The following is a 57,242-nucleotide window of genomic DNA, read 5'->3' as shown; positions in this document are numbered from 1 at the left end:
CTGTGAACCTCTTCGCCTTATGTCTCGCTATCTTACCCAATTGGATGATGCGCTGTGCTGGTTTCCCGACCCCGAGCACGCACTGGATGAACCCAACGGCCTGCTGGCGATCGGCGGGGATCTCTCCCCTGAACGATTGCTGGCAGCTTACCACAAGGGGATCTTCCCGTGGAATGAGCCCCACCAGCCGTTGCTGTGGTGGTCGCCGGATCCCAGAGGGGTCATCATCCCCGAACAGCTGCACATAGGTCGCAGCCTGCGCAAATTTATCCGCCGCACCTCATTCGATATTTCCATCAATCGCGCCTTTAATGAGGTAATAGCGGCCTGCGCCGCCCCCCGTCGCAGCGCCAGTGGAACCTGGATAAGCACGCCCATGATCGACGCCTATCGACAACTTCATCGCCTTGGCCATGCCCACTCCGTCGAGATCTGGCAGCATGGCCAGTTGCAAGCTGGCCTCTATGGCCTCTCCCTCGGCCGCCTCTTCTGTGGTGAGTCCATGTTCAGCCGCATCGACAACGGCGCCAAGCTGGCCATGGTGGCGCTCTGTCACCACTTCGCCAGCCACGGTGGTGCACTGATCGATTGCCAGATGCAGAATGATTTTCTGGCTACCATGGGGATCCAGGAGTGGCCAAGAGAGACGTTTTTGACGGCGCTGACCAAACTGAGCCGGCAGCCGTTGGCAGATTACTGCTGGCTAGCGGGGAGCATCAGCCTATGACAGAAGAAGTGATCCTCAAGGTAGGCCTGACACCCAAGCATCAATGCAGCTATCTGGGCCATGAACAGGAGCAACTGCTGGTATTGATGGACCACAACCTGCTCAATGCCAGCGGCTATGAGCGATTGCTGACGGCGGGATTTCGGCGCAGCGGAAATGACATCTATCGGCCCCACTGCCCGGCCTGCAGTGCCTGCCAGTCGCTGCGCATTCACAGCGAACGCTTCGTGCCGAGCCGCAGCCAGAAGCGGATCCGGCAGTTGAATCAGGACCTTGAACTGGTGCTCAGCTATGACGACAAGCCCGAGTATTACCAGCTCTACGAGCGCTACATTCGCGAGCGCCACCATGACGGCAGCATGTATCCCCCCAGCCGGACCCAATACAAGGGCTTTTTGCATTGCGACTGGATGCCGCCACTTTACCTCGAAATGCGCAAGGACAACCGGCTGATCGGGGTCGCTACCACGGATCTGCTCCCCCACTCCTTGAGCGCCATGTATACCTTTTTCGATCCGGCTCACGCCGATCGCTCCCTCGGTACCTTCGCCATTCTGAGTCAGTTGGAACTGGCCAAGCGCACAGGTAGAACCTGGTTGTATCTTGGCTATCTGGTGGAGGCGTGCCGCAAGATGAATTACAAGCGCCAATACCTGCCTCACGAGCGGCTGATACAGGGGGAATGGAAAAATATCGACACCAAGCCCGAGTAAACTTTACACATAGCCTTAAATCCGGCATGATCCAGCGGATTTTTGTTGTGGCTTATCAAGAGGATTCAATGGCTAAAGAAGACAGTATTGAGATGCAGGGCACCATTCTCGAAACCCTGCCCAATACCATGTTCCGTGTGGAACTGGAAAATGGTCACGTGGTTATCGCTCATATTTCCGGCAAGATGCGCAAAAACTACATCCGTATCCTGACTGGGGACAAAGTAACGGTAGCTCTGACTCCGTACGATCTCTCCAAGGGACGTATTGTTTTCCGCTCTCGCTAAGCCAGGAATTCAGCAAAAAACCCCAACCTCTCGGCTGGGGTTTTTTGTCGCTTTCTAACTATCAGTGCTTAGTGGGAGACAGCTTCAATATTGACCTGAAAGTCAAAGCTGAGGCTGTCATTTACCAACTCAACCTTCACTACCCCTCCATCAACCAGTGATCCAAACAGGATTTCATTGGCCAGTGGTTTCTTGAGGTGTTCCTGGATGACCCGTCCCATGGGTCTGGCTCCCATGGCCCTGTCATATCCCTTCTCGGCCAACCAGTGGCGGACACCCTCGGACACTTCAAGAGACACGCCCTTGGCATCCAGCTGCACCTGCAACTCGACAATGAACTTGTCGACCACCTGGTGGATCACCTGCATATCCAGATGGTTGAACCAGATGGTGTGATCCAGCCGGTTGCGGAACTCAGGACTGAACGTCTTGTTTATCACCGCCATGGCATCGTGGCTCATGTCTTGTTGCTGGAAGCCAATGGACTTGCGCTGGGTCTCCTGCACACCAGCGTTGGTGGTCATAACCAGGATCACGTTACGGAAATCCGCCTTGCGCCCGTTGTTGTCCGTCAGGGTCCCGTTGTCCATTACCTGCAACAGCAGGTTGAACACATCCGGGTGTGCCTTCTCAATCTCGTCCAGCAACACCACAGAGTGGGGATGCTTGAGCACTGAGTCGGTCAGCAAGCCGCCCTGTTCAAAACCGACATAACCGGGAGGGGCACCAATCAAACGTGAGACGGTATGGCGCTCCATGTACTCGGACATATCAAAACGAAGCATTTCCACCCCGAGCGCCTTGCCAAGCTGCTGGGTGACCTCCGTCTTGCCCACCCCTGTCGGGCCGGCAAACAGGAAGCAACCCACAGGGCGGCGTTCATTGCCAAGACCTGAGCGTGACAGCCGGATGGCATCAGTCAACACCTCTATGGCCTTGTCCTGGCCAAACACCACCATCTTGAGATTGCGCTCCAGGTTTTTCAGCACTTCCTTGTCAGAAGAAGAAACAGATTTCTCCGGGATACGGGCAATCTTGGCAACGATAGCTTCGATTTCCGGCACATTGATCACTTTCTTGCGCTTGCTCGCCGGCAGCAGTCGCTGCCCTGCCCCGGCCTCGTCGATCACGTCGATAGCCTTGTCAGGCAGATGACGGTCGTTGATATACTTGGCCGAGAGTTCGACCGCAGCACGGATCGCCTTGACGGTATAACGCACACCGTGGTGCGATTCGTAACGGCTCTTGAGCCCCATCAGGATGCGAGTGGTGTCATCCACACTCGGCTCGACAATATCGATCTTCTGGAAGCGACGGGCCAGGGCACGGTCTTTCTCGAAGATCTGGGAATATTCCTGGTAGGTTGTCGACCCGACACAGCGCAGCAAACCATTGGAGAGCAAAGGCTTGATGAGGTTGGCGGCGTCAAGCTGGCCACCCGAAGCCGCACCGGCCCCAATAATGGTGTGGATCTCGTCGATGAAGAGGATGGCCCCTTCTTGGCGCTCAATCTGCTTGAGCAACACCTTGAGGCGTTTTTCGAAATCACCACGATACTTGGTGCCCGCCAGCAAGGATCCCATATCGAGTGAATAGATGGTGCTACCGGCAATCACCTCGGGCACATCCCCCTTGACGATGCGATAGGCCAAGCCTTCGGCGATGGCTGTCTTGCCAACACCGGCTTCACCCACCAGCAGCGGATTGTTCTTGCGGCGACGGCACAATACCTGGATGGTGCGGCTCAGTTCCTGATCGCGGCCGATGAGCGGGTCGATACGCCCTTCCAGCACCAGCTGATTCAGGTTGGTGGCAAAGCTTTCTATCTGGGCAGCAGAGACATCATCGTCAGACTCGGCATTGTTACTGCTGTTGTCGGGCTTGCTGTCTTTTCGCACTCCGTGGGAGAGGAAATTGACCACATCCAGCCGGCTTATCTCGGCCTTTTTCAGAAAATAGGCCGCCTGAGATTCCTGCTCACTGAAGATGGCCACCAGCACATTGGCGCCGCTGACCTCAGTATTGCCGGAGGATTGCACATGGAAGACAGCACGCTGCAGCACTCGCTGGAAACCAAGCGTGGGCTGGGTTTCTCTGTCTTCATCATCGCGGGGAATAAGCGGGGTTGTTTGACCGATGAATGCGCTGATCTCTTTGCGCATCAGTTCCACATCAGCACCACACGAACTCAACGCCTCATGGGCTGAGCTGTTATCCAGCAGGGCTAACAACAGGTGCTCGACAGTCATGAATTCGTGGCGCTCGTCCCGGGCCAGTTTGAAAGCCTCGTTCAGCGTCTTTTCTAGATCTTTATTCAACATAGGCACCTCCCCTAGTACAGCAACAATGTGGTGTCGTTCTCGCCATCAAGTCATCAGATTCAAGCCTTTTCCATGGTACATAGCAGTGGATGTTCGTTGTTACGTGAATAGGTGTTGACCTGGACCACTTTGGTTTCGGCAATCTCGGCGGTAAACGTACCACAGACTCCCTTACCACTATAATGCACACTCAGCATCACTTGGGTAGCCTTGTCCAAATCCATACCAAAGAACTTTTGCAGCACCTCCACCACAAACTCCATCGGTGTGTAATCGTCGTTGTTCAGGACGACCTTGTACATGGGTGGCGGTTGCAGCTTCGTTTTCTCTGCTTGTGCAATCTCTTCATTAGCAAAGAGTTCTTTCTGCTTGCTCATAGTCGCGCTTCGGTACCTCTAGATTACTACCGTCTAACACAAGATTGTCAATAGACTTGTTAACCAGATCACATCAGTTGTTAACAACTCCTTGACTCGCTCAAAAGTTAGACTAGATTGGTTACTTGCTAATCGGCGCCCGTCTGCTATAGACGTATGCTACTAGTTATAAAGGGCTGGCGCAGGTTACTCAACGACTTCAGGGTAATCAATAAAAGGATGTAGATGTATGGCAACCGGAACAGTCAAGTGGTTTAACAACGCAAAAGGATTTGGGTTTATCTGTCCGGAAGGGGGTGGTGAAGATATCTTCGCCCACTACTCCACGATACAAATGGAAGGTTACAAGACCTTGAAAGCAGGTCAGGCAGTCAACTTCGAACTGCAGCAGGGGCCGAAAGGAAATCACGCCTCTGTCATCGTGCCAAACGAAGCACAGAACATGTAAGAGTCAAACTGGATAAATAAAAAACCCGGCGAACCGCAAGGTTGCCGGGTTTTTTATTGTGACCTTTGAGTGCGAGCGTGAAGCCGATCAGATGCAGGCTTCACCCACCATCACAGTGCCTGGTCGTGATAGTCCTGACAGGCACTCAGGGTGTTTTCCATCAGGCTCGCTACCGTCATGGGGCCGACACCACCCGGAACCGGTGTGATGAAAGAGGCATGATTACGCGCCGTCTCGAACTCCACATCCCCCACCAGAGAGCCGTCAGCCAGACGATTGATGCCCACGTCGATCACCAGGGCACCCGGCTTGACCCACTCTCCTGGAATGAAGTTCGGCTTGCCCACGGCCACGACCAGCAAGTCGGCACGACGCACCTGCTGTTCCAGATCCTGAGTGAAGCGGTGGCAGGTGGTCGTGGTACAACCGGCCAGCAGCAGCTCCAGCGTCATCGGGCGCCCCACTATGTTGGATGCACCGACCACCACAGCATGCAAACCATGAGTCTTGACGCCAGTGGTCTCTATCAGGGTCATGATGCCCTTGGGCGTACAGGGACGCAGCGCCGGAATACGTTGCGCCAGACGGCCCACGTTGTAAGGGTGGAAGCCATCAACGTCCTTGTCGGGACGAATACGCTCCAGCACCTGGGTCGTATCACAATGGGCCGGCAGCGGCAGTTGCACCAGAATGCCGTCTACGTCCGCATCATCATTGAGCCGATCGATCAGGGCCAGCAGCTCTTCCTGACTCGCCGTCGCGCTAAGATCGTAAGAGCGGGAGATAAACCCCACCTCTTCACAGGCGCGGCGCTTGCTGCCGACATAGACCTGAGACGCCGGATCTACCCCGACCAGGATCACCGCCAGACCTGGCGCCCGTTTCCCTTGTGCCAACCGATGTTGGACTTGCGCTGCGACCTGATTGCGAATCGTTTGCGCAACCTGTTTTCCATCAATGATTTTGGCAGACATCGTTCTTCACTCACCATGTGTTCAACTGCCGCGCATTGTCGCATTTTTTTGGCGCAGGTGTTAGCAGCGCTCGCTGGGCGGGCAATAAGTAGGCACTTGAATTTACTGGCGGAAAAATACGTTGACGCTGCCTTTCCCGCTTGGGTATGATGCCCGCCCGTTGCCCAGTACCGCCGCTATCGGTATGCTGGACAAGAAATTTTCGGTGATTAGCGCAGCCCGGTAGCGCATCTGGTTTGGGACCAGAGGGTCAAAGGTTCGAATCCTTTATCACCGACCAAGTTCATCGATGAGCCACCTTGGCTAATCGATACAGAGCGCCCTTAGCTCAGTCGGATAGAGCAACGGCCTTCTAAGCCGTGGGTCGCAGGTTCGAATCCTGCAGGGCGCACCATTAATAAATCCTCCCTCCCCGGGATGGATGGTATTAATGGAAATTTTCAGTGGTGGCTGTAGCTCAGTTGGTAGAGTCCCGGATTGTGATTCCGGTTGTCGTGGGTTCGAGCCCCATCAGCCACCCCATTTACTGCTTTAAAAACCTCCCGCCCCTATCTAAGTCCAGTAGAAATAAATCGCATCCTTGTGTCCTGACGGTTGCCTGTAAAAATACTCGCTGCGGGCAGTGCCGGCGCTCACTTCAGCTTCAGGGCAGACGGTGTCAGTGGCGTGTCGCAACGTCACGGCTTGCCCTCCAAACTCGACCGCTTGTTCTACCTCGATAAACCCCATCGAGAACAGATGATTGAACTCAATGACGAGCAGATGCGCCTGTCCGATCACTTCAGCCCCGAGTTTCGCGAACGCTAAACAGAAGTCCTCTACACCGAGGAACTGATGACGGTCGACACCATTTTCATCAGCAAGCTCTAGGAGTTGGCAAGGTGTACTGCAAACCGTGCTGGACTGCTCGCCTAGGGACGGCTCTACACCAGCAAGCTGCCAGTCACCTCAGTCCATGTGCTCAATGAAACGACACTGTCGTTCTTCGAAACTCATCAGGCACAGGTTTATACCGTCCTGTCGAACAGCGGACGTGAGTTCTACTGGCGCCCTGACCATCATCCCTACGAGCTGTTACTGCACCTGGAGGAGATTGAGCACCGGACAACCAAGGTGCGCAGACCGCAGAGCAACGGCTTTATCAAGCGGCTGCACCGGACACTGTTGGATGAACAACTTCCGCATCAAGGGGAGGACGACCTGGTATGAGTCGGTGGAGCAGATGCAGACAGACCTAGATAGCTATCTGGAGCAGTACAACACCAAGCGGCCTCATCAGGGCAGAATAATGGAAGGGCAGACGCCCTACAGCATGTTCAAGAAGGGACTGAAATTGATACCGAAAGAAGTACGCGATAACGTAGCGTAAACAAGACACCGGTTTGAGGCCGGTGTCAGGTGATAACTAGATCTGTACACCTTTTTATAAAGACACCGGCCTTAAACCGGTGTCACGAAAAATAATTTAACATGGAACTTCATGTGCATGAAATAACAGCCAGTTCTTTTCCATTCTGTGTGACTGAAATCTCTCCCTTTTCAGGAGATACATTGTAGCTAGTATTTTTATTTTTGAAAATAAACCTATCCCGAACTAAGGAGTAATCGTGAAGAGATATTTCTTTTTTCTGCTTACCATAAGCATAAGTTATATCTCCTGAAAATGGAGAGTAACATAAATTCAAATAACGCCCTGACGTGGTCTTACAATAATAAAAAACGCGATCTCCACTGTCACAAATTTTGCTTCCAGTGCTTTCTGATAGTCCATCTATCTCAATATATCGCATTTTACTGTATAAGTAAGGCACTTCACTGTTTACATGAACATATGGGACATCTATTATTTTGCTTATGATGGCAGAATCTTCATTTGCCACTCCTTCCAAATTTACCTTAGTAATATCATTACCTTTATTTATCTCACCAATACCACTTACTCGCTCCTCACCAGCGCTTGTAAATATAGATGCACTACCTATATAATTAATTTTCCCAGCAATATCAAAATAATATATCGCACTCACTTTAGGCCTATCCGCAACAACTGAAATTTTTATAATTCCATTACCGCTTACTTTTTTACATGAACTATTTTCCGATGTAAAGGGTACCGTGAATGATTCTACCTCCCCATTATATTTTATAGAAAGTATGCTAATCGGTTCACCGTTTTCAATTTTAGTTTCAACTTGGTGAACTATCTCATCTGAACAGCCTTCAATAGCGTATACCCATGAAGGTACAAGACCACAAATAGTCAACAAAAAAAAGAGAGAAGGATTATTCATTAACAGACTCCAGATCTTGATTCGCTTTCCTAACCATTGAACCATCTTTATACGCGCTATACCATTTAGAGTCTTTAAGAGCACTTTCAGAAAACTCAAATTTTGAAAATTTCAATTTTGAAAAATCTACATTACTACAATCTATGCTCTTGCTTAATCTCAGCAGTGACTCATTTCGCTCTTTTACATGATTAAAACCACCATTTACAGCAATAGTTACTTTCAAGAAATCGTTATTTTTAGTGAAACCTCTTATATCGCCCCATGCCGAGCCAGAAACCCAATACCACACAGCAGAGTACACAGCATGATGGATTTTACTGGCAAGCATTTCGACCTTATCACTATTGATAGGCAACAAATCAATTGACGCTAAATATTTCTCGTAATTTTTTTTATGTGTTACCTGTATTAGACCTCGACCATGATAGAAACTTCCACCACCATATTCGTCCCATTTAGATGGAGTGGTGCCGTCTTTATTCTTATATTCTTCCGTTGTTCTAAAAAAATCAGTTTCAACAAGGCATTGAGCCAAAAAATGCATTTTATCAAGGCATGTTGAAACACCATAAAAATTCATGGCTGAATTAAGCTCTTTGAGGAAGACATCTGCAGAAATACTCGTAACACCAGCATATGAAGACCGTGAAAACAAACTTTCCACTGAAGCCTTCCCTTCGATTGCACTTTCTAAATGTTTCAGTTCAATATCTCGACCACACAAACACTGATTGCCATTTAGCCGTGAGAATGTTAATGGCTGAATATGCCAAACCTCCTTATCAAGCTTTAGCTTCGCTGCACTCTGCATCCACTCAAGCTTATCGATACGTTGCTTTTCATGGTCAACCAATAAATCAAAATCTGGCAGGCCAATCTTGGTCATAAGTTTATCTAGCCACAGATAACTGCTGGCTGATGATTTTTCATACCACTCACTGGGATGCTTGACGATTAGCTTCTGAAGTTTTTCTGCATTGCTGCTGTTTTGCAGGGCCGCCTGTATCTCTTCGCTGCTAAGTTCACCATTGCCATCGGAATCGAAGCTCTTGACCAGATCGGTGAAAAAGGCCGGAGGGGCATCGGGATCTAGATAACCGTCGGAACCAGAACCATCGACCTTTTTAAAACCAATCTTCAGCCAGTCATGTTGGCTCAACAATTCGACTTGCTCTTTCTTGACATATTTTCCTGACGAGACACAGACCCACTCCTGCTTGGTGGCGTCTTTTTCAAGCCCGGGTGATTCAACCAGCGCCTCAAGGCTTTCGTCAGCGGTCGCAACCCAGAGATCTTTACCGTCCTGCTTTTTCTTCTCGCATAAGACGAGTTCCGCAGGGACCTTGGCATAGGTAGCGCCACCTTTTGTTCCCGCCTTGTTGGCCAGTACGTCGTCAAGCCGAGGATCCTGGGTGAACACCTCAAGATGGACTTGATGCTTGCTCTTTTTGCCTCCAATCAGAGAGCCCGGCGTTTCCACCAGACCGAGGTAACCTATGGTCTCCCCCGCCGCGATGGCCACAGGGGATGGCAACACATATAGCTCGCCGAGATGGGAGGGGGGAAGCATATTTGCCTTGATAAATTCATCTTCGACGCACACCCAGGCGATACCGCAACTACCCTGGACACCATCCCCACTCGGCATCACATAGTTGCATCTGGCCATCTTGCGTGCCTTGTCACCAATCCAATGGAATTCGAGTTGGTGGGCATCATACTGCAACTTGGTGCCGACTGGCAGTGAGACGCTGCTACTGCCTGCCATCAAGCGACCGCTTTTATCATCCGAGACAGGATCTGCACGCCCGGCCATATTCTTCGATAATTCGGCCTCTATCTGATCGAATAGCCAGGTCGGCAGGTTGGGTTTAATCACCTCGACAGCATCCGGGCTATTGGCGATCCAGACAGAACTCCCTTCACTGACCAATACGCCGGCCTTCTCGGCCTCTTTTATCTGGGCATTGGAAAGCTTGCTCTTGATAATCACTTTGATGAAATCATACTCCTTGCCCCCAACATTCCCCTTCTGGGATGGCGCACTGCTGTCCATCTCCAGTTCGGTATCTTTGGGCAACGTGAAACGGGGCAAAGCGGCATCAACACGCTGCTGCTCGGCATCGGGATTGGCATAGGGAACGGAATTGCGCGCATTCCAACCCTTCTTCAGTACCAGCTTCTCGGTACTTTGGTACTTATCCCAAGGCAGCAGATGCATATACAGCGAATAGAAGGTGAACTCGTTTTTCGCTTTAGTTTCTGCATTTATTTCACAATATTCGTGCTGTACCAGGCAGAAGCAGTTGGAATAGCGTAGGGACTCACCCTGATATTCAGAGGTCAAGTAATCCTTCATCATCCGGAATGCCACCACCTTACCATCGGCAATGGCTCTGACGGGATACTTATCCTTGCACCAAGGGGCACTCTTGTCGCTGATATGAATGCCGCCATGCCACTTGTTGTGGTTGCCAAGAAGATAGTGACCCGATTGCTCGCCATTTATCAGCTCCGTTAGCGCCTTGACGTCCTTGAACTCTTCCCCTTTGGCGGTGAGGATGGGAAATGCAAACTTCATGCTGTTTCCTTATTCAGAAAAGAGGTAGAACGCGCCAGGCTTCTCTTCTTTCAAGAGTGCCTCCATCGCCTTCTCGGTGGCGATCGCTTTGACCAGCTCAACCAGCTCGGGAGCCTTGATCACTTCTACCCCCTTGGGCACCACGGGGGCCTTGCCACCCCAGCCAGAACCAGAACCTGCGCTGCCGCCGGCGTTGAGCTTGATGGCGGGGCCGACCAGCTTGATGCCGCTCGGGTCAACCTTCACAAAGCTGCCGCCCCCCTTGAGGGTGATCTCGGAGCCCGCCTCCAACACCAGCTTGTCGCCTACCTTGATATGCACCTCCTGGCCCGCCTCCACTAGGAGGGACTGGCCCAGTTTCTGGTGCATGCAGGCATCGACGGTCAGCGACAGGTCCGCCTTGATATGGTCCCGCTTCTCCCCCTCCACGCTCAAATGGTCGTTGGCCTTGATGCGGGTCACACGCTCGTTGTCGATATCGGTGTGCTGGTCATGCTTGATGTGCCAGGCCGCATCATTTTCGATGAGCACGTTCAGGTCTTTCTGACCGTGGATGTAAATCTCTTCCTGACCGGCCTGGTCTTCAAAACGCAGCTCGTTGAACCCTTCGCCCTGGTGGGTTTCGGTGCGCAGCACTGTGCGGGTCTTGTTGGCAGGCAAGTCGTAGGGGGGCCGGTTGGTGGCGTGGAAGGTGCGGCCGGTCACGATGGGCTGGTCGGGGTCCCCTTCCAGGAAACTCACGATAACTTCATGGCCGATGCGCGGAATCGCCATCATGCCGTACTGGCCACCCGCCCGACGACAGATTAGATACTGGGCCAACCAGTTTTGGTACTGCTTCATTGATACCTCTTAAAACCGCTATCCAAATTAATTGACTGGATTGGTATCCGTCTTAGGCTGTGCTGCGCGGTAAGCGTCCATGATAGGGACCCAGTCCATGCCCATTGGAATTGGGTACTGTTGGTAGGCTGCACCATATTTTTGATAAAACTCGTCAAACCCGTATTGCTTGCTCAAGGGAACTCGCTTGTCATAATAATCATCGGTTACTTCATAGGCTAAACCCCTAACAAGCAGAATGTCTGGTTTGACGTTGTATTGTGTCAGGAACACCTCGACATAACCGCCCGGAGCCATCCCTACGGCAATGACATTACGCTGCGTTTCTTCGCGTTTTTTGCCATTTGAGATGAAGTAACGCTGGGCCATCTGAGTGCCAATGTCTACAGGTAGTTTCAGGGTAATACCATAGCGTTTTTTATCATGGTACGAGACCCACTCTATTTGTACTTCATTGGGTATCGGTTGATTTTCAGCACTCCTTCCCTTGCCGATGGTCCAACTGTAGTCTTTGTCCCTCAATGACTCCTTGCTAACCGATGATACCGCCCCATTTGATGAGCCATGAATAGGTTTTCCATCTCGATAAAAATTGGCTTTGCTGCTCCAAATTTCATCCGCATTGGTACCCACCATATAACGCCAGTCCATAGTGTTTTGGCTATTGGCTATACCTTTGCTACTGCACCCAAGTAGAGCCATAACCAGTAGTGACAAGCCGATCCAACGGAATTTCATTATCCCCCCTCCTGGTTAGTGTAAATATGACGCGCTTCTTTGCCTCGGTGGTGATGTGGCCTATTCACCAATCCTGTATCAGCGCTGTGATGAAGATATTCAAAACGCAGTTGGCGGTAGGCCTCAGCATCGAGTTGCTTAGTTAAATCCTTGGACACCCCCCGCTCTTTGGCGGCATTGACCCAGAGCATATCAAGTTTGGCCAGATCGGTACGAGGGAGTTTAGGTGCACCACTTTCCAACATGAGCGCCCGTTCATCTGGTTTCCATGTGATAAATGGCACTCCAACATCCTGAGCTGCTGTGACCATCATGTGAAGTGGAATGCGTGAGTATTCACCTTCGACTACGCGATTGAGCAGCACTTCAACCTCGACACTCATTTTATCTGTCTTGGGATGTCGGCTGCTCCTCACTCGCAAGCTGACCTTATTCCTCACCGGAGCACTCGCCACATTAGGTAAGTCAACAACCTCGTTACCCCACCCCTTTACCACCTGCTCTTCGGCATACTGCCTAGCTCGTCGATAGGCGCTGCTATCTTTAGGGTCATATGTCATAGCAGATGCTTCACTTCTACAAACCTTGATGGAGATTTGCTCTGTAATCGCGGGATCGCTATTGGGATTGCTCAAACTCCATCGGCTGTAGTAACCACCACCCACATCAGAGTGAGATCCTGGAATGAGCACCTCAGTAAAATTGGGTGCAATCTGGTTACCAGCAACATCATCAGTGATCCGGGTCAAGGCAAAGAAATAGCGCCACTCATCGGCTGCAATGAGATGGACTACCCGTTCGGCACAGTCGGGAGCTAACGTTACGTTTCGCTTATTGAACATTGCAGTACAAACGGTATCGAACAAGCCGACAAATTTAATACGGCAATCCTCACGATTAGCCCAGTCAAAGCCTGCTTTTAGCTTGATGGTACTCTCATTTCCGATAGCATCAGCCAAGAGATGGTTTGCTTGTTGATCGAGCATGTTGACAAATTGCCGAGCAGCCGAGGCACCTCGGCTAAAACCAAATACATCAAAGTTGATCTTGTGAATACCGTCGAGGGTATTGAGCGTTGGGCCTAATTGTAGTTTGAGTTCCTCGACAATCTTGGTTTTACAGGCCTTCTCAACTTTGGCCAGACTTGAGGTGCTCCCAGTATCGGCTCCCTGTCCAGCTCCGGTGTCACCATCCCCATCCTCAGTGCCGATGCCATCAATATAAACCGCAACACTAAGAGCACCTTTATTGCGGCGAATGTATAAATCATGGGCCTTACCAATATTGGTAACATCATTTGCTTGGCTTGCAACCTTTAGAGGGACATCCCCCGCCTCGCACTGTTTGCGCAGTGCTTCTCGTTCTTCAGGAGCAGCACATTGCTCCAAAAATGTCTCTATTCCATCCTTGCCAATCAAATGGTTAAAGGTGTTGTTCGAGGTACCATCGAAGAAGACGCCAATCCGCAAGATATTGAGCTGATAACCTTTCACCTCGATCACGTAGGACTCGTCAGTGAGCAGACGAGCTGGCTGCGCCTGGCCACGCTTGTGACCTTCCGGCAACGGCTGCTCTGGATCGGTTTGGCACAGATCCCCAGTAGTCAGCTTGACGTGTTTACGTTTCACATCCTTATGGCCAATAAATTTATCGGTGTAGGTTGGAACCTTGCTGGTTTCTCCCTCCTTTAGCTTTTCCCGGCTCTGTGCCGCTTTAAGCCAAGGCTGGTTCTCAATGGTCAGGGTAACCTCACCAACGGCAAAGCCTTGCACCAAGGTGGGGCCATCCTTGAGGGTGACGGTTTTCACTTGGCCGGTTTCATCTTTCAGCGTGGCCTTGAGGCCCTTGAACGATTGGTTCTGTTCATCACGAACATCAATCTCAATCCACCGTTCATACTTCTCGCAGAGTAAACAATGTGCACTTACAGACATCAGTGAGTTCCTATCAAATCGGTGTGTTTGCCGAGCCAATGGGCGACTTGCATGAATTCATCGTCGGTGAGCATCAAGGGGACACGTATGCTGTCCAGCGTAAAATCGGCTTGCAGCGCCAGAGCTCCAGCGATGACGCCCTCGCGCACATCCTCAACCAACCCATCTCGATTCGCTTGCTGCAACGTGGTCAGGATCACCGGTTTAGGATTGGGGTGGGCTCTCATCACCTTCTCTATTCGTTGCCAGAAATGGCGGCGCAGTATGTCGGCATGACGGGACTCGTCATACAGGCCCGCCAGCTGGTGCTCCCGAATATGGAACCACGGCGTTTCACTCGCTGGTATCCAGATGAAATCCTGGCTTCGCGTGATACACTGCCCTTCGATCATTAACTGCTCGCAGGGGCCAAGCAGCGCATCGCTCTCTCCTGGCGTCATTGCGGTGAGCATGGGTAGCAAGATGCGATGATCGGCATAGCGAAACCACACGGCCTCGCCGTCATAAATGGCGCTGTTCAGGCTCTGCCAGTGACGCTGCATTACTTCTTTCGAGGCGCGACTACGGCAGTAAAAGCCGCTGAGTGTGGGGTGTGCCTCAACAAAAGCCTGCGAGGGAGTAGGTAGCAGCCAAGGACCGTGTTCGGCTTGCGCTGAAAAGTCTGTCCCGGCAAACAGTGGGTAGGCATCATTTCCGCCCAGCTCATAGAAATGCGCAATCAAGGATGGGTCTGCCGCCGCATCAATGACGGCATACAGCGACCCTTCTTCGCGCCATTGTTGCAATACCATCAGTTACCCCCTTTGTCTGCTAGCGGGCAAGGTTTTGCCATCGGCATCATGGACTCCATGGTTTTCTGAATACCAAGCGCAGTTATCGTGGCCGGTGGCGCCACAGGCACTTCAACACCGCCCGGCAGGCCGGGCATCTGACCCGCCCATCCCGACCCCGAACCGGCACTGCCGCCCGAGTTCATCTTGATGGTGGGGCCAACTAGGGTGACGCCACTGGGGTCAACCTTCACAAAACTGCCACCCACTTTGAGGGTCAGTTCGGAGCCTGCTTCCAACACAATCTTGTTACCAGCCTTGATGTGGACCTCTTGGCCTGCCTCAACCAGCAGTGACTGGGCCAGCTTCTGGTGGAGCGAGGCATCGACCGTCAGCGAATAGTCAGCCTTGATGTGGTCGCACTTCTCGCCCTCGACCGTCAGATGGTCATTGGCCTTGATCCGGGTCACCCGCTCGTTGTCGATGTCTCGGTGTTCGTCGTGTTTGATGTGCCACGCCGCATCGTTCTCAATCGCTACGTTCAGGTCTTTCTGACCGTGGATGTAAATCTCTTCCTGCCCGGCCTGGTCTTCAAAACGCAGCTCGTTGAAGCCCTCACCCTGGTGGGTTTCGGTACGCAGCACGGTGCGGGTTTTGTTGGCAGGCAAGTCGTAAGGTGGCCGGTTGGTGGCGTGGAAGGTGCGCCCGGTGACGATGGGTTGGTCGGGGTCCCCTTCCAGAAATGAGACGATGACTTCATGGCCGATACGGGGGATGGCCATCATGCCGTATTGACCGCCCGCCCAGCCCTGGCTCACCCGCACCCAGCAGGAGCTCTGGTCGTTGGAACTGCCGTAGCGGTCCCATGGGAACTGCAGTTTCACCCGGCCATGTTCGTCGCAGTAAATTTCTTCACCCTCGGGGCCCACCACGATGGCGATTTGCGGGCCGTCCACCATGGGCTTGTGGGGCGCCTCGGGGCTACCGATACGCGCTCGCCAGGTAGTGCTGGATTTCACTACCCCAAATTCGTTGTGGTAAACGGTCGGGCCACTACCACCCTCTTCCTCCAGCGCCTGCGGTTGTTCGCCTGTGTGACTGATATGAACGATTTGCCAATCGGTGTTGAGGCTGCCGTTCGGATGCTCGGTCAGGGAGAAGCTTTGTCCCGGCAGCAGAGCTGCGCTGTTGGACTTGCCACTGCCTGCCACTGCGTCATTGCGCAGGGCATCGAGGCGGTGCTGGGTGAATGCCTTGCCGCTCGGGTCCTGCTTGTAGCGACCCGGATAGTCAAAATGCTGATAGGTGTCGCGCTGGTGCTCGAGCTCGGCCCCCATCTTCTTCTGGGAGAGGCTGTAAGCCGGGGTCTTGAAGCTGTAGTCCTTGAGCTCTACCTCTGCGGGGCGCACTGATTCGCGGTAGTGGAACTGGCGCACGTAGGGGCCTTGCTCCAGCGAACGGTTGCCGAGGTTGAAGAACAGCTCGGGGCCTGCAGTCAGCGCCGCTGCATCGTCGGCAAAGACAATGCGATGTTTGCCTTGCTCGAATTCGTGGAAGTAGAACAGCCCCTCTTCAGCTGCAAGGCGGTTCACAAAGTCGAGGTCGGTCTCGCGATACTGGACGCAATATTCACGCTGAGCGTGCTCGTTTTTCAGAGCAAAGGCGTAATCGGTGATGCCGTGCTCTTGCAGCAGGATACTGAGGATTTCGTCAGGCTTCTGTGCCTGGAAGATGCGGGAGTTTTGGCGCAGGCCCAATCGCCACAGCGCAGGTTTGACCTCGAGGCTATAACGGGTGCGGCGAAAGCCGCTGTCCCCTTGGGCAAACTCGCTTACTACGCCGCACACTCTGCGTTGCAGCTCGCCGTTGTACCACACCAACAGCTCGCAGGGCTGGTCCAGCACGGCACCAAAGTCGATATCCGGTTGCTGGCTGGCAACCTCCAGGTGAAGGTTAAAGGGGCGGTTCAAGCCTTCATCGAACTTGAAGCTCGCTACCGCAAAGGTGTTGTCAGCCAGTGCGCCAACCTTGACGGTAAATTGTAATCCTGTGCTCTGTGCCATGACTCTGTTCCTTATCCTGCCTGCCCGCTGCCTGAACCAATTACCACGCCACCGCAATCTACTGCGGTACCTGTGACGGCGATGGGCTTGCCGTTCACCAACACCGAGCTCACGCCTCCGGCAATGCTGCGTGGGTGAGGTGGGTTGTTGGGTTTGTCGTGCGGCGCGAGCGGGTCACCCTGACGGGCCACTGGCTTGCCATCGAGAAAGACATCAGGGCTGGCGGCTATCACCGGGGTCGGTGGGAAGCCATCGTGGTCGGTGCCAATGTCACCGAGCAATGCAATGGAGGGACACATAACGTAAAACCTCTTGTGTGCTTTGCCATCCCCCCGCACTCGCTACCAAGGTAATCCCCATTACATCAGCAACCAGACAGGGGGATGGCAAAACATAAAAGGCTCCGGCAGCCAAAGACTGACCGGAGAAACACGGGATAAAAAGGCCGGAGCACACCGGCCACAAGATACAAAACGTAATACAAGGAATAGCGAAATCAGAAAGTGAGGCTTACGCCTCGCTAGGAGCGCGCCAGTCGTCAGAACCAGAGGTACCAGCGACGGTGTGCTCCCAGTCAATCTTGCGGTAAGCAAGAGAGACCTGGATAAGCTGGGTGAAGTCAGACTTGGCCGGGTCTTGGCAATGCGGCATCTTGCAGTCGATGTCAACGATGGTGGCATCGGTCAGCACGGTAGAGAAGAAATGCTCCTGCTTGCCTTCCACGGAAGTGCGGAACCACTTCAGGGTCACTTTCGGCAGCATCTCGCCGGAGGCCAGGGCGTTGTACATCAGGGGTACGGCTTTGTTCAGCGCAACGGTGAACTTGAAAGGCTTGTGGACACGCTGACCAGCCGGTTGACCGGATTGCGGGTCAGTCGGTACGGTCACAACGTGTTGGAACTCTTGTACCAGCATCTCGTCTTCGTGGCCTTGCACGAAGATGTTGCCGACGGAATCGGAGGTGAAGGCACTCGCGGTGATGTTGCCCTGGGTTTTACCTTCGATGCTGATATAACATGGAGTTGGCATGGGTATGTTCCTAAATAAGTTGGTTAAATGAGATAGCACTCAACCAAAACTCTTAGCAGTGACCATGCCACTTTATTGAACTGTTAATTATCAATAGCTTACAAACACCCGCCACGACACCGCCCCAACCAGCAGCAAGATGTTGCACCAGGCAGAGTATCAAGCCAGCAAAAATGGCATTGCCAGCGTTAAATTCCACACATTGCGCAATGAATTGCGCCAGTCAGAACTATTGGTCACCCTCATCAATATTTCCCACTAATGCCGTATCGATGTTTAGCCGCACTAGCCCCTGCTTGAGCGCCCAGGATATCGCCTGACTTTTACTGCTCGCCCCCAGCTTCTCGACTACCCGATTGAGGTGAAAGGTCACGGTTCTTGGGGTGATACCCAATATCTGGGCGATGTCACTGACTTGCTTGCCCTCTGCCGACCACTGGCACACCTCCAGCTCCCGTAGACTCAACGCATCCCGAGGGGGCATATCGGACAAGCAGACCCGCACGACCGCCTCAAAGATGTGCACCGACAGCCAGCTCAAGAATGGCGTGGCCGTCAGCCATTGGTGTTCCGGACGGGGTGTTCGGGTAATAAATGACAGCAACCCCACATGACCGTTGGCCCCATGCCAGGGGAAAGTGATGCCATCGCACAAGCCCGCCTCATGGGCCTGCAGCATGACCTCTACACCAGCGGTATCCTGTTGCTCGCAACACTCGTTGATGAGACTAGCCCACAGAAACGGCATGCTCTGAGTCATCCCTTTGCGTACCACCGGGTCTACCGCAAAGAAGTGCTGCGCAGCATAGGCCTGCACCCACTGGGCAGGACAGCCATTGAAGATACGCACCTCGGGGCGCTGGATAGAGCTTGGAAAAATGAATCCCAGCCGAAAGTGGTCAAAGCCCATCTGCTGGCTGAGGGTGCGCAACAGCGTGACGATGGTGTGCTCGTCAGTTGCTGTATCGAACTGGGTGATGAGCGTCAGTGCGTCGGCAGTATTGAGGAAATGAAGCGGGGTAGTGGTCAAGCATTCAGCTTACAAGCGATAAAACGTACTGAATATTATCAAGAATTAATCAAGCATAACAATGACATCAACATCAATAAGGGTGGGGCCATGCCAATAGTCGACATGGCCCACAGGTTTAGATGAGAAAGTCATCCAGCTGACAGCCCTGCTCGAGCTGCTCAGCCAGGAACTTAGGTGTACGGCCCTGGCCGGTCCAGGTGCGCTCTACCCCATTCTCGACATAGCGGTATTTGGGAGGACGAGGGGCACGCTTAACCTTGCTCGCTGTAGTCGCTGCTGGAGTACTACCGAGCAACTCAGCCGGGTCAATCCCGGCATCAGCCAACATCGCTTGGAACTCAGCCAGCTTTTGTTGACGTTCAGCATTGGCAGCTTGTTCTTTATCTGCCAGCTCCAACCGTTCCAGATAAATCGCTTCAATTTTCTCGAGGGCTTCTTTGAGCTGGTCCAGGGATAACTCGCGCATTGCAGCGCGCAGGCTACGGATATTCAACAGCACTTTCAGAAATTCACTCATGATTAAGATTTCTCTCGATAAGGGGATGCCTGCCAAGCACTATAAATAGCCCTAAAACAGGCAATGCATATGTTTAACCAGAACGAACTGATGACCAATGGTGACTCGTTGCGTTCAAAATGATACAAATAGCAGCAGCCACGATAAATATTACATTATTGTTCCAGTTTAAAGCAACTGCTGTCTGTGATTTGTATGGCCGTCCATAAAACAGGATATAGCATAAATTAGAGGGGGAGCTACCTTCGCACAGCTACTCTCGTTATGTTGTCATTAGTAATGCCCATTAAAACGCTTGTAATACTCATATAGCACATCCTGATAATTATCTTCCCCATGTATCAACTTGCCCTTTGACACGCGTATAGTGCCTCTGGTGCACGCTAGCAGCCTTTCACAATGACTAGGAATGGGTTAATCTTCCGCAGTTTAATTTCACCAGCACCCAACATGCCAATTAACGTCTCAATGAATGGACTTGGCTAGTGCCGAAATTGCGGTAGCCATCGCTTATCTTGCCTTCGTGTTTGCTAAGGTATGCAATGCGAAATAGAAATCCTAAATAATCGCTTTTCCTTAAGATTGCATCATCTCTCGTGAACCAGCAGTTGTGATTTTCAGGAAACTCGACTAAGTGTGCATAATTAGGGTAAGGGAGCGCTAATGCGCTACACCAAGCCCTCTGAAGCCTGACACCCATGTTGTCAGCATCATAACGTTGATAATTGCCTAAAAAGGCATACACGTCTTTGTTAAAGAGCAATACGACGTGGTAATGACTGTGGGCAGAGGTATCCCGTTCCCGGCACCAGATATAGGCTGGCAGCTCAGGTTCACCTCGCCGGTTATTGCGTATGTGGTCCGCTCGGAGTTGTTCTTTGAGTGATTCAAAAAAGCGGGTAATCGCTCTTGGATCTGAACGCTGCAGACAGAGCAGCGTATCAAGATCGTCAGGTGGGCTTTCGATAGCAAAACGCAGGTCTATACGTAATGCATAGACACGTGGATATCGAATAAACATATCGTAAATGACATCCAGGCTACGCACTAAGCTGCGACGATCAATGGAACCGTAATTGGCTTCGCTTAGTTTCAATAACTTAGACACTTCGGATAAATTCAATTTAATATTATTCAACACGTTCATTACTCCAATGTGTTATTAACCAGGCTAGATCTCCCTGAGCACTTGGCTCAGGGTAGTAGCTAGATTTATATTACTCACTAAGTCAGGTACTGTTAACACCAGTCCCTAGTAGTCTGGGATATCGTTAGGTTACAACTCTAGAGGGCATATGCGTTTCATGGCTCTCAGGACATACACGCACTATCGATTGATATACTAATGGCATCGCCATACATCACGCATTAATAACTGATATACTCTCAATGGGTGTACGCCACTCATTGCCTGACACTGTTGATGAGTACATGCTTGTATCAACAGGCATGTACTGTACCAGGTATATATAATTTGGTATCTATACAGCATGTGTGCAGTATATTAGTTGGTGTATATACTGCATATGTTAGGAATGTATATACTGCATGTATATATTACCTATACCGGACATTTAAAGCTGATATATAATGCCATGCAATTGACGCAAGCCTCGCTATATAAGGCCTTGTAAAATAAGGCCTAACTGAATAGCCTACAAAACAAGTCTTAAATTATGTTATTTAAGTTGACACTTACAAACCCTACCAATTAGTTATTTCCAAAGTATTGGGTCTTTTGTTTTTCTTTCCTCTGACTCCTGATAAGAGACAAATTTAAACTCTGAGTGCAATCCTCCTGAAAAAGAAGCTACTCTTGAATCTTCAAACTCGTTTCGTTGTTTAGCTTGGGTGTACTCAATCATCATCTTCCCTTCCTTTCTATAGTTTCGCACTCTGCCATCGAATTCCAGTTGCCTGAGCGCTTCATCACGGGACTTCGCATTTCTCAACGGATTAGGGCCCCGCTGCAATATGTCATTTTTCTCGATTGAAACGAGGTTGTTTTGATATACATGCTTATAAAGCCACTCATCTAATAATTTCGCATCACTCTTCACACCGGCTTTATCACACGAACTCATTAACTGTATAAAATGGTCAAAATACCAATTGGCAATTTTATACCCAGCCATGATTGAATCAAGCGAGATGTCAGCATCACATCCGTTTACAAAGACCTCAATCACTGCTGCCAACCTAACCGCCTGTTCGTGAAATTTTGATGCATAGTCGCGATATGCCTCCAGTAGCTCCCCGGCAGCAATATGTTCTTCAAACGTCACACACATTCTATTCCAATATGCTAGCGCCTTTTCTGATAGCTTAATAATATTATTCGGTTGACTGTTATTACGCCGTGCTATCCCTTGCTTCAGTAAAGTAGCGACACGTTCATGGAACCACTTCAAGTCTTCCTCACCCTGCTGAGGCTCACTTGTTTGCAGACGCTTTCCCTGCGTTGACTCACACGTAGCAATTAAGCACCTGGCAAGAAAACCACTATCACGTACCGCTTCCCCATTTTTAGTTAAAAAACGTTCAAATGCCTTTGGCTGAACCATTAACGTGAGCCCAAGACGAGCACCATTGATGTTAATACCAGGGCCTATGCCTTTCTCTTGAACTATACGTCCACCTGACCACAAACTGTTCAGTACCGACGTCTCATTTAGAAAGTCCCTTGTCAGTAGCCGACCAGCTTCATCATTCATGATAGAAAATGACATATTCCCCATGCCTAGCTGCTGCTTGATTGCTGCCGTCGTGACATCATTCAGTATCAAATTACGATAAGACGGGGCTGTCGGTTTGCTATCCTGAAGCATCCTGATAGTCTCTTCTATATGCTCAGTACGGTGACCTTCCTTAACCGCTTTCCTATACGCCTTATCTGCTACCGACTCTTTTAAACGCCACATTTTCATATCGGCATTGAATTTTTCAAGCTTCTCTTCATACTCCTTACTCAACATTTCTTGAATATCATGAACTGGTGATATCAATAGATTGAACACAAAGGATTTGCGCTCCCCCGAACCGGCGATAACAATAAAATACAGTGTTACTTGAAACTTTAACCTCTCATTTACTTGGACTTCAACCAAATCTTGACATGCCAAGTCCATAATACTCAACATCAACGGTATAATGAGACTGTCGGGAGCTTGACTTACATTCATTACGTATTTAAGGGCTCGTTGTAAACATATAGGCCAGATGTCTCTGGGAAATTCGCCGGGTGGCACGATGTTAACTTTTATCATTAATCACCTCCTCATTTATACCATCAGTAACTTTGCATGAGTAATATCAGTATCAGTTAGGATGACGATAGCTCATAGCTTGACTACCATTTATTAATGGCCATTTATATATTTCAGCATGGATTTATATTGAGCATATTACGACAAAGAGTGAAGCCACTCTTCAATATCTGCTAACAGCCATCCTATTGAGGCACCTCCCAAACGCAGTGGCATGGGGAATCGCTTGTCATACCACCGGCTGCGTGGATTTATTTTGTTATAGATAGTAGAGCGACTAAGACCAAGCAGCACCACTAAGTCCTTCATGCGAATAATTTGAATAGGATAAGGCATTTTTGACGCTAGCTTAGTTAACGCTGCATTATACCGAGTGTGATGATACTGAGCCTGTACAGCGTCATCGTTAATAAAACTTAGTTTCTTCGAATGTTCCATGTTCACCTCCACATCTATTTTGCTTGTCAGTGAACCAATCATTTCATGCATCGATCGATTATCAGAAGCGATATAAAAAATATTGCTAACCATGCCTAACGCTGTTTAATACCCTGTTTTGATGTCAAAAATGACATGTAGGTCACGCCCCATCAATCAGGATTGAAATTTAATTATTATTTTTCATGCAGTTAGATAGTTGCACTCAATTCATCCCAAGCATGATAGGGAGCTTGAATATTTATCTTGACAAAATTAAAAAACGAAAACAACTTCACCGCAATTTAAAAAATGAATAACAATCAATAGTTTACTGATAAAGCTCATGCGGAGATATTCATCGTTAGTTTGGATCCTTCTACTAGATCTGTTCCGGATGATTGGTTCGCAGGCCTGAGTCATTTGCTTTACAGTATCGACTTGCACAATTGAAGGAGAGCGCAACCATGGCATCACGACATCCAAATGCCACGACAACCACCGAACAGCGCAAGTTAATACAAAACTCCCCACTGACGGTCTCTGAGCTGGCGAACACGTTGGGTGTATCCGAAAGAACGGTAAGACGCTGGAAGGCCAGGAAAACGACGGAGGATGCCTCTCACACTCCACATCGTCTTCCCACTACGCTTACAGAAGAGCAGCAGTGGTTTCTGATTGCGGTGCACAAAATGCTTCGTCTGACGCTTGATGATCTCTTGTGTGTCGCGAGAACCTTCGTCCTGTCTACAACGTCTCGCTCCGCTCTGTACCGCAGCTTAGCGCGTGATGGGGAAACCAACATCACGGACCCGTTATCTCAATACATCCGAGCAAAGGTCAAACCACGACGTCAGCTCAACAAGCCCGGCATTGTTGAGATAAGGATCAGGCGTCTGCCCGATATGCCGGAGAACACTGCACATCATTACGTGCTAGTCGCACAAGATTGCGCATCGCGCTGGGCTTATATCGAGATACAAGAACACACGAAAGCCGTTAACGTGATAGCGTTCTTGAAGAACGTGAAGGCACATTTTCCGTTTCAGATCCGGGTGCTGCTTATCGAGCAACACCTTCGTATGTTTGATAAATATCCTTTGCCAAAGGAAGCCCATCTCACCCGTGCCCCGACTGAAATCTGCAATGCGTTAGCACTACCACATCTTGAATTGATGCGAATCAGTAATGAGCTGTGTACAGATAGTGATAAGCTCTTTCGAAATAGCTCCTTATTAAACAATAAAGCTACATCAGTAACGCTATTGCACAATTTTAAAATGCAGTTAGATCGCTTTACGTATTGGTATAATCATCGTATACCTCAACGCGCTATAAAGAATCTTACACCTTATTCATGTCTACAAGCTCATTATAAAACTGCCCCTAAGCTATTCATTAGAGAGCCATTGCAACCTTTTGTACAGACGCATTTTTTAAAGATCTTTATATATGATATTTTTTACGCATTGAAACTAATCAATGAGCATTCGAATCCAGAGGGTATAAAGCAGACCAGAAAGGGGCATTTTAAAAACACTAATGACTTTAAGGCACACCAGGATATGTTTGGCACTTACATGCCTTTGCTTATCGATCTAATAAGTGGCACAACCAGCGGTTTTACGCCCTTTCGTTATAGTGTACTGGAACATCTATATTTAGAAGTTTCATCTATCCCAATCATCACATTGAAATCCGAAGAAGAAGTAAAGGATTGCTATGTCAAACATGTATTAATACCAATAATCGCCATTATCACTCACAAAGAAAGCATAATTGAACGTGCTGAGTCGTTTTTTTATCACATTCACAAAATGCTTGAATCGAATTTTGATAATGAAACACTCAGTGCCGATAATTTGCATGTGAGGATAAAGCTTTACTTAAGACAATACATTCAGTATTTGGATTTAAATGAAAATGATATTGCCAAGAAAATTGCAAGAAACATCAAGAATATCGGCCCTGGCAGAATGCAAACTGCTGATACCATTCTTGGCATGTTTGAATTTAGGAAGAGATATGAAAATGACAGAGCTAAAATCATAGCGAATGCGCTGCCTATCAATGAGAAGGAGTGCGCAGAGTTAACGAAATTGCTAAAGCTAAACACGGCATATCTCGCGATGTCACTTTTGTCTAGACTGGAAAGCCAATCAGCTCATTTAGAAACACTTGTTCACCGTTATCATAAGCTGTTATCTAAGGATGAACAAATGCTTTGCCTGCAATATCATCTACAAAATCTTTTCTTCCTGCCAAATTTGACGGGGGACCGTGGTATTAATAAAATAAACAGGCTTGGTGACAATTACTTAAAGCGCCAGTTTGCGCCACTGGTTAATCTTCTTCATACACCGGTCAGACATGAGTTGTCGGTAGACACTATGCAGGAAAATGAACAATTAATAAATCAGCTAAAAGACCTCGTCTCCAGCCCACACCAATCTTCTTTTGATATCTATGACCGAACCATTTTTAAACCAATCACTGATATAGATCAACAGGATTGGGCTCATCGGTCTCTTTTTATTCCCTATGCCTATCTTATCAAGATTATCAACTGCATTCAGGATGAAAAGTTAGATGATGCTTACGCATTAGCTGATGATGCGCCATATGGTGCATGTGAACAATTTAGTTTTCTTGCCTATGCCTTTTCGATGCTTTACGTTGGATTGCATTTTCGCTTAAATAAAGGAAAGCTGAGTAACAGCAAGTTGACTATCTTGTCTCATTACATCATTGCAGGGCAGGGCCTTATTACCACAGACCAAAAAAGCCCGATTGCAATAAACCAGCTCATGAACAGCACGCTCACTAATGAGTCGCGCAATGCCTTAACATCTTCCCCGAACAATATCTCAATCATGCGTGCCATTTATGCCTACAATCAGCTAACATTAAAATTGACCTGTACCTCCAAGAAAGGTTATGGGACCGAACCAATACCACAAGCAATATACGGTATGTTAGACAGGTTATACCATGTTAGCGCTACGTTGACGGCTGAATTAAACAATATATCGCCAGATGCTTCACCAGAACAACGCGCAGAAATATTCATGAACCGTACAACGCTGACAGAAGATGACCTTCATGGTGATCTTATTCCCTTCCTCAAAGATTCATCCTTCATTAACTGTATGTCAGAAAATTTGTTTTTAATTGAACATCTATGTGGACCATCGTTCACGGAAAATGGACTCTTGGCTATGTCCCAATTCGCATCTCAACAACAAAATATGGCACGCTTGTATGACCACCTGCGCTCTAAGGCTTGGGACAGCTTCCTAGGTGTCACCGTAAACTGACCTTATGGTGGCCTACCGTCCCCGTGATACATTGCTATTTTTGCTATTTGTAGCGAAAATAGCAGTGTCTTAAGACCAAAAAAAGCCCTTCCATCTATTGACAAGCTCTTCATTTCATGAATGTGGGGAGGTGTTAAATTGCTGTTCCTTGCTCATAGCTGGCTCTAAATTTTCATGCGCTTTTGACCCTAAATAGTTGGTGTTTCTCCCCCCTCCTATTATAAAAAATTTAAGATATATGTTATCTCCATGAACCTAACCAAGGGACTGCTCTATCAGTCCCATTTTTATTGGAGATATTTCATGACTCATTTCATTGACTCCGTGGCCTATATCGGCCAACCACCCAGGCATAGCCTCGGTAATTATCCCCCTCCTAACGCCGTTTCTCTATATGTGGTTGCAGGCAGCCGGTGGCTTTGAACTGGAGATAGTTGGGTTGCTCAAGGGCGGTCGAAAATTATAGGTACTGGCCCTACCAACCAAGACCCGATATTCCAAGGCGGGGATAAGGTGAAGTCCTATATTCTGTTGTGATAGAACGCTCTACGCCCCATTGCAGCTCAATCAGACAACCGGTTTCTTATTTAAACCACTGGTGTGATTCAATAGATCAAGCCCTAGTGACACTCACGAAATCGGCACTCATTTCATCTATTTTCCTCCATTTTCTGGTCATTAAGGTCTCTTCGAGACTTTTGACCATGGGGGTCAGTGTACCTTGCCCTATTGACCGGGAGGAGACCATGGCACTGGTAGGTTACGCACGTGTTAGTACGGGAGGTCAGAGCCTGGAAGTTCAACTTCGAGCGCTGACCGAATGTAATAAAGTTTTCCAGGAGAAGGTTAGCGGTGCCAGTGATGATAGGCCACAGCTTGCTCTCCTCTTGGATTATGTGAAGGAGGGAGACGTGGTGATGGTTACCAAGCTGGATCGTTTGGCTCGTAATACTCGTCACCTATTGGAGATATCAGAATTTCTACAACACAAGCACGTTGCATTACGGATATTAAATCTGGGGATCGATACCTCAACGCCTACCGGCAAGTTAATGCTCACCATGATCGGTGCTATCGCAACATTCGAGCGAGAGTTGATGTTAGAGCGACAAGCAGAGGGTATTGAGTTAGCCAAACGACGAGGTGTGTATAAGGGCCGTAAGCCTACCGCAATGGCAAAAGGTAATGAAGTTCTTGCACTGGTTGCCAAAGGACTATCCAGAACTGAAATCGCCAAGCGCACGGGAATAAGTGTTTCCAGCGTACAACGTATTCTCAGAAATCAAACTAACCAAACACAATTTTTACCAGAAGCAATGTGATATTAACAGTGAATTTTTCTTACTGGCAAGCCAAACATCGATAGGACGTCCTTTGGCAATAGGGATATATACAATGGAGATAGATATGAACAGTATACTAAAAGCAATGATGATATCGAGTGGTCTTATATTCACCGCGATATCTGCTCACGCGGCTGAAATCACAGGAACGTATGATACTTGGGCGACTATGAAATCTCAGGGTTGGTACTCATCTGATAATTTTGATGACAACAAGATGCATAACGCCCTCAAATGGAGTGGAGAGGTCATAAATCAATATCCATGGACCAAATATGCCTTCCTGAGAAAAATGTCTGGAAGTCCTTTGTTTTTAGCTGATAAGAACAAAAAAACACTTACCTATCTTTCTTATAAGCCACGCAGTGGTGACTACTCGGATATCAGCATCATATATCAAGGTGAAGATGAAGGGAAAGGTTGCTACGTCTCCATTGTCGACACCGGGAAGGTGCTTGAATTTGAGCAGTCGCGTTACTCTATGCTCTCAGATGAACCACAGCAGTCGGTCAGCACCGAAATACTAATGGTGTTACCAGAGCGTTGTATCGATAAACAACAGCTCAGTTCAATCAAAGCCAAACAGCGCCAAGAAGAACGAGAACTTCAGCAGTGGGTCGGCCAACAGAGTCTGAAAGAGCTCTGTCAGAAAACCGGCAACTGTTAATTAAACGTGTTGAAACCAACACCCAACTTAAAAGGTGGCTTAGCTGAACATGAATAAAATTCGAAAGATGCGAAATGGCATGAAAAAAAGCTTTGCGGTATTTCTCGTGAGTGGTTTGTGTTGGAGTACAACCTGTTTTGCCGAGGCCCAACGCTACCTATCTATCCGGCACACCGACACCGTTTACGCAAACCAAGGTGTCTGTGCGTATCACTTCTCTTTAGATAGTGGTGGGGCAGACGAGTTTGGTCATTTGTATATCACGCTGCAGTTTAATGACAAGAAGGGCAAAGCGCTGGCCGAATCAACGCTGGAAGTTGAACCCTTCGGTGGGAGTTCAGCTACTCGTTATGGTGGCGGTTTTACGGAAGTTGATTGCGGACAGATTGAGCAAGCTAAGTCAATCGCCATTATTCAGGCGACCGAAGTCTTTGCACATAACCAAGTTACCCGGCTCCCCATCTCCACTTTCACACCCGAGTTTCATCAACCACTGAAGATCACCGTGAGCGGCAAGTAGTACGCTCAGGAAAAATAAAGCCAAAGGGCGTCACCGTGATGGTGACGCCCTTTTTCATTTCCAACCCTTGATGAGGAACATCACCCCATGACACGACATTTCATTATCGGCGATCACCTGGTTACACCGCAGCCTGAAGGCCACCATCACGGGATTTTCGTTGGCCATGACCAGGTCATTCACTGTCTACCAACTCCTGCCGGTGATCACTCAGGTCAATTGGCGCAGACCTCCTTGGCTGAATTCAGCCAGCACAACGCTATTGAGGTCAGGCCCCACGTCCAACGCCTGTTCTGTCGAGAGGAGAGCCTGACACGGGCCTACGCACGGCTAAGCGAAGGCGAACAAGGCCAGCCATTTGCCACTAGCGAGCAATTTGTTACCTAGTGCATTGAAGGGGTTCAGCATCCCCCGAAGCTGCTGCAGACCGCGGTAGCAACGGTAGTGGCTGCCGAAGTGGCCCGCCATACGCTGGGCAAGGCGGCCACCAGTGCAACCGCAGGGCTTGCTGCCAGTACTCTGGCCACAACTGCTGGCGGTAGTGGGGCCGCTGCGACGGTAGTGTCGATCACCGGCATTGCTTCAGCCCCGCTGTTAGCTCCTCTTGCAGTAGGAGCGGTTGCTGCCTATGGCGTCAGCAAACTCTGGGATTGGTTCAAAGACTGAATCTATACGAGGAGACATCATGACAATTCCTTTTCACCGTGATGGCGTTAACCTGTTTGTGACAGAGCCACTGCTGGTACTACTCAATCAGGAAGTCGTGAAATATGACTTCGACCTTGAACAACTCACCCGGCTTACCTTCAGCTTTCGCAACCCTGACTATCAACCTCAAAGTGGTGGGGTCCATCCGGTCGAAATCCAGCTGATACGTGGTCTTGATGGTTGGCTATTCGACTACGTCACTGATTTTAGCTACCAAGGCTTGGGACAAGATACCGAGCTCTGCAAAGAACTCGACTTCAACTTCCTGGATAACGAGCACTACCTGCAAGGCTGGGGGCCGCTCCCCATGGCAGATGCCCAAGAGTTATTCAACATGTGGCAGAACAGTTTTCTTGCCTACGCCCAGCTGGGCTTTTTTACCGTCACCGTCAGTGGTGACTGAGGAGGACTGATGCCCAAACAACCGATAGCTGTTGAGCTCGAAGCGATTAACCGGGAGGGGGAGACACAGGTGGTACGTGACAGTGGCCTGACCGTACAGGACCACAGTGTCTACCTGCGGGCGGTAGAGGCCAGTGGATTTGCCCTGGCTACCTGGATTGCTGACTATGACACCATCGGCCCTGCCTATGAACTGGCGGAACGGCTGAGCCTCGCACTGGCTATCCCGCTGAACGTGTTGGTCCCCGAACCGCTGGTGCCAGTGAAGAGTGAATCCGCCGCCACGGCCAGCTGAACTACTCTCAAAGTGAACCAACAACCTCTCTGCATTTAGCCCCGGCATGCCTCGCGCTGCCGGGGTTTTCTTTTTCAGGAGACCACCATGCGTTACCACAAACTGAAAGCCGGGGAGTGCCCCGGCACCTATGTCGTCACTGAACCCGTGACCGAGCAAGACCTGCTGCGTATCGCCAACCAGATTGCCAGGAAGCGCCTGGCTAAAGGCACCGCCATCACCTGCACCACCGAGGCTGCTCTGCGGCTGCAAACCCTGCTGCAAGACCGGGAGCACGAAGTGTTTGGTGCACTGTTTCTCGACTCACAGCATCGCGTGTTGGCTTTTGAGGAGCTGTTTCGCGGCACCCTCGATAGCGCCAGCATCTACCCACGGGAAGTGGTCAAAAGGGCCTTGCAACTGAACAGTGGTGCGGTCCTCGCTGTGCACAATCACCCAAGTGGTGATCCGGAGCCCAGTCACTCAGACCGGGTCTTTACCCAAGCCCTCAAAGAGGCCTTGGCGCTGGTCGATGTCCGATTGCTCGACCACCTGGTGGTCGGCGCTGAGGGCGTGGTCTCGATGGCCGAAAGAGGCCAACTATGAACCAGACCCCAGGCAAAACCCACCTCACTGCCCTCGATATCCTCTTCGAGCTGCGCTGCTGGCTTGAAGATAACATTCAGATGCAAGCCGAGCCCGCTATCGTGGCTCACCTCCCCAACGGTTATCTGCTCACCCAAGCCGACTGCATCGAGGCCATTGACACACTGCTCCACCAGCTACGCCATTAGTCACGCCAAGAAGGAACAAACGCCATGCGATTACCCAATCCCTATTCCCTTGAGGAAACGCTCGAGAAGCTGCGCCATGGCCTGACAGCCGTCAGCAACGAAGATGCGCTGACGTTGCTGGAGAAGGCCATCACCAAGGCTAGTGATGACCGGAGTTATGCCAAGCAGTTTGAAGAGACCTTGCTGCAAGGCTCCACCATCGAGATACGCGACTGTCTCAGCTGCTTTGGCGACTACGTCGAACGCTCCCGAGACGCACCGCCCTATTACCCGCACCACGATGCCGTTAACGGCATTGATTGTGCTCTCTACGCCATCCTGTTCGATGCGGCTTACCCAGACGCAGCGCGGGCACAGCAATAACATGTATACCGATCGCCGAATAACATGCATGCCGATCACGTTTCCACCCAATAACCCGGATCATCAAACCAGGATCATCAGGTCCAACACCATGATCCGGATATTCCGATCCCCCCAGCAAGGCCACCTCACTACAGGTGGCCTTTTGCATTTCAAGGAACTATGCCAATGTCTGCCTTCATGATCGACCGCAAGGACTACCTGACCTTTGCCGTGCAGCTACACCGCTTTTGCAATGCCCCCATGCCACCGCACTACACCCTTGAGTTGTTACGCACCCTCTGGTGGAACTCGCCAATGGATGTCACCAGTACCTGGACGTGGAGGGTAGACCGGCTGGTGCGGCTGATGATGCTCGCCAACCGGCGGGCAGTCTGGCATCGCTATCAGCTGGGGCGTCAGCAGGACCGCAAGGAACCACGTCAGCACTGCTCGACCAAGCTGAGTTCGCTTAAACCTGCCCACCACTACCACCAGACACCACTCACCGATGCAGAACTGGTAGCCCTCTACAAATTCACCTGCTGCGCCCTGTACCAATCGAGCGAATGGAGTGGGAGCCCTGAGCAGGCACCTCGGCTGGTGAAGGTACTACAGCAGTTGCAGCAGGCACTGGCGCAAGACGTGCTGACCCGGCTGTCACTGTGGGAGCAAGCCCCCTGGGGAGAGATGTAATGAACCTTTCCATCACCCTGACAGTGACAAGCTCACCACCGAGCTCAACCGCCCAGATAGCCCAGCGTATTGCCGATGACATGGCACACCTGCATCATCGTCTGGGTGATGCGGTCAGCGATGAACTGGGCATCAGTATCAGCTATCTGGTCGAACAATTTGCGCTGTTGGCAGCGGCTTACCGTTCACCTGCAGAAAGGGAGAAACACCCATGATCGAATTCAGCGATAGCTTCACTCAGGTCGCAGTCGCTCAGGCCATGAGCGCACATAGCGATTTGCATAGGCTCATTACCTATCAGCTCACCTTCCCGAAGTGGGCACACGACTATGACGAGACCGGCAAGCGCACTGGCCCCGACAAGATCAAGCCCGTGCCAACGATGCACAAGACCACGCTGTTCGTGAGTCCACTGGACATGGTGGACAACCTACCCCGCGAGATTAACTTTGCGTGGTGGGAGCGTGAGTGCAACGACCTCGGCTATCCCGTTGGGGAGTGGCGACGCACCATTGTGGGTGCCTACTTCAACCACGGCACCAACGACAACCCAAACTGGAGCAGCCACACATGAGCATCTTCGAGCACATGACATGGGGACTGGGCACCCCGAACCTGCCCAAGCTGGGGGCTCGAGCCATTCTGCAACGTGGTTATGTTGATTTCCTGGACGACCGTGCCGGTATGTACGGCGAGCCAGACGAGGCGTGGCGGGCCGAGTGTGACACGGTGCTGCCGCACTTCCTGCGAGAGTTAACCAAGATGGCCAAGGCATACCAGATATGCACCGACATGGACGAGGTGTTTCGCCTTGAACACAAGGGCTGGGTGTGTGAAGCCAGTCCGAGGCGCAGCTACGGCTACCTCTACCTCGACATCTACCACCCCGCTAACTAGCGGGGTGTTTGTTTCAAGGAGAAGTATCATGAACAAGTTCTATCACGTGGGCACACTAGCCCGCCGTGAAGTCACCGCCCTGCTGCACACGCTGACGCACAATGCAGCCGCCAATGCCGAGGGGATCCTCAACTACGTGGGCAGCAAGCTGAACCCCTACGACCCGCGCAAAGAGAAGGCCAAGGCACGGCACACATTGCGCCGGGTCAAGAAGGCTCTGAAGGTAGGGCGTATCCCGCTTGAGCTCACCGTGACGGGTTGCCGCATCGACCGTGGCAGCCATCAGGCTGACCGTTACTACTACGACCGGACGCTGCTGGCCAAGGGCTGGCAGCAATACGATACCGAGGAAGACGCCTGGTATTTCGGCATCTGGATTCACACCGAGAAGCTGGAGACCTTTACCTACGCCGAAGGGGATACCAGCCATGTGATTGCGCCACACGTTGAGGCGTTTCGCGCTGAATTGGCGCGACTCTACCAATACCACCCGCAAGCCCCGGCGTTTATCAGCATCGACCCGGAAGCAGGCGTTGTGACCCGACATTTTGAAGCCAAGCCGGAGGTATGAAATGGCTAAGAACATCACCATCAAGGTGCCCGGCAAACATCCGCAAACTGGCGAGCTCACCACCTTTGAGCTAAAGGGGCAGCGCATGGATATCGATATCGGCGGGCAGACCGTGCCGTTCCTCATTCACGGGAGGGGGATAGGCACCTCGCTCACCCACATCCCGAGTGGCTACCGCATTGCACTGCTCGGCGGCTGGCTCACCGCGCGTTACGCAATCCCTGAGAATAAGCCCAGCAGAACGGCCTGTGCCCAGATGGCCATCGACCGATTGGTAGCCCAGTACGGCTCGCTGCACCTGCTGGACCGGCTCAATTGCAAACCGGTTATCAATCAGATGTAACGCACAGCCCAGACAACAAGGAACGATGCAATGACCAACCCCCTACCCGCAACACCTAACCCACTGGCAGGCCATTCGGTGATGCAGATACTGGATGTCGCTATGAGTTCCATCATCGGCGATTACGATGACGCAGACCTGGAGCCAGAATGGCAATGGGTAAAGCAAATGGCCTCCCATGAACATGTCGGTGTGAAAGATGACTCCGCCTATGAGTTCACTCTGAACCTGGCCATGGAGCTTGATGCCATCCCGCCAGCACTGCAACCCTTGCTCACTGCCGCCCAGAAGGCCGGTGTGAACTACATCCTGTTTTACAACGACTAGCCACCGTGGCCTGGTAGCGGTCAACAGCCACAACAACCCAGCCCCGCTTATCCACAAACAGCATAAAGGGCCAGCCCTCACAGGCCGGCCCTTAGCATCATTGGAGTCACCGAACATGACCCGTCTTATCACTGGGCTCGAGGTGCACAACTATGCCCCCGAGCTTAACAAACTGCATCTGCGAAACCGGCAGACGTTACCAGCGCCCGGCATCACCTCCATCAAAGAGGCCAAAGCTCGCCTGTTTGGCCGCTGGCAGCCTGGGCATCAGGTGACCATCACCGTACACCATCCCGACTACGTCAACCTCTCAAGGCTCTACCGAGGGCGACTGGCAAGCCTGACAGACCTCACTGAGCACCTAGCCAGACTACGCCAGCGCCATAACGTGCCCGGCACAATCATCCACACCCAACTGAGGTATCGCTAATCATGACCACGACAACCACCCACACCAATAGCCAACAACCAGCCGAAACAGACCTGCCCACCCGGATTTTTGCGCAGTGGGGCTTGCCCCATACCGTGACGCCGCGCTTTGGGGCTCGTCTTATTCAAGAACATCATCGCCTGCACTTTCTGTCAGACCGGGCCTCATTGACAGGCGAATGGGAGGAGGTGGCTATCGACTGGCTGGAGGCAGCCTTCCCGGCCATCATCAAGGAACTGGAGGCCAAATTGCTGACTGGCGAGCTTGATGCTCAGCGTCAGCAACGTATCACCATCCATCACGGTGGTTTCACCTGCGAAGCCGATAGCCTTGGAAGTCACGGCTATGTTTATATCGCAATTTACCCCGTGATAAACGCGGACATCACGCACTGCGCCAAGGCGTGACCGCATATCCACTGGTGGACACACTGGCACCATGGTTATTATTCACTACTGACAAACCCTGCGCTTTCCCCTTCACTAAATACCTCTCCAACCCTACCGCGCCCAACGCGGCGGGGTCCGTCCAGGGTCAGCAACAGAGTGTCTAGAAAACCAGGGGCGATTCAGTCTATTGCTTGCTAGTGATAAGATAATACCATCACAGCGATGAACAACGTTTAGGTCGAGAGAACGCATGGAATTTAAAAAAGCACTCTCCTAGCCGCTCAGCACATATCACCGAGTATCAGGTATTGCCAATAGCCAACGCTAAGGGATAATTCATGTTCAATCAGGTTGACATCGGTAGTTTCGGTAGTTTTACAGACCTCACTTGGAAGAAAAGCCTTAAGGATGCGGGAAACACCGTCCAGAACTTCAAGAGACTCAACATCCTCTACGGACGAAACTACTCTGGCAAAACAACACTCTCGCGAATCTTCCGTGCTTTAGAGACTGCGCGCATTCCGCCCAACTACGTGGGTTCAACCTTCACTGTCTACGGTGACAAGGGTGATGTGACACAGACTGACCTTGCCGGTCATGGCTACGATGTTCGGGTCTACAACCGGGACTTCGTGAGCGAGAACCTAAGCTTCTTGGTCAATCAAACCAGCGGTGAGATTAAGACGTTTGCCATCGTCGGTGAAAAGAACAAAGAGATCGAAGATGCCATTGCCGCGATCCAAGTCAAGCTAGGCAGTGTTGAATCGAAAGCTGGTCTTCGGCATGAACTTGAAGCCAAAAAAAAAGAGCGGGATCGGACGAAAGGCAATCATAAAACTGATTCTGATGCTCTAGAGGGTAAACTTCGCTCTCATGCCAACGATAAGATTAAAAAGAATCGCACCTACGGTTCTGCGGTCTACAACATTGAAAGCATCAGGAAGGATATCGCCACCGTCAAGAAGGCGGGATTCACGCCTCTAACCACTGACGAACAGGCAACCAAGGTCAACCTCTTGAAGCAAGAGCCACTTCCTGACATCTCCGATACAGTCTCGTTCAGCCTAAAAATTGATTCAATCAAGACAGTAGCCGAAGAGCTTCTTTCTAGATCTATCAAGCCGACGCAGGCCATTCAAGAGCTGTTGAACGAAACGGCCCTTCAAGCGTGGGTGAAGCAAGGCATCCCACTGCACAAGGAAAAACGCGATACATGCGCCTTCTGCCGTCAGGATTTGCCCCACAATTTATGGCATGTTCTGGACTCTCACTTTAGTAAAGAATCTTCGGATTTGGAGTCGTCCATCGATTCATGCCTGATATCGGTCAATGACGAAATTCAGGCTATTGCTGGCTTCCTGACTTTGACCGGCGATAAGTTCTACGCTGAAGAAAAAACATCGTTTGAGATCAACCAAAAATCTCTTGCTGAATGCCTGAAGGTCTATAAACAAGATCTTGAAGCGCTCAAGACTGCCTTGGACTCTAGGAAAAATTCTCTCTTCCAACCCGTTGCTATGCCGGCCCCCAAGCACGATTCTGCAGCGATACAGAAGTATGCTGACGAGATCAACGATCTGATCGCCAAGAGCAATGGCCGTACCAGCCTACTGGAGAAGGACAAGGACAGCGCACGCAAAGCTCTGCGACTCACCGACGTGGCTTCATTCATCGTTGACATCACCTATGATACCGAATTAACCCGTATTGCTGCTCTTAAGACGCAAACAGATACTGCCAGCATTGCCTATGCTGACGCTGAAACCGAGATCGTCAAGCTAGAAGCTGATGTCACCCGCTTACAAGGCCAACAGAAGGATGAACGCAAAGGAGCGGAGCGGGTAAATTCTTTGCTCAATCACTTCTTCGGTCACAATGGCATCAAGCTTGAAGCCAAGGACAACGAGGCGAAAACCGCCGTCAAGTTTGAGATCACTCGGGATGGCAAATCAGCCTACAACTTGAGTGAAGGCGAGTGTAGCCTGATCGCCTTCTGCTACTTCATAGCCAAGCTGGAAGAAGCAGATAGCAAGGGTAAGGAGCTGATCATCTACATAGATGACCCAATATCCAGCCTGGACGGGAATCACATCTTCTTTATGTTCAGTTTGATTGAAAGCTTGATTGCAAAGCCCATCAAGGATGAAAACGGATCAAACAGCTATCGCTATAAGCAACTTTTTATATCCACCCACAATCTGGATTTCTTGAAATATCTAAAGAAATTATCACTTCCTAATGAGAAAAATCACGGTGGCCACCAACATTTCATCGTGGAGAGAAACGGAGGGGCAAGTAAGATTTCTCTGATGCCTTCGTATCTGCGTGACTACATCACTGAATTCAACTACCTGTTTCATCAGATCTATAAGTGCCGCAATCAAGACGGGGCAAATGAATCCCATGAACCGTTCTATGGCTTCGGGAACAATCTTCGCAAGTTCCTAGAAGCTTTCTTGTTCTTCAAGTTCCCGCACCATGACGACAAGAACGATGCCTTTGAACGGATAAAGAAATTCTTCGGCGAAGAGGATCCGACGGCAATCGCCCTTGTTAATAGACTAAACAACGAGTTTTCACACCTTGAATCGATCCCAGATCGGGGATTCAAACCTGTGGAGATTCCAGAAATTTCCAACGTCGCAAACTACGTCTTGGACAAGATCTATGCGGCAGATCCGCATCAATATAACGCCCTGTTAAAGAGCATTGGCGAACAGCCTAGAACACCATAAGAAAAGGGGCGCAAAGCCCCTTTCCTAATTTGGCGGCAAACCACAGGCTGCCCCTCCCCTCTACGCTAACTCCCTACTGGCAGCCCCGCCACGCAAAAAAGCTCTAATTTTAGGCTAGCTATATGGTGTTGCTATTCATCCCACTGGGCGCATTGCAGCTGGAAGCATAGTTACTTGTGCGGCAGGCCTTCAGTAGCTGTGAACAGTGCAGCCTCAAACATAGTCCATGCTGTTCTGCGCAATGCAGCGGCCTCGGTGCGCTTGGTAATCGCGCTTTCGCGTGAGGAGGCAACCCCATCCACAAGGTGTTGCTGTGTCTCTGTATCAGGCAAAGGGAAACGGATGTCCAATAGTGCGGGCTTCGAAATGTTCTTCATGGTGGGCGATGTGCCCGTCAATCGGGATTCGATGTGCTCGCGTACAGAATTCAATTTCATTGCCTCAGCCAAGAAACGTGGCAGCAATTGACTATCTGAGCGGAAGCGGACTCGGAAAATCTTGTCGCACAAAAGTAAATGGGGTGACGTCGAATCTACGTAAGCACATGCGCCAACATAGCGAGCTACATTCGCACGACTGATCAATACGTCACCGGTCATGACTTCGTATTCGGGGCGAGGCTTCAAAGTTGCGGGCAACTCTTTGTTCTCGTTGGCATTGAAGGTACCAAAGGACACTGCGCCAAGTTTGAGCACACCCCACTTGCCTTCGCGGGCGGGATGGTTGTGGCATTTTGGGCTCCAACCATTTTCAAGATCAATAACCAAATCGCCAAGACGAGTTAACGGCCATGAATGCTGCTGTTCCGGCCCGCAGACAGATTGCCGCAAAATGCTTTCGTGACTCCAACGCTCCACATCCTTGAACCGTGCCACAAACACGGGTCGATCCCGCAGTGGAGGGAGCGGAGCCACGCCAAGTGCCGCTTCAAAGGCTTGCCAGCCTGCTCGCTCAATGGCTTCGGCTTCCTGCTCTAATTGTCCTGCACGGGTCAAAGCTTCGGTGTAGGTAGTAATAAGTGTATCTTGCTCGTCCAAGGTCGGTACTGGCACATCTAGGCTCAAAAAGCCCTCGGGCGTGACCCGCTTACGACCACTGGTGCCCGACGCCTTGCGTTGCAGATCTGCCTTGAAGTGACCCGCCCGTAACAAATGGTTCAGGAAATCGGGTCGGAGCTTTTCTGGTTTGGGCGTAAACACCGGGTACTCAGGCGTGATGACCGCTTTGGGGATGCTGTCCGGGATCAACCCCACAGCACCATTGCGAGCATCAATTTTGGAGAAAACTAAGTCGCCAGGATACGCAGCAAACATGGCCCCCTTGAAGGCCTCGTCGCGATCACGTGGCAGTACCTCACCGGAGAACTTGATAGTGATTGCCTGCCATTCACCAAGCACGCCATCAACGCGCACTGGTTCGAGACGCTGAACGATCAATTCACTCAACGGCACTAGAGGAAAGCCACTGGCGCGCACTTCAACCGCCGCCGTCTCAACCCAGCGTTCAATCTCCCTCCACCGCCGAATTACGCAGTGGAGGGCACCGGAAAATTTGGCGTTTCCTCCGGCTGCGCGCCTTGCGCCAACCAATTTTCAAATTTGCGATAGGCTTTAAGTAAATCAGGCAACTCGGTCGCCACGCCCTCACCAGTGTCGCCAGTGGAGGTGATACCGACGGCTTTGGGGGCTGCAACGAATACCGGGTAATCAAACAACTCGCGCACACGTGCCCACAGTGCGGCTGTGTGGGCTTCGTCGATAGCCTTGTACTTGGCCTTCAGTTCCGACAACAATGCATCGCAGTGCTTTTGTACGTTAGCCAGCGCAACAGTTGCCTGCTTCTTGAGTTCAGCAGCCGCTTTCTTATGCTCCTTGGAGACGTCACTCAGCCAGACAGGCTTGCCTTGGGTGGTGGGTCGACAGGTGCGAGGATATGCAGGGGCTTCACCGCGCTGCCAAGGAAGCAAGGTACGATTCAATCCCAGTTCGGCCAGCTCATCCAGCAAGCGCCTTGCTTCCGCATCTTCGCCACTAACGATGCGCGAGGCGTAAGCTAGGTGCTGTGCCGTACGCTGTGTATCAAAGTCTACATCAAGCTCGGAATGAGCTTGAGTCCATGCTGCTTCCCAAGCAGCCGACTCCTCATCGGTGAACTTACGCAGAAACACCAAGGATGCTTTGACCGTTGCGTTGCTCGATTTGAAGGTTTCTTCAGGCAAGCTGACCACCGCCAGCAGCTTGGCGCGGCCTTCGGTCCAGCGTCGCAACCATGCCAGCGAGGGATTGTTGAGATTACCATCGGGTAGCACGATGCCCATTCGCCCACCAGGCTTGAGTAGATTCAGGCAACGCTCAACGAAAATCAGCTCGGTGGGACGATTGTTCTTGGCCTTGCCGATCTCGAACAAGTCAAGGATCGGCGTCTTGGCTGCAGCGGCATCCAGCAGACGTTGATGACTTTCTTCCCAGGCATCACCGTAGCCGCGTTCCCGGCAACGGGTGAGGTAGGCTTCGTCGGTGGGCACGCGGGTCTCATCGCTGCCCCCGACTTTCTGGTCGCTGCCGACATTGGAACCGAAGGGGGGATTGGTCAGCACCAAATCGAAGCGACCATTGAAAATGCCGTTAATGTCAAGCAAGCCGTCGTGGTAGTGAATACCACCATGCCCGTCACCGTGCATGATCATGTTCATTTTGGCAGTGCGCGCGGCACGCGGCTCTGCATCGGTGCCGTAGATGCACTTCCACGCCAAGCGCCCCACGCGGGTATCGATAGGTTTGTTGTCGTCACCGCTGGGTAGTAGTTCTCGGTTCAGGCGCGAGAAGGCTGCTTCAATCTCAGTTTCTTCTTTTTCTTCGGATAGACCCAATGCTTCAATACGGGCTCGTTCTTCATCCTTCTGCCGCTGAACATCGGCCACAATCTGGGCACGGACATGTTCAAAAGCACGAATCAGGAAACCACCTGATCCAGATGCGGGGTCACAGATAAGTTGATTTTCCTGTGGGTTGAGCAAGTCAACCATGAACTCAACTACCGGGCGAGGCGTGAAGAACTGGCCCAGCTCACCACGGAAAGTCGTGCCCAGAAATTACTCAAAGGCCAAGCCCTTGATATCATCACCTGTTTTTGATAGGTCGAAACGCTGCAATTCCTTAACGATACGCCGGAATGTGGTTTCAGATATTTCCAGCGTGTCAGTGGCTGCAAACAGGTCATCTGCCTTGTAGTAGTCCTTGGTTAGCTCAAACAAGCCATCGTGTACCAGCGGATCATTTGGCATACGGGACGCCGCACGCTGATCAAGATAATCAACAGTGAAAGTTCCGTGCAAACCGGAACGCTCGATGTACATCTTGATGAAAAGGATCTTTGATATGGTGTCGAAAGCCCGGCCTGGATCCATCTTATGAACATCGCGCAGGATGCTGTGGCAAACGAACAGCAGGTCTTGGAATTCCTTGCGATTGAAGGTCCGCAACGATTCGCGGATCTCTTTCAAACGCTTGGCATCGCCCCAGTCGGATGCCTTGGGAATTTCATTGATGGCAACGAATCCACCCGGGAGCCCTGGCACCAGCTTGAACACCGCAGTGTGTCGGGCGTTGGTGGCAATAAAGAACTCACAGCCAACAGCGCGGGTGTAGGACTCGCCTTGGTAGTAGTCTCGCTCCTGGATGTTGATGGTGTCAGTTTTGCACTCGATCACCAGCACAGGGGTTCTGCCGGCGTCCTTTTCTGCAGCAGACTGCCAAATTACTATGTCGGCGCGAGGGCTCTTGTGACCGTGTTGCGTGCGTCGCTCCTGATCCATTTGTTCTAGCGTATAGCCGTAATGCTCGACCAGCGTGCGAATGAACCTCTGCCTAACGATCTCCTCCGGCTTGGTCGTGACGTCTCGCCACTCCTTGCGTAATGGTATCCATAACCAATTGCCTTCCTGATGCAGAGTGTCGACAGCAGGTGAAAATGGTTGGCTGGGCTTGTGGGTCGGTTTCTTGGTCTTGGCCATGAGTCAGTTCTCGATCAGTCTTGCTTTTGTTGTTCTTCATCTGCGCCGCCGGTGCGCACCCATTCATCCACCTCGGACAGCTGGAATTTCCACAGTCGCCCTACACGGTGCGCGGGTAGCCCCCTGCGCTCGCGCCAGCGATAAACGGTGTCCTTAGCCACCCCCAAATGCTGGGCGACATGTTCGGCGGTGACCCACTGTTCGGTGTTCATAACATTAACGCTCAACTAAACTGTATTAAAGTCGATGTAAATCTGAGAAAGTCTATCATAGGATAGTAGTGATAACGACCGTTAAGCCATGGACGCCCCCCAGATTTTGGAGAACATTGCAGTATGTTCGGGGTCAAACTTGGATTGAACTGGCCTGAGTGTTAGTACCTATATAGAACCACCTTTTCAGTACATGCAGGACAGACTTTTTGGACGGGGAATTTTTTTCATCCACACCGGCACAATGATCCGCAAGGCCAAAGGGCTCGACTGGCTGGCTGCTCATCTGGATTAAGCTGTCCCTGATCGGGTTCTCTCCACATGTGCAATGTTGATGACATCAGACCAAGTTGATGCGTGTGCACTGACCAACAAAAGAGATTGCAAGAGAGGGCCGCTGGCCCTCTCTTGCTTTGGTTAAACTGAAGGAGTAATGACGATGACCTGTCCAAAGAGATGCTATCGAGGAGCAGGACAGCCAACACCTAATGGCATACTCACTGGCATACCAAAAATCGCAGATACAAAAAAGCCCAACGAAATCAATCAGTTGGGCTATATATATGGCGGAGGAGGTGGGATTTGAACCCACGGATGGTCGCCCATCGCCGGTTTTCAAGACCGGTGCATTCAGCCGCTCTGCCACCCCTCCGAACGGCGTGCATACTACGTCAAGCCCATGTTCATATGCAATACATATTTGTTCTGGGATAGTAGGGTGCAACAGGCTGGGGTGGCGCTTGAAATCAGCGCTCGTCATCCCAACATTGAGTGCATACAATGCGATAACGAAGCGGAATGTACCGCCTCAACCCGGAAATCAAGAGGACACCCAAGATGGATACCCGTTCTATCTATACCGGCACCCAGAGTGCCGCGCGTGATACCAACAAGGTGCTGCGCAACACCTATATGCTGCTCTCCCTGACTCTTGGCTTCTCTGCCGTTGTGGCCGGGGTCGCCACCGTGATGAACATGCCGCCCCTGCACTGGGCCGTGTTCCTCATCGGTGTGTATGGCCTGATGTTCCTGACCCAGAAGAACCAGGACAATGGCATGGGCCTGGTGTTCACCTTCGCCCTGACCGGCCTGCTCGGCTACAGCCTGGGCCCCATCATCAACATGTACATGAACAATGGTGGCGGCGAGATAGTGATGACGGCGCTCGGCGGCACAGCGTTGACCTTCTTCGGTCTGTCCGCTTATGCCCTGACCACCAAGCGTGACCTTTCCTTTATCGGTGGCATGCTGTTCGTCGGTTTCTGGGTGCTGCTGGTGGCCATGGTCGCCAACATCTTCCTGCAGATGAGCGCACTGAGCCTGGCCCTGTCCGCCATGTTCATGCTGTTCTCCTCCGGCGCCATATTGCTGACCACCCAGCAGATCATCCGTGGCGGCGAGACCAACTACATCTCTGCCACCGTGACCCTGTATGTCTCCATCTATAACATCTTCCTGAGCCTTCTGAGCCTGCTCGGCGGCAACCGCAACTGATGAAAGGCCCCGCTTCGGCGGGGTTTTTATTGGTGCCTGTTTCTGTCAGGATAAGTTGTAAATCAAGGATATGAAGCTAAGCGGCCCTGATCCAAATCAGGGCCGCTTAGCGCTTGGCGGGTTAGTATCCCGTTCTCGTTTCATTCAAGGGTTGCTCTTGTCTCATGCCGATGGATTTCTCTGGCCTGCTGCGCCGACTGCTGACTGATAGTCACATCTACTTCGCCCTCAAGGTCTTGCTGGCCATGGTGGGTTTGCTCGCCTTCACCCTGGCGACCGGCGATATCCAGCTCACTGTGCTGCTCTCCCTCGGGGTGGTGGCTGGTGCCATCGCCGAAACCGACGACAGCCTGTGGGGCCGAGTCAAGAACCTCGCCATGACGCTGCTCTGCTTCCTGTTTGCCTCCCTGTGTGTGCAGTACCTCTTCCCGACGCCCTGGCTGTTTGCCATCGGACTGGCGGGGTCGACCTTCCTCTTCGTGATGGTGGGGGCACTCGGTCAGCGCTACGCCACCATCAGCTTCGGCTCCCTGCTTATCGCCATCTACACCATGCTGGGGGCTGCCAAGGCGCCGGATCTCCTCTACCAGCCGCTCGCATTGTGCGCCGGTGCGCTCTGGTATGGCTTGGTCTCCCTCATCTGGCTCTGGCTGCTGCCCTACAAGACACTGCATGAGCAGCTGGCCCAGAGTTACTTTGCCCTCGGCCGCTATCTGCTCGAAAAATCTCGCTTCTTTCCGGCGGACGAGCATGGCGCCCAGGCCATTCGCCACAATCTGGCCCAACTCAACATCAATCTGGTCAATGCGCTGACCCTGACCAAATCGGCGCTCAACGCCCGCCTCAGCACCCGCCATCAGGCGGCGCCCGAGCTTGCCAGCCTGCTGCGCCTCTACCTGCTGGCGCTGGAAATCCAGGAGCGTGCCACCTCCAGCCACTATCCCTACAGCAGGCTGGAAGCCGAGCTCAAGCAGGGTATCGTCCTTGACGGGTTTCAGGAGGTGTTTCTGCAGCTCTCCGAGGCCTGCCAGCGGCTCGGTTACGCCATCCTGGTGCACAAGCCCTACGCCCACAACAAGCGTATCCACTGGACCCTGGAGGCTCTCGGCGATCAGCTGGAGTTCACCCACCTCAAGCAGCACTACCCCAAGACATTGCTGACGCCGATGAAGTTCCTGCGCCGCAATCTGGCCAGCATCAACCAGTTGCTGGGCAGCGCCGAGGAGCTGCAAAATCCGACGCAGGCCCCACAGAGCTTGCCGCCTCTGGCGCGTCCTGTCCGCCTGCCATTGCTAGCCCAGCTCAAGCAGCACCTCAGCCCGGACTCCATGGTGTTTCGCCATGCCCTGCGCCTGTCGCTCGGGTTGGTGGTAGGTTACGGCATACTGCAGGCCTTCAATCTGGACAAGGGTTACTGGATCTTGCTGACGGTGCTGTTTGTCTGCCAACCCAGCTACAGCGCCACACACCGCCGGCTGGTACAGCGGATGCTCGGTACCTTCGCCGGCCTGCTGGTTGGCGTCCCCGTGCTCTGGCTGTTCCCCGAACTGCATGTTCAACTGGTGGTGATGGGGCTCGCCGCCTTCCTGTTCTTCACCCAGGTGCGCAGCAACTACAGCGCCGCCGTCTGCTTCATCACCCTCTATGTACTGATGGCCTTCAACCTACTGGACGGCATCGGCTTTGCCATTCTGGGGCCGCGCCTGCTCGACACCTTCCTCGGCTGCCTGCTCTCCTACGCCCTGGTGGCCTGGCTCTGGCCGGATTGGCAGTACAAACGGCTGCCGACGCTTATCGCCAACTCTCTGTCAGCCAACGCCCGCTACTTGGCGGCCGTGCTCGCCAGCCTGCAACAGCAAAGGGATGAATCCATCGACTACCGGGTGGCCCGCAAGAGCGCCCATCTGGCCGACAGCGAGCTGGCCATGGCCTGGCAGAGCATGCTGGTGGAGCCGCAAAAGCGCCGCCGCTTCCTCGATCTCTGCTTCACCCTCACCTGGCGCAACCACGCCCTGCTCTCCTACATCTCGGCGCTGGGTGCCCATCGCGACAAGCTGGAGGCCATCGGCGAACTCGATGAGATCAGCCGCCACCTGAGCCATACCCTGGAGCGGGCCGCAGGCCATCTGGCGGGCGAGATACCGGCACAGATCGAAGGGCAGTGCCCCGTCATCACGCCGGACAGCAGCGAGGAGCAGCTGATGCTGACCCAGCAGCTCACCCTGATCAGCCAGCTGGCGGACGAGTTGCTCACCCTGGCCAACGAGAGCCGGTTGCTCACCGGGGGCCAAGGCGCTACCATGCCCGCCCAATCCTGATAGCCCTATTTGCGAGGAGCCCTCTTATGGCTGAGCATCAGCTGGAATTCAACGGCCAAACCATCGAAACCGATGCCAAGGGCTATCTGCTGAACAGCAGTGACTGGAGCGAGGAGCTGGCACAGGTGCTGGCCGAGCAGGAAGGCATAGTGATGGAAGAGCCTCACTGGGAGGTGGTGCGTTTCGTGCGAGCTTTCTATCTGGAGTTCAACACCTCCCCTGCCATCCGTGCTCTGGTCAAGGCGATGGAAAAGCAGTACGGCCCGGAAAAAGGCAACAGCCGCTACCTCTACAAGCTGTTTCCTGAGGGGCCAGCCAAACAGGCCACCAAGATAGGTGGCCTGCCAAAACCGGTGAAATGCATCTAAAAAAATACCGCGCCCATCTGTGAAATGAAGCGCGGTATTTTTTATCTCATTGAACTATCAGGGTTTGTAGGCCACAACGGATCCACTGAGTCCTGTCATCTGACCAATCCGGCCCTGCATACCCTGCAGTTTGGCCCTGGAAACATCCGGCCCGATGAAGACCCGGTTGAGCTGGCCCTGCACCGGTGTACGCGGCGAAGTCTGGGCCGAATAGCCCGCCGCCCGCAACTTGCTCACCAGCGCATTGACGCTGTCCACGTTTTTGAAGGCACCAAGCTGCAAGATCCAGCTGCCCTGCGACGAGGCGGCAGGCGCCTGTGTCTGCGGCGCCATCTTGCTCGCGATGAGATCATCCATCGACTTGATCTGGCCGACCTGTGGCTTGGTTTCCACCGGCTTTTTCACTTCCACCGGTTTGGGTGGTACCGGCTTGGGCTTGGGTGGCTCCACCGGCTTCTTGGCGATCACCTCGGGCTTGGGCTTGACCACTGGCTGAGCAACGGGCTTGGTAGCTGGCTGCTGTGCCTGCGCCGCCGATGGGTTCTTGTTGGTGGCGAGCGTCACGGGATCCGAGACCTCTTCGACCTGCCACTGCTCGGCGGCAGAGGCCTGCTGTTGGCTAGCCAGGTGTTCCGCCGGCAAGGTACTGGCGGCAGAGACCTGCAATGCCGGCTTGGCGGGTTCAAGCTCGGGACGCAGCGGGATCTTGGCAAACGCCTCGTCCTTTTGCTCCAGCTTGTTGCCATCCATCAGATCCGGCAGAAAAATGACAACCAGGGCCACCAGGATGACGGTGCCTACCAATCTGTTTTGAAACTTCGAAGCCAAGTTAATCCCCACCCATGTTACTTAGAATTAATTGCAATTTTGCGGACATCAATGATGGACAGTCCCTTCAAGCCACTCTGTGTTGAGACTTCGAAGCCAAGTCAACGCCTACCCATGTTGCTTGGCCGATGGCGCGCCGAAGCAGGTTTGACACGGCATAATCAACCCTAAGTCGTGCCGTTCAACCGGCCCTGTGCCGATCAGGACGCAGTGCCCGCCAGAATGTCGGCGACAGTGTAAAACGAACCAAACACAATGACCATATCATCAGGACTCGATGCGGCCAATGCAGCCTGATAGGCGGCGCTGACATCATCAAAGTGCAGAGCCTCTCCCTTGCCCTCCCCCAGGGCAGCGGCGAGCTGCTCGGCGGTAGCGGCGCGCGGACCGGTGAGGCTGGCCAGGAACCATGCGTCGATCAGACCGTCAAGCTCGGCGAGCGAGCCCGCCATGTCCTTGTCTTTGAGCATGCCGACCACGGCGCGGCGCTTGCCCTTGCAGGGGATCTGGCGCAACTGGCTGGCAAGGTAGGCCGCCGAATGGGGATTGTGGGCCACATCGACAATGACCAGGGGCTCGCTTTGCAGCCGCTGCATCCGCCCCGCCAGCCGGGCATTGGCCAGCCCGTCACGGATTGCGGACTCAGGCAGCGGCAAGCCGAGGGATTCCAGCGCCGCCAGCACAGTCACGGCGTTCATCAGCGGCAGTGTTGGTTTGGGCAGATCCCGCCACTGGTGCAGCCCCTGGTAATCCCAGCTGGTCTCATGCTCTTTACCAGAGAAGTCGACACCGACCTGACGCAGGCAGGCACCTATGCGCTGCGCCTCGCTGGCGATGGTGGCAGGAGGCTTGGGTTCACCGCTGATGGCGGGTTTGCCGGCGCGGTAGACACCCGCCTTCTCCACTGCCACCGCTTCGCGGGTATCCCCCAGCCAGTCGCAGTGATCAAGCGCAATGGAGGTGATCATGGCCACATCGGACTCCACCACATTGGTGGCGTCGAGCCGACCACCCAGCCCCACTTCCAGCAGCAACACATCCGGCGCGGCACGGCGAAAGAGCCAAAGGCCCGCCAGGGTGGCAAACTCGAAGAAGGTGAGCGCTATCTCGCCCCGAGTAGCTTCCACCTCGGCAAAGGCAGCGCGATGATCGTCGTCGGCCAGCTCTTGTCCATTGATGCGTACCCGCTCGGTAAAGCGCAGCAGATGGGGAGAGGAGTAGACACCGACCTTGTAGCCCGCCGCCATCAGAATGCTGGCCGCCATGGCGCAGCTGGAACCCTTGCCATTGGTGCCAGCGACCGTGATCACCTTGAACGGCAACTGGGTGAGGCCCATGCGACGGGCAACGGCACCGACCCGATCCAGCCCCATGTCGATGTTGACGGGGTGGATCTGCTCCAAATAAGAAAGCCAGTCGACCAGCGACCGGCTTTGGGATTGTTGCATGTTTGAACTCATCTTCACTCTTCGATGACGTGAGTATTCAGCATTTTGGCGAGCAGGCTGGCCAAACGGTTACGCATCTCGCGGCGATCTATGATGAGATCGATGGCACCCTTCTCCAGCAGAAACTCGGAGCGCTGGAAGCCTTCCGGCAGCTTCTCGCGCACTGTCTGCTCGATGACGCGCGGGCCGGCAAAGCCGATCAGCGCCTTGGGCTCGCCCACATTGATATCACCCAGCATGGCCAGACTGGCAGAGACACCACCCATGGTGGGGTCGGTCAGCACAGAGATATAGGGCAGGCCTGCCTTGGTGAGCCTGTCCAGCGCAGCACTGGTCTTGGCCATCTGCATCAGGGAGAAGAGCGCTTCCTGCATGCGAGCACCGCCTGACGCGGAGAAGCAGACCAGACCGCGACCTTCCTTGATGCACTCCTCGACGGCGCGTACGAAACGGGCACCGACCACGGAGGACATGGAGCCACCGATGAAAGAGAACTCGAATGAACAGGCGACGACCGGTACCCCCTTGAGGGTCCCCTTCATCACCACCAGCGCATCTTTCTCTCCCGTCGCTTTCTGAGCGGCGGACAAACGATCCTTGTAGCGCTTGGAATCCTTGAATTTCAAGATATCCTGCGGCTCCAGCTCGGCACCGACTTCGGTGCGGCCCTGCTCATCGAGAAAACTCTCGAGACGGGCACGGGCGCTGATGCGCATATGATGATCACACTTGGGGCACACTTCGAGGTTGCGCTCCAACTCTGCCCGGTAGAGCACCTGTTCACAAGCACTGCACTTGGTCCACACCCCTTCCGGAATGTTGTGACGACGAGGTGTAGTTATCTTGCTCTTGGGAAGGATCTTCTCAAGCCAGCTCATGGAATTCCTTAATGCTTTTGTGCCTGACAAAACGCATCGAGCCTAGATTGTTCAATGACTTAATAGCTCGATGGCAATAAATGACGGATCATTAAACCACAAATTTTCGGGGCCAGTTACTAAAAACTGGTCGTACCCGGTGCCGAGTCCGGCAGCCACAGCGGGCCGAGCGGCAGCTGTGGCAACGCCAGTTCTGCCGGGTAATCCACGTCGACCAGATAGAGTCCACCAGCCTTGGCGGTCGGCCCGGCCTGGTTGCGATCCTTGGCGGCCAGCAGCTCGGCAATCCACTCCACCGGCTTTAACCCCTGCCCCACCAGTAGCAGGGAACCTGTGATGTTGCGCACCATATGGTGCAAGAAGGCATTGGCCTTGATGTCGAGCACGATGTAGGGGCCGGATCGGCTGACGCACAGGTGCGTCACATTGCGCCACGGTGTCTTGGACTGGCACCCTATGGCCCGAAACGAGGTAAAGTCCTGCTCCCCCAGCAGGCATTGACCCGCCTGGTGCATCAACCCTGCATCTATGGTCTCGTGATAATGGCTGACACCGCTGCCGAGAATGGCAGGGCGGTAGTTATGGTTGTAGATGACATAACGGTAGCGACGGGCGGTGGCGCTGAAACGGGCGTGGAACGTCTCGTCCACCTCCTTGACCCAACGCACGGCGATATCCGGCGGCAGGTTGGAGTTGAGCCCCAGGGTCCAGGCCGATTCGCTGCGGATGGCGTGGGTATCGAAATGGATCACCTGACCGGTGGCATGCACACCGGCATCGGTGCGACCTGCGCACTGAATTGAAACAGGGTGGTTGGCGATCCGGCTGAGGGCTTTCTCCAGCTCAGCCTGCACGCTGATCACTTCTCGCTGACGCTGCCAGCCGAAATACCGGCTGCCGTCATATTCAATACCTAGGGAGATTCGCATGGGTAACACTTGTCTTATGGTGAAAAGAGGCGATGAAAGAAACGGGGCGGATTATACGCGCTCGGGGTGAAAAGTCCCAAACACAGCAAGCCTGCCCGCACAGTCCCCAATAATAGAGAAGGGCAGCCCGCAGGCTGCCCTTCTCAAGGTCCTAACACCAGAGAGGCGGTTATCCCAGGCGCTTGAGCAACTTCTCCGCCTCGGCACGCTGGTGATCACTTCCCTGCTCTGCCGCCTCTTGCAGCAGTTCGCGAGCACTGTCTTTGTCGTCGATCTCGAGGTAGGCCCGGGCCAGATCCAGCTTGGCCCCGACACCGCCGTCGTCGGCATCCACGTCAAAACCGGTGGACTCCGGCAGCACCTCGGGGAAGCCGTCCAATCCCACATCCAGCGAGAAGCCCTGATAGGGTTCCTGCTCCGTGGTGGTGTCATCGGCTTCGGCCAGCAGCTTGTCTATCTCGACATAACCACTCTCGTTGGCCTGTTCACGGGGCTTCACATCGCCCTCATGGGATTCCACCTCGGCGAAGGCATCCTCAAAATCGGAGAGTGCCAGCTCGTTGGGATCCAACGCGAGATCCGGTTCCACCGCCTCGGTCGGCGCCAGGCCCAGCTCCGCCAGCATCTCGTCGGCGCTGGTATCGGCGGCGCTCTGTTTCGCACTTTCTTGGTCAGCTTCAGCCTCGGCAAAGGCGCTCTCAAAGTCGCTCAAATCAAAGGCGGCAAGTTCTTCGTCACTGATGGGGGCGTCGGCATCCGGCTGGCCATCATCGTCCGCATCCAGATCCAGATCGGCGGTCAGGTCGGCATCCAGCTCGGCAAACAGTGCAGCTTGCAGCTCCTCTTCACTCATGACCTCATTGCCAGCCTTGGCGGGCGGGTTGAACTCGTTGGCGAGATCAAGATCCGGCTCAACATCGAGTGCAATGGCTTCATCGTCGGCCAGATCCAGGTCGGGCACCAGATCCGGATCACGACCGGCCGCTTTGGGCGCAGGTTCCGCCTCAAAACCGGCCAGCTCCATCTCGCCGTCATCGCTGAACACTATGTCAGCAGGGGCCGCCGGCTCTTCCACCGCCATGTAACCATCCGGGGTGTTGAGATCCGGCATGGGACGAACCGGCTCATCATCGGTGATATCGGCGCTGAACAGGTCATCAAACTCGCTGTGCTCCTGATCCATCACCATGGAGGTAGACTCGGAGAGGCTCTTCTCCTGCTCTTCCAGCTCGCGGCGGGCACGGGCACGCAGCCAGAGCGTCACCAGCGCCAGCACCAGCAAGACCGGCAGCAGTATGATCATGGCGAGGTTGAGCGGTGAGGAGAGCAAATCCATCAGCCAGTGCTGCTTGGGTTCAGGCGTCGCCGCAACCGGCGGAACAGGTTTGGTCTTGAGCTCGGCAATCTCTTTTTGCAGCGCTGTCTGCTCCAGCAACTGGGCCTTGAGGGTTTCCACCTCTTCGGTCAGGGATTGCAACCGCAGCTTGAGCCTGTGGTTCATCTCTGTGACCTGACCGAGCTGGGCATTGGCATCTTCCAGCGCCAGTGCCATTTCGGTAGAGGGCTGGCCGACCGGCTTGCCAAGATCGGCAGGCAGTGGTGCAGGGGCGCTGGTAGCGGGTGCCTGGCTTGGTACCGGCTCGGCAGCCTTGGCAACCTCTTTCACTTCGGTTGCAGGTTGAGGCGCAGCCACCTTGGGTGCCGGCGCAGGAATGGGCGCCGCTTTGGGTACGGGTGCCTTGGCGGGCGCGGCAGCAACCTTGGGCGCAGCAGGTTTGGCTGGCTGAGTTTGCTTGCTGGCCAGGTATTTCGGGCTGAGCCCTTTCCAGCTGGCGTTGTCGCTATTGAAACGCTGACGGGCCTGGGCATCGGTGATGACACTCGCTTCCGCGGCGGTAGGCAGCAGAATGCGGGATCCCACCAGTATGTGGTTGATGTTGCCATCGGCGAAACTGCGGGGGTTTTTCTCGTAAATCGCCACCATGGTCTGGTAGACGCTGACGCGATTGGAGGGGCGATGTTTGCTCGCCAGGCTCCAGAGGGTATCGGTTGGACGGACAGGGCCATAACTGCCGGCATTGCTCGCGACCTGCCGCACAATCGGCTGGGCAGTGGGACGGCTGGGCTGGGACGTGGCGCGGGGAGCGGCGACTGGTTGTGCCAGCGGCTGGGAATTGACGGCAGGCGGAGCCGGTTCATCCGGGCCTTTGAGCTCAACAAAAAAAGGCTCCCGCGCCGGGTCTTCAGCCTGAGCGGTGCCCAGCAGACCCAATGCGAGTAGCATTGCCAATGTTATGCGGGAATGTCCCATATTCGTTCCTTCGTATGACGGCCCTATCACATTGAAAAATCTGGATAGTTACCCCAAAACAGTCGGTTCAATATAAATCAGGCTCAGGTTGCAAGCCAGCAGTCCGACACATTTAGCACCCAACTTGTTCCTGAGTGTAGGAAAAAACTTAATCAGTTGATATCACGAAAAATTCTCGGGGCCATAGAGTGCGGCCCCGGTCACATCCACACCGCACGCGGGTGGCAAGGGACAGGCCCGATGGAACTTGTCCTCCACCGGGCCGGCAGATCCGCAGATCAGAGGTAATCGCGCACCAGCAGTTCGGCAATCTGCACACTGTTGGTCGCGGCGCCCTTACGAACGTTATCGGCCACGATCCACATATTGATACCGCTGGGGTGAGAAATATCCTGACGGACACGGCCAACCAGCACCTCATCCTTGCCGGTGGCATCGCGCACCGGGGTCGGATAGTCCGTTTCGTCATCGAACAGGGTAACGCCCGGGGCGTTGCGCAGCAGCTCCTTGACCTGATCCGCATCGAGCGGTTGATGCAGCTCGACGTGCACCGCTTCGGCATGACCATAGAAGACGGGCACCCGCACGCAGGTGGGGTTCACGGCTATGCTGGCATCCCCCAGGATCTTCTGGGTTTCCCACACCATCTTCATCTCTTCACGGGTGTAGCCGTTGTCGGTGAAGCTGTCGATCTGCGGAATGAGATTGAAGGCGATCTGGTGCGGATATAGGGTCGGCTCCACCGGACGACCGTTGAGCAGCTGCGCGGTCTGGCCGGCCAGCTCGCTTACCCCTTCCTTGCCAGAGCCGGAGACGGACTGGTAGGTCGCCACGTTGATGCGGGCGATCCCGACCTCGTCGTGCAAGGGCTTGAGCGCAACCAGCATCTGGATGGTGGAGCAGTTCGGGTTGGCGATGATGTTGCGATTGCGAAAATCCGCCAACGCGCCCGGATTGACTTCCGGGATCACCAAGGGGATATCTTCGTCGTAACGGAAGCAGGAGGTGTTGTCGATGACGATGCAGCCGTGCTCGGCGGCGATCGGTGCCCATTTGGCAGAAACCTCGGCACCGGCGGAGAAGAGCGCAATCTGCACCTGACTCCAGTCAAACTCTTCCACATCCTTGATTTCGAGATTCTTGCCACAAAAGCGCACCGTATCACCGGCGCTGCGGCTGGATGCCAGCGGATAGAGGGTACCGACCGGGAAGGCGCGCTCCTCCAGAATTTCAATCATGGCCTGACCCACGGCGCCGCTGGCGCCCAATACCGCTACGTTGAATTGCTGACTCACTGATGTTCTCTCCTGTGGTATTGCAAATAGTGCCGGCAACGCACGCTGGCATCACCGTTGGCAGGCGAACCTGCCTGATAGAGGGCTCGGCATGACACCAAGCCAGAGACGGGCGGGGCCGGCGTCGAAGCCGCTTACCCCAGCCGTTTGGATCTGTTGAATCTGGTTTAGCCGGGTTGGACGGTGAAACCGAGCCGGGCCAGGGTATCGCTGGCGAAGGGGCCGCTGACGTGCAAAGAGGATAGCTCGCGCCGCTCCGGATAGTGCTTGCGCTGCTCATCGAAGCTGCCGGGCAGCTCAATCCGGTTGCGAAAACGGGCATCGTCGCGGCGCACATCGTAAATAAGGTGCACCAGCTGTTTGATAAGCGCCTGATCCGCCGGTTGACCCGGCGTCAGTGCGCGCACCTCTGGGGCGGGCAGCAAGGATTGCAGATCCTGGCGCGCCGTGCGGCCCAACTGCTGACAAAGCGCCTGATAGAGCATCCAGGTGCCACGCGCCTTGCCCTCCAGGCTGTAGCCTGCGATGTGAGGGGTCGCTATCTCGGTATGGGGTACCAGGGCACGCAGGGGCTCTGGCTCCCCTTCCCACACATCCATCACCAGCCGCAGGGGCTCAAGCCCTTGCTGGCGAGCGAGCAGCGCCTGGTTGTCCCACACCTCGCCACGGGAGGCGTTGACGAGGATCTGCCCGGCAGGGCGCGCGGCGATCGCCTCCCCATCCAGCAGGTGAAAAGTGGCATCCGGCCCCTCGCGGGTGATGGGCACATGGAAACTGACGATGTCGGCACCGAGTGCCGTCTGGTAGTCGACGAATGAGCCTGTCTCGCCTGCCTGCCCGGCGACTCGAGCCCGCGGCGGATCGCAGCGCAGCACCCGCATGCCGAGGGCCTCGGCCTTGCGCGCCACGCATTCACCGGTATTGCCCGCCCCTATGACGGCGAGGCTCATCTCGCTCAAGTTGAGCTCATGACGCTCGGCCAGCACCAGCAAGGCAGAAAGCACATAATCGCCGACCGAATACTTGTTGCAGCCGGGCGCGCTGAAGAAGGGGATGTTGCGCGCCGCTAGCAGCGCCTTGTCGACGTGATCGGTACCTATGGTGGCGGTGCCGACGAACCCGAGCCGCGGGCTGGTGGCGAGGAGCTCGGCATCGACCCGAGTCACGGAGCGCACCAGCAGCACATCGGCATCTTGCAGATCCGCCGCCTGCATCTGCCGTCCTGGCAAGGGGATCACCTCGCCAAATTCGGCAAACAGCTCAAGGGCGTGGGGCATATTTTCATCAACGACGATCTTCATCGGGCTCTCTCACTTCGCAACCGGCCACAGGCGCGCCATTCTAGCCCAAACCAGCAGAACTTTCAGATGCTTATTCGCCCATGACCTTTCACCACAATCACTCCGTCCGGCCTGCCCAAACCGGCCAGATGTTCAGATGCCTGTTCGCCGACCCTCTTTCACCACCATCGCACCACAGTGCCTGGGCAAACCGCCAAGATGCGCAGATGATGATAACCCCACGCCCGTATTGCCATGTCGGCCCGGGTGACACTCATTTGTAAGCCCATGTTACAGCCAGACCTGCGCGACTTGACCGACCCGCCGAGGCTGGCACAATGACGCCTCTTTTTTCCTGCCCGTTTAACGCGCACCTGTTACGAGCCTTGTTATGCCGACTCATGCCTCTTCGCTACCGCGCCGTCAGGTGCTTGGTTTCAGCGCCGCCCTGATCCTGCCGCTACTGTTGCTGGCCAGCCTGCCCTGGCAACCCTTTATGAGCCAGGCCCTGCAATCGGGCTGGTTGTGGTGGCCCTACGCCCTCACCCGCATGGTGGATGTGCCCGGCATTGCCATCAGCATTGCCGCCCTCCTGCTGCTGACCCGACACAAGCTGACGCTGAGCCTGCCCGCCATGCTGGCACTGGTCTGCGCCCTGTTTGCCATGCTCGCTGGCGACTGGGCCATTAAAAGCATCATCAAGCACCTGACCCAGGAGCCACGCCCTTATTTGCTCTGGCTGGAGGGCCAGAGTCTGATCCCCGCCATCCAGCAGTTCTACTCAGGCAGTGTCGAGGTACGCAGCGAACAGGTGCATGCGGCGAGCCTCTTGCTGGCCCTGCCCGAATGGCTCACGGACCACTGGCAGGCAGAAGTGAACTACGCCTTTCCCTCCGGCCACAGCATCGCCGCCATGAGTCTCGCCCAGTTCTTCGGCCTGATCTGGCTGGCCCGTGCCCCTTCAGGGGTCTGGCTGCTGCCACTGTGGGCACTGGGCATAGGCCTGTCGCGCATGCTGATCGGCATGCACTGGCCGATGGACGTGCTGGCGAGCGCCCTGCTCGGCAGCCTGACCGCCCTGTTTGCCGCCCGCTGGTGGCTGCGCCGCTACTGACGTCTGTGACCATGCCAACAAAAACGGGCACCTTCTGATGCCCGTTTTTATTGGTGCGATAACGTCACATACCGATAGCCAGGCTCAGTTGCTGGCACTCTGCCCCTGCCAGCCCTCGGGATACTTGTAACCCACGAAGCGCTTGGCGGCATAGGCCTTGAACTCGGGGGAGTTGTAAGCAGCCGCCACGTCCTTGGCGAATGGCTGATCGGCATCGGCGCTTTTCACCACCACCCAGTTGATGAAGTTGTAGCTGCGCTCGAGGAACAAACCCTCGCTGAACGCAATGCCGCTGGAGGCGGCGAAGTTGCCGTTGATGACGGAGAAGTCCACGTCCTCCCGCGAACGCGGCAGTTGCGCAGCTTCCAGCTGGATCAGCTTGATATTGTGCGGATTTTTCGCCACATCAAACTCGCTCGCCTTGAGCGGATTGATCCCCTCCTTGAGGGTGAGCCAACCCAGATCCTGCAGCATCAGCAGAGCACGCGCCTGATTGGTCGGGTCGTTGGGGATGGCGACAGTGCTCCCCTCTTTCAACGCCTTCAGCTCGCCCAGCTTGCCGGCGTAGAGACCCATGGGGCCGGTCGGCACCTGGGTGATGGGAGCCAGTGACAGGCCCCTGTCTTTTGAAAAACTCTCCAGATAGGGTTTGTGCTGGAAGCAGTTCA

General features: G+C 53.3%; 56 protein-coding genes, 4 tRNA genes and 2 pseudogenes (1 of these 62 running past the window's edge). 32 read left to right on the top strand and 30 right to left on the bottom strand.

What is annotated here, in order from left to right:
- Window positions 1–19: 19 nt before the first annotated feature.
- From aat to infA, 3 genes are all read left to right on the top strand, one after another.
- On the top strand, window positions 20–727 hold the full coding sequence (gene aat / locus AACX78_RS10870; RefSeq protein ID WP_159166199.1) for a leucyl/phenylalanyl-tRNA--protein transferase: 708 nt from the start codon (window positions 20–22) through the stop codon (window positions 725–727).
- Window positions 724–1,440, top strand: a complete 717-nt coding sequence (locus AACX78_RS10865) for an arginyltransferase (RefSeq protein WP_087755867.1) — start codon at window positions 724–726, stop codon at window positions 1,438–1,440. The genes aat and AACX78_RS10865 overlap by 4 nt, the downstream gene beginning before the upstream one ends.
- 68 nt (window positions 1,441–1,508) lie before the next feature.
- Window positions 1,509–1,727 carry a translation initiation factor IF-1 gene (infA, locus tag AACX78_RS10860; protein WP_005300033.1) on the top strand — a complete coding sequence of 73 codons (219 nt, stop codon included), beginning with the start codon at window positions 1,509–1,511 and terminating at the stop codon, window positions 1,725–1,727.
- A 68-nt stretch (window positions 1,728–1,795) separates the two neighbouring features.
- On the opposite strand, the gene clpA is transcribed toward infA, so the two are convergent.
- Window positions 1,796–4,048: an ATP-dependent Clp protease ATP-binding subunit ClpA gene (gene clpA, locus AACX78_RS10855; protein ID WP_159166198.1), complete on the bottom strand. Its 2,253-nt coding sequence runs from the start codon at window positions 4,046–4,048 to the stop codon at window positions 1,796–1,798.
- 59 nt (window positions 4,049–4,107) lie between these two features.
- On the bottom strand, window positions 4,108–4,425 hold the full coding sequence (gene clpS, locus AACX78_RS10850; protein WP_005310725.1) for an ATP-dependent Clp protease adapter ClpS: 318 nt from the start codon (window positions 4,423–4,425) through the stop codon (window positions 4,108–4,110).
- 229 nt (window positions 4,426–4,654) lie between these two features.
- Here clpS and cspD point away from each other — a divergent pair, with 229 nt between their 5' ends.
- A complete protein-coding gene (cspD, locus tag AACX78_RS10845) occupies window positions 4,655–4,873 on the top strand; it encodes a cold shock-like protein CspD (protein WP_005300025.1) in 219 nt (72 codons plus the stop codon).
- 110 nt (window positions 4,874–4,983) lie between these two features.
- On the opposite strand, the gene folD is transcribed toward cspD, so the two are convergent.
- Complete coding sequence (gene folD / locus AACX78_RS10840; protein ID WP_111588342.1) at window positions 4,984–5,847, bottom strand: bifunctional methylenetetrahydrofolate dehydrogenase/methenyltetrahydrofolate cyclohydrolase FolD; 864 nt, start codon at window positions 5,845–5,847, stop codon at window positions 4,984–4,986.
- 203 nt (window positions 5,848–6,050) lie between these two features.
- Here folD and AACX78_RS10835 point away from each other — a divergent pair.
- The 4 genes and pseudogenes from AACX78_RS10835 to AACX78_RS10820 all read left to right on the top strand — a co-directional run.
- Window positions 6,051–6,127: transfer RNA gene (locus AACX78_RS10835), tRNA-Pro, on the top strand.
- Window positions 6,128–6,164: 37 nt separating this feature from the next.
- A tRNA-Arg gene (locus AACX78_RS10830) sits at window positions 6,165–6,241 on the top strand.
- A 52-nt stretch (window positions 6,242–6,293) separates the two neighbouring features.
- Window positions 6,294–6,369 (top strand) — tRNA-His (locus AACX78_RS10825).
- A 126-nt stretch (window positions 6,370–6,495) separates the two neighbouring features.
- A pseudogene (locus AACX78_RS10820) lies at window positions 6,496–7,216 on the top strand (integrase core domain-containing protein); the annotation flags it as partial.
- A 109-nt stretch (window positions 7,217–7,325) separates the two neighbouring features.
- On the opposite strand, the gene AACX78_RS10815 reads toward AACX78_RS10820, so the two are convergent.
- The 14 genes and pseudogenes from AACX78_RS10815 to AACX78_RS10750 form a co-directional block, all read right to left on the bottom strand.
- A complete protein-coding gene (locus AACX78_RS10815) occupies window positions 7,326–8,138 on the bottom strand; it encodes a hypothetical protein (RefSeq protein WP_159166197.1) in 813 nt (270 codons plus the stop codon).
- Window positions 8,131–10,722 carry a hypothetical protein gene (locus tag AACX78_RS10810; RefSeq protein ID WP_159166196.1) on the bottom strand — a complete coding sequence of 864 codons (2,592 nt, stop codon included), beginning with the start codon at window positions 10,720–10,722 and terminating at the stop codon, window positions 8,131–8,133. Before AACX78_RS10810 ends, AACX78_RS10815 begins: the two co-directional genes overlap by 8 nt.
- A gap of 9 nt (window positions 10,723–10,731) precedes the next feature.
- Window positions 10,732–11,517: pseudogene (locus tag AACX78_RS10805) on the bottom strand (type VI secretion system Vgr family protein); the annotation flags it as partial.
- Window positions 11,518–11,592: 75 nt separating this feature from the next.
- Window positions 11,593–12,303 (bottom strand): DUF2931 family protein, encoded by a 711-nt coding sequence (locus AACX78_RS10800; RefSeq protein WP_236556322.1) that lies wholly within the window; start codon window positions 12,301–12,303, stop codon window positions 11,593–11,595.
- Window positions 12,303–14,237, bottom strand: coding sequence for a T6SS phospholipase effector Tle1-like catalytic domain-containing protein (locus AACX78_RS10795; protein WP_159166195.1), 1,935 nt, complete (start codon window positions 14,235–14,237; stop codon window positions 12,303–12,305). The genes AACX78_RS10800 and AACX78_RS10795 overlap by 1 nt, the downstream gene beginning before the upstream one ends.
- Window positions 14,237–15,028: a DUF4123 domain-containing protein gene (locus tag AACX78_RS10790; RefSeq protein ID WP_159166194.1), complete on the bottom strand. Its 792-nt coding sequence runs from the start codon at window positions 15,026–15,028 to the stop codon at window positions 14,237–14,239. The genes AACX78_RS10795 and AACX78_RS10790 overlap by 1 nt, the downstream gene beginning before the upstream one ends.
- Window positions 15,028–17,070: a type VI secretion system Vgr family protein gene (locus AACX78_RS10785; protein WP_159166193.1), complete on the bottom strand. Its 2,043-nt coding sequence runs from the start codon at window positions 17,068–17,070 to the stop codon at window positions 15,028–15,030. Before AACX78_RS10785 ends, AACX78_RS10790 begins: the two co-directional genes overlap by 1 nt.
- Before the next feature lie 11 nt (window positions 17,071–17,081).
- Window positions 17,082–17,369: a type VI secretion system PAAR protein gene (locus AACX78_RS10780; protein ID WP_042867113.1), complete on the bottom strand. Its 288-nt coding sequence runs from the start codon at window positions 17,367–17,369 to the stop codon at window positions 17,082–17,084.
- A gap of 211 nt (window positions 17,370–17,580) precedes the next feature.
- On the bottom strand, window positions 17,581–18,099 hold the full coding sequence (hcp1, locus tag AACX78_RS10775) for a type VI secretion system effector Hcp1 (protein ID WP_159166192.1): 519 nt from the start codon (window positions 18,097–18,099) through the stop codon (window positions 17,581–17,583).
- Between the two features lie 229 nt (window positions 18,100–18,328).
- Complete coding sequence (locus AACX78_RS10770) at window positions 18,329–19,129, bottom strand: LuxR family transcriptional regulator (protein ID WP_159166191.1); 801 nt, start codon at window positions 19,127–19,129, stop codon at window positions 18,329–18,331.
- A gap of 118 nt (window positions 19,130–19,247) precedes the next feature.
- Entirely contained in the window at window positions 19,248–19,649 is a 402-nt protein-coding gene (locus AACX78_RS10765) for an H-NS family histone-like protein (protein WP_159166190.1), read from the bottom strand.
- A gap of 457 nt (window positions 19,650–20,106) precedes the next feature.
- The gene (locus AACX78_RS10760; protein WP_201302835.1) at window positions 20,107–20,790 is read right to left on the bottom strand and encodes an inovirus Gp2 family protein; all 684 of its coding nucleotides are present in this window, start codon (window positions 20,788–20,790) and stop codon (window positions 20,107–20,109) included.
- Window positions 20,791–21,364: 574 nt separating this feature from the next.
- The gene (locus AACX78_RS10755; protein ID WP_159166188.1) at window positions 21,365–22,915 is read right to left on the bottom strand and encodes a YfjI family protein; all 1,551 of its coding nucleotides are present in this window, start codon (window positions 22,913–22,915) and stop codon (window positions 21,365–21,367) included.
- 138 nt (window positions 22,916–23,053) lie between these two features.
- Complete coding sequence (locus AACX78_RS10750) at window positions 23,054–23,446, bottom strand: helix-turn-helix transcriptional regulator (protein ID WP_236556321.1); 393 nt, start codon at window positions 23,444–23,446, stop codon at window positions 23,054–23,056.
- Between the two features lie 353 nt (window positions 23,447–23,799).
- Between AACX78_RS10750 and AACX78_RS10745 the strand changes: the two genes are divergently transcribed.
- The 20 genes from AACX78_RS10745 (at window position 23,800) to AACX78_RS10650 (ending at window position 38,087) form a co-directional block, all read left to right on the top strand.
- Entirely contained in the window at window positions 23,800–26,649 is a 2,850-nt protein-coding gene (locus AACX78_RS10745) for a hypothetical protein (RefSeq protein ID WP_159166187.1), read from the top strand.
- 746 nt (window positions 26,650–27,395) lie between these two features.
- Window positions 27,396–27,971, top strand: a complete 576-nt coding sequence (locus AACX78_RS10740; protein ID WP_159166186.1) for a recombinase family protein — start codon at window positions 27,396–27,398, stop codon at window positions 27,969–27,971.
- 85 nt (window positions 27,972–28,056) lie between these two features.
- On the top strand, window positions 28,057–28,659 hold the full coding sequence (locus AACX78_RS10735; RefSeq protein WP_159166185.1) for a hypothetical protein: 603 nt from the start codon (window positions 28,057–28,059) through the stop codon (window positions 28,657–28,659).
- 49 nt (window positions 28,660–28,708) lie between these two features.
- Window positions 28,709–29,179: an IrmA family protein gene (locus AACX78_RS10730; RefSeq protein WP_236556320.1), complete on the top strand. Its 471-nt coding sequence runs from the start codon at window positions 28,709–28,711 to the stop codon at window positions 29,177–29,179.
- Between the two features lie 87 nt (window positions 29,180–29,266).
- Window positions 29,267–29,566 (top strand): lecithin retinol acyltransferase family protein, encoded by a 300-nt coding sequence (locus AACX78_RS10725; RefSeq protein ID WP_236556319.1) that lies wholly within the window; start codon window positions 29,267–29,269, stop codon window positions 29,564–29,566.
- A 298-nt stretch (window positions 29,567–29,864) separates the two neighbouring features.
- Window positions 29,865–30,290, top strand: a complete 426-nt coding sequence (locus AACX78_RS10720; protein ID WP_159166184.1) for a DUF2787 family protein — start codon at window positions 29,865–29,867, stop codon at window positions 30,288–30,290.
- Between the two features lie 9 nt (window positions 30,291–30,299).
- Complete coding sequence (locus AACX78_RS10715) at window positions 30,300–30,584, top strand: hypothetical protein (RefSeq protein ID WP_159166183.1); 285 nt, start codon at window positions 30,300–30,302, stop codon at window positions 30,582–30,584.
- Between the two features lie 87 nt (window positions 30,585–30,671).
- Complete coding sequence (gene radC, locus AACX78_RS10710) at window positions 30,672–31,169, top strand: RadC family protein (RefSeq protein WP_159166182.1); 498 nt, start codon at window positions 30,672–30,674, stop codon at window positions 31,167–31,169.
- Complete coding sequence (locus tag AACX78_RS10705) at window positions 31,166–31,357, top strand: hypothetical protein (RefSeq protein WP_064337736.1); 192 nt, start codon at window positions 31,166–31,168, stop codon at window positions 31,355–31,357. Before radC ends, AACX78_RS10705 begins: the two co-directional genes overlap by 4 nt.
- Before the next feature lie 24 nt (window positions 31,358–31,381).
- A complete protein-coding gene (locus AACX78_RS10700; protein WP_201302834.1) occupies window positions 31,382–31,720 on the top strand; it encodes a hypothetical protein in 339 nt (112 codons plus the stop codon).
- A 168-nt stretch (window positions 31,721–31,888) separates the two neighbouring features.
- Entirely contained in the window at window positions 31,889–32,395 is a 507-nt protein-coding gene (locus tag AACX78_RS10695; RefSeq protein ID WP_159166181.1) for a hypothetical protein, read from the top strand.
- The gene (locus tag AACX78_RS10690; protein ID WP_159166180.1) at window positions 32,395–32,610 is read left to right on the top strand and encodes a hypothetical protein; all 216 of its coding nucleotides are present in this window, start codon (window positions 32,395–32,397) and stop codon (window positions 32,608–32,610) included. Before AACX78_RS10695 ends, AACX78_RS10690 begins: the two co-directional genes overlap by 1 nt.
- On the top strand, window positions 32,607–32,969 hold the full coding sequence (locus AACX78_RS10685; protein WP_159166179.1) for a hypothetical protein: 363 nt from the start codon (window positions 32,607–32,609) through the stop codon (window positions 32,967–32,969). Before AACX78_RS10690 ends, AACX78_RS10685 begins: the two co-directional genes overlap by 4 nt.
- Window positions 32,966–33,292, top strand: a complete 327-nt coding sequence (locus AACX78_RS10680; protein ID WP_159166178.1) for a type IV toxin-antitoxin system YeeU family antitoxin — start codon at window positions 32,966–32,968, stop codon at window positions 33,290–33,292. The genes AACX78_RS10685 and AACX78_RS10680 overlap by 4 nt, the downstream gene beginning before the upstream one ends.
- A 28-nt stretch (window positions 33,293–33,320) precedes the next feature.
- Window positions 33,321–33,863, top strand: a complete 543-nt coding sequence (locus AACX78_RS10675) for a hypothetical protein (protein WP_159166177.1) — start codon at window positions 33,321–33,323, stop codon at window positions 33,861–33,863.
- Between the two features lies 1 nt (window position 33,864).
- Window positions 33,865–34,206, top strand: coding sequence for a hypothetical protein (locus tag AACX78_RS10670; protein ID WP_159166176.1), 342 nt, complete (start codon window positions 33,865–33,867; stop codon window positions 34,204–34,206).
- 30 nt (window positions 34,207–34,236) lie between these two features.
- Entirely contained in the window at window positions 34,237–34,533 is a 297-nt protein-coding gene (locus tag AACX78_RS10665) for a hypothetical protein (RefSeq protein WP_159166175.1), read from the top strand.
- Between the two features lie 115 nt (window positions 34,534–34,648).
- On the top strand, window positions 34,649–34,963 hold the full coding sequence (locus AACX78_RS10660) for a hypothetical protein (protein WP_159166174.1): 315 nt from the start codon (window positions 34,649–34,651) through the stop codon (window positions 34,961–34,963).
- Between the two features lie 2 nt (window positions 34,964–34,965).
- Window positions 34,966–35,370 (top strand): type IV toxin-antitoxin system YeeU family antitoxin, encoded by a 405-nt coding sequence (locus tag AACX78_RS10655; protein WP_159166173.1) that lies wholly within the window; start codon window positions 34,966–34,968, stop codon window positions 35,368–35,370.
- A 320-nt stretch (window positions 35,371–35,690) separates the two neighbouring features.
- Window positions 35,691–38,087 carry an AAA family ATPase gene (locus AACX78_RS10650; RefSeq protein ID WP_159166172.1) on the top strand — a complete coding sequence of 799 codons (2,397 nt, stop codon included), beginning with the start codon at window positions 35,691–35,693 and terminating at the stop codon, window positions 38,085–38,087.
- Between the two features lie 170 nt (window positions 38,088–38,257).
- Here the strand turns inward: AACX78_RS10650 and AACX78_RS10645 are convergent, their stop codons facing one another.
- The 5 genes from AACX78_RS10645 to AACX78_RS10625 form a co-directional block, all read right to left on the bottom strand.
- Window positions 38,258–39,532: a hypothetical protein gene (locus AACX78_RS10645; RefSeq protein ID WP_159166171.1), complete on the bottom strand. Its 1,275-nt coding sequence runs from the start codon at window positions 39,530–39,532 to the stop codon at window positions 38,258–38,260.
- Window positions 39,533–39,612: 80 nt separating this feature from the next.
- Window positions 39,613–41,151 (bottom strand): HsdM family class I SAM-dependent methyltransferase, encoded by a 1,539-nt coding sequence (locus tag AACX78_RS10640; RefSeq protein ID WP_265342336.1) that lies wholly within the window; start codon window positions 41,149–41,151, stop codon window positions 39,613–39,615.
- A gap of 27 nt (window positions 41,152–41,178) precedes the next feature.
- Window positions 41,179–42,099 (bottom strand): type I restriction enzyme HsdR N-terminal domain-containing protein, encoded by a 921-nt coding sequence (locus tag AACX78_RS10635; RefSeq protein ID WP_201302832.1) that lies wholly within the window; start codon window positions 42,097–42,099, stop codon window positions 41,179–41,181.
- A gap of 14 nt (window positions 42,100–42,113) precedes the next feature.
- A complete protein-coding gene (locus tag AACX78_RS10630; RefSeq protein ID WP_159166170.1) occupies window positions 42,114–42,311 on the bottom strand; it encodes a helix-turn-helix domain-containing protein in 198 nt (65 codons plus the stop codon).
- Between the two features lie 564 nt (window positions 42,312–42,875).
- Window positions 42,876–42,963: transfer RNA gene (locus AACX78_RS10625), tRNA-Ser, on the bottom strand.
- Between the two features lie 185 nt (window positions 42,964–43,148).
- Between AACX78_RS10625 and AACX78_RS10620 the strand changes: the two genes are divergently transcribed.
- From AACX78_RS10620 to AACX78_RS10610, 3 genes are all read left to right on the top strand, one after another.
- Window positions 43,149–43,805, top strand: coding sequence for a Bax inhibitor-1/YccA family protein (locus AACX78_RS10620; protein ID WP_159166169.1), 657 nt, complete (start codon window positions 43,149–43,151; stop codon window positions 43,803–43,805).
- A gap of 164 nt (window positions 43,806–43,969) precedes the next feature.
- Entirely contained in the window at window positions 43,970–46,123 is a 2,154-nt protein-coding gene (yccS, locus tag AACX78_RS10615) for a YccS family putative transporter (RefSeq protein WP_159166168.1), read from the top strand.
- A 26-nt stretch (window positions 46,124–46,149) separates the two neighbouring features.
- Window positions 46,150–46,491, top strand: coding sequence for a TusE/DsrC/DsvC family sulfur relay protein (locus AACX78_RS10610; protein ID WP_005310577.1), 342 nt, complete (start codon window positions 46,150–46,152; stop codon window positions 46,489–46,491).
- A 57-nt stretch (window positions 46,492–46,548) separates the two neighbouring features.
- Here the strand turns inward: AACX78_RS10610 and dedD are convergent, their stop codons facing one another.
- From dedD to AACX78_RS10575, 7 genes are all read right to left on the bottom strand, one after another.
- The gene (dedD, locus tag AACX78_RS10605) at window positions 46,549–47,319 is read right to left on the bottom strand and encodes a cell division protein DedD (protein WP_034524373.1); all 771 of its coding nucleotides are present in this window, start codon (window positions 47,317–47,319) and stop codon (window positions 46,549–46,551) included.
- A gap of 200 nt (window positions 47,320–47,519) precedes the next feature.
- On the bottom strand, window positions 47,520–48,779 hold the full coding sequence (folC, locus tag AACX78_RS10600; RefSeq protein WP_201302831.1) for a bifunctional tetrahydrofolate synthase/dihydrofolate synthase: 1,260 nt from the start codon (window positions 48,777–48,779) through the stop codon (window positions 47,520–47,522).
- Window positions 48,780–48,781: 2 nt separating this feature from the next.
- Window positions 48,782–49,645, bottom strand: coding sequence for an acetyl-CoA carboxylase, carboxyltransferase subunit beta (gene accD / locus AACX78_RS10595; RefSeq protein ID WP_005310570.1), 864 nt, complete (start codon window positions 49,643–49,645; stop codon window positions 48,782–48,784).
- Between the two features lie 119 nt (window positions 49,646–49,764).
- Entirely contained in the window at window positions 49,765–50,574 is an 810-nt protein-coding gene (gene truA, locus AACX78_RS10590) for a tRNA pseudouridine(38-40) synthase TruA (protein WP_159166166.1), read from the bottom strand.
- A gap of 169 nt (window positions 50,575–50,743) precedes the next feature.
- A complete protein-coding gene (locus tag AACX78_RS10585; protein WP_159166165.1) occupies window positions 50,744–52,885 on the bottom strand; it encodes a FimV/HubP family polar landmark protein in 2,142 nt (713 codons plus the stop codon).
- A 278-nt stretch (window positions 52,886–53,163) separates the two neighbouring features.
- Entirely contained in the window at window positions 53,164–54,180 is a 1,017-nt protein-coding gene (locus AACX78_RS10580) for an aspartate-semialdehyde dehydrogenase (RefSeq protein ID WP_159166164.1), read from the bottom strand.
- Window positions 54,181–54,347: 167 nt separating this feature from the next.
- Window positions 54,348–55,481 carry a 4-phosphoerythronate dehydrogenase gene (locus tag AACX78_RS10575; protein ID WP_159166163.1) on the bottom strand — a complete coding sequence of 378 codons (1,134 nt, stop codon included), beginning with the start codon at window positions 55,479–55,481 and terminating at the stop codon, window positions 54,348–54,350.
- Window positions 55,482–55,851: 370 nt separating this feature from the next.
- Here AACX78_RS10575 and AACX78_RS10570 point away from each other — a divergent pair, with 370 nt between their 5' ends.
- Window positions 55,852–56,574 carry a phosphatase PAP2 family protein gene (locus AACX78_RS10570; protein ID WP_159166162.1) on the top strand — a complete coding sequence of 241 codons (723 nt, stop codon included), beginning with the start codon at window positions 55,852–55,854 and terminating at the stop codon, window positions 56,572–56,574.
- Window positions 56,575–56,658: 84 nt separating this feature from the next.
- Here AACX78_RS10570 and AACX78_RS10565 read toward each other — a convergent pair whose 3' ends face one another.
- On the bottom strand, window positions 56,659–57,242 hold the 3' portion of the coding sequence (locus AACX78_RS10565) for a MetQ/NlpA family ABC transporter substrate-binding protein (protein WP_059112171.1). Its footprint extends 247 nt past the window's final position; 584 of the gene's 831 nt are visible here — the last part of the coding sequence; its start codon lies off the right edge, out of view; it ends in the stop codon at window positions 56,659–56,661.

Source organism: Aeromonas sp. 9A (assembly GCF_963900955.1).
GTDB lineage: Bacteria > Pseudomonadota > Gammaproteobacteria > Enterobacterales > Aeromonadaceae > Aeromonas > Aeromonas salmonicida.
The sequence above is the reverse complement of the archived record's forward strand: the minus strand, read 5'-3'. Positions and strand labels throughout refer to the sequence as shown.

What these genes read in the sequence shown, in the direction of transcription:
- aat (WP_159166199.1), top strand. Translation starts at nt 20, where the DNA reads ATGTCTCGCTATCTTACCCAATTGGATGATGCGCTGTGCTGGTTTCCC.
- AACX78_RS10865 (WP_087755867.1), top strand. Translation starts at nt 724, where the DNA reads ATGACAGAAGAAGTGATCCTCAAGGTAGGCCTGACACCCAAGCATCAA.
- infA (WP_005300033.1), top strand. Translation starts at nt 1,509, where the DNA reads ATGGCTAAAGAAGACAGTATTGAGATGCAGGGCACCATTCTCGAAACC.
- clpA (WP_159166198.1), bottom strand. Translation starts at nt 4,048, where the DNA reads ATGTTGAATAAAGATCTAGAAAAGACGCTGAACGAGGCTTTCAAACTG.
- clpS (WP_005310725.1), bottom strand. Translation starts at nt 4,425, where the DNA reads ATGAGCAAGCAGAAAGAACTCTTTGCTAATGAAGAGATTGCACAAGCA.
- cspD (WP_005300025.1), top strand. Translation starts at nt 4,655, where the DNA reads ATGGCAACCGGAACAGTCAAGTGGTTTAACAACGCAAAAGGATTTGGG.
- folD (WP_111588342.1), bottom strand. Translation starts at nt 5,847, where the DNA reads ATGTCTGCCAAAATCATTGATGGAAAACAGGTTGCGCAAACGATTCGC.
- AACX78_RS10815 (WP_159166197.1), bottom strand. Translation starts at nt 8,138, where the DNA reads ATGAATAATCCTTCTCTCTTTTTTTTGTTGACTATTTGTGGTCTTGTA.
- AACX78_RS10810 (WP_159166196.1), bottom strand. Translation starts at nt 10,722, where the DNA reads ATGAAGTTTGCATTTCCCATCCTCACCGCCAAAGGGGAAGAGTTCAAG.
- AACX78_RS10800 (WP_236556322.1), bottom strand. Translation starts at nt 12,303, where the DNA reads ATGAAATTCCGTTGGATCGGCTTGTCACTACTGGTTATGGCTCTACTT.
- AACX78_RS10795 (WP_159166195.1), bottom strand. Translation starts at nt 14,237, where the DNA reads ATGTCTGTAAGTGCACATTGTTTACTCTGCGAGAAGTATGAACGGTGG.
- AACX78_RS10790 (WP_159166194.1), bottom strand. Translation starts at nt 15,028, where the DNA reads ATGGTATTGCAACAATGGCGCGAAGAAGGGTCGCTGTATGCCGTCATT.
- AACX78_RS10785 (WP_159166193.1), bottom strand. Translation starts at nt 17,070, where the DNA reads ATGGCACAGAGCACAGGATTACAATTTACCGTCAAGGTTGGCGCACTG.
- AACX78_RS10780 (WP_042867113.1), bottom strand. Translation starts at nt 17,369, where the DNA reads ATGTGTCCCTCCATTGCATTGCTCGGTGACATTGGCACCGACCACGAT.
- hcp1 (WP_159166192.1), bottom strand. Translation starts at nt 18,099, where the DNA reads ATGCCAACTCCATGTTATATCAGCATCGAAGGTAAAACCCAGGGCAAC.
- AACX78_RS10765 (WP_159166190.1), bottom strand. Translation starts at nt 19,649, where the DNA reads ATGAGTGAATTTCTGAAAGTGCTGTTGAATATCCGTAGCCTGCGCGCT.
- AACX78_RS10755 (WP_159166188.1), bottom strand. Translation starts at nt 22,915, where the DNA reads ATGATAAAAGTTAACATCGTGCCACCCGGCGAATTTCCCAGAGACATC.
- AACX78_RS10750 (WP_236556321.1), bottom strand. Translation starts at nt 23,446, where the DNA reads ATGGTTAGCAATATTTTTTATATCGCTTCTGATAATCGATCGATGCAT.
- AACX78_RS10745 (WP_159166187.1), top strand. Translation starts at nt 23,800, where the DNA reads ATGGCATCACGACATCCAAATGCCACGACAACCACCGAACAGCGCAAG.
- AACX78_RS10740 (WP_159166186.1), top strand. Translation starts at nt 27,396, where the DNA reads ATGGCACTGGTAGGTTACGCACGTGTTAGTACGGGAGGTCAGAGCCTG.
- AACX78_RS10735 (WP_159166185.1), top strand. Translation starts at nt 28,057, where the DNA reads ATGAACAGTATACTAAAAGCAATGATGATATCGAGTGGTCTTATATTC.
- AACX78_RS10730 (WP_236556320.1), top strand. Translation starts at nt 28,709, where the DNA reads ATGAATAAAATTCGAAAGATGCGAAATGGCATGAAAAAAAGCTTTGCG.
- AACX78_RS10725 (WP_236556319.1), top strand. Translation starts at nt 29,267, where the DNA reads ATGACACGACATTTCATTATCGGCGATCACCTGGTTACACCGCAGCCT.
- AACX78_RS10720 (WP_159166184.1), top strand. Translation starts at nt 29,865, where the DNA reads ATGACAATTCCTTTTCACCGTGATGGCGTTAACCTGTTTGTGACAGAG.
- AACX78_RS10715 (WP_159166183.1), top strand. Translation starts at nt 30,300, where the DNA reads ATGCCCAAACAACCGATAGCTGTTGAGCTCGAAGCGATTAACCGGGAG.
- radC (WP_159166182.1), top strand. Translation starts at nt 30,672, where the DNA reads ATGCGTTACCACAAACTGAAAGCCGGGGAGTGCCCCGGCACCTATGTC.
- AACX78_RS10705 (WP_064337736.1), top strand. Translation starts at nt 31,166, where the DNA reads ATGAACCAGACCCCAGGCAAAACCCACCTCACTGCCCTCGATATCCTC.
- AACX78_RS10700 (WP_201302834.1), top strand. Translation starts at nt 31,382, where the DNA reads ATGCGATTACCCAATCCCTATTCCCTTGAGGAAACGCTCGAGAAGCTG.
- AACX78_RS10695 (WP_159166181.1), top strand. Translation starts at nt 31,889, where the DNA reads ATGTCTGCCTTCATGATCGACCGCAAGGACTACCTGACCTTTGCCGTG.
- AACX78_RS10690 (WP_159166180.1), top strand. Translation starts at nt 32,395, where the DNA reads ATGAACCTTTCCATCACCCTGACAGTGACAAGCTCACCACCGAGCTCA.
- AACX78_RS10685 (WP_159166179.1), top strand. Translation starts at nt 32,607, where the DNA reads ATGATCGAATTCAGCGATAGCTTCACTCAGGTCGCAGTCGCTCAGGCC.
- AACX78_RS10680 (WP_159166178.1), top strand. Translation starts at nt 32,966, where the DNA reads ATGAGCATCTTCGAGCACATGACATGGGGACTGGGCACCCCGAACCTG.
- AACX78_RS10675 (WP_159166177.1), top strand. Translation starts at nt 33,321, where the DNA reads ATGAACAAGTTCTATCACGTGGGCACACTAGCCCGCCGTGAAGTCACC.
- AACX78_RS10670 (WP_159166176.1), top strand. Translation starts at nt 33,865, where the DNA reads ATGGCTAAGAACATCACCATCAAGGTGCCCGGCAAACATCCGCAAACT.
- AACX78_RS10665 (WP_159166175.1), top strand. Translation starts at nt 34,237, where the DNA reads ATGACCAACCCCCTACCCGCAACACCTAACCCACTGGCAGGCCATTCG.
- AACX78_RS10660 (WP_159166174.1), top strand. Translation starts at nt 34,649, where the DNA reads ATGACCCGTCTTATCACTGGGCTCGAGGTGCACAACTATGCCCCCGAG.
- AACX78_RS10655 (WP_159166173.1), top strand. Translation starts at nt 34,966, where the DNA reads ATGACCACGACAACCACCCACACCAATAGCCAACAACCAGCCGAAACA.
- AACX78_RS10650 (WP_159166172.1), top strand. Translation starts at nt 35,691, where the DNA reads ATGTTCAATCAGGTTGACATCGGTAGTTTCGGTAGTTTTACAGACCTC.
- AACX78_RS10635 (WP_201302832.1), bottom strand. Translation starts at nt 42,099, where the DNA reads ATGGCCAAGACCAAGAAACCGACCCACAAGCCCAGCCAACCATTTTCA.
- AACX78_RS10630 (WP_159166170.1), bottom strand. Translation starts at nt 42,311, where the DNA reads ATGAACACCGAACAGTGGGTCACCGCCGAACATGTCGCCCAGCATTTG.
- AACX78_RS10620 (WP_159166169.1), top strand. Translation starts at nt 43,149, where the DNA reads ATGGATACCCGTTCTATCTATACCGGCACCCAGAGTGCCGCGCGTGAT.
- yccS (WP_159166168.1), top strand. Translation starts at nt 43,970, where the DNA reads ATGCCGATGGATTTCTCTGGCCTGCTGCGCCGACTGCTGACTGATAGT.
- AACX78_RS10610 (WP_005310577.1), top strand. Translation starts at nt 46,150, where the DNA reads ATGGCTGAGCATCAGCTGGAATTCAACGGCCAAACCATCGAAACCGAT.
- folC (WP_201302831.1), bottom strand. Translation starts at nt 48,779, where the DNA reads ATGAGTTCAAACATGCAACAATCCCAAAGCCGGTCGCTGGTCGACTGG.
- accD (WP_005310570.1), bottom strand. Translation starts at nt 49,645, where the DNA reads ATGAGCTGGCTTGAGAAGATCCTTCCCAAGAGCAAGATAACTACACCT.
- truA (WP_159166166.1), bottom strand. Translation starts at nt 50,574, where the DNA reads ATGCGAATCTCCCTAGGTATTGAATATGACGGCAGCCGGTATTTCGGC.
- AACX78_RS10585 (WP_159166165.1), bottom strand. Translation starts at nt 52,885, where the DNA reads ATGGGACATTCCCGCATAACATTGGCAATGCTACTCGCATTGGGTCTG.
- AACX78_RS10575 (WP_159166163.1), bottom strand. Translation starts at nt 55,481, where the DNA reads ATGAAGATCGTCGTTGATGAAAATATGCCCCACGCCCTTGAGCTGTTT.
- AACX78_RS10570 (WP_159166162.1), top strand. Translation starts at nt 55,852, where the DNA reads ATGCCGACTCATGCCTCTTCGCTACCGCGCCGTCAGGTGCTTGGTTTC.